This window comes from Mesorhizobium sp. WSM4906 (assembly GCF_029674625.1).
In the GTDB taxonomy this organism is placed as follows: Bacteria; Pseudomonadota; Alphaproteobacteria; order Rhizobiales; family Rhizobiaceae; genus Mesorhizobium.
The window spans coordinates 4250983-4308653 of the sequence record NZ_CP121355.1; the positions used below are offsets into that span (position 1 = coordinate 4250983).

General features: G+C 63.6%; 49 protein-coding genes and 1 pseudogene (1 of these 50 running past the window's edge). 27 read left to right on the top strand and 23 right to left on the bottom strand.

The window, feature by feature from the left end; translation table 11 throughout:
- Window positions 1-163 precede the first annotated feature (163 nt).
- On the top strand, window positions 164-943 hold the full coding sequence (rpsB, locus tag QAZ22_RS20330; RefSeq protein ID WP_278074242.1) for a 30S ribosomal protein S2: 780 nt from the start codon (window positions 164-166) through the stop codon (window positions 941-943).
- A 119-nt stretch (window positions 944-1062) separates the two neighbouring features.
- Window positions 1063-1983 carry a translation elongation factor Ts gene (gene tsf, locus QAZ22_RS20335; protein WP_278202538.1) on the top strand — a complete coding sequence of 307 codons (921 nt, stop codon included), beginning with the start codon at window positions 1063-1065 and terminating at the stop codon, window positions 1981-1983.
- A gap of 28 nt (window positions 1984-2011) precedes the next feature.
- On the opposite strand, the gene QAZ22_RS20340 is transcribed toward tsf, so the two are convergent.
- A complete protein-coding gene (locus QAZ22_RS20340; RefSeq protein WP_278202539.1) occupies window positions 2012-2938 on the bottom strand; it encodes a LysR family transcriptional regulator in 927 nt (308 codons plus the stop codon).
- 115 nt (window positions 2939-3053) lie between these two features.
- Here QAZ22_RS20340 and QAZ22_RS20345 point away from each other — a divergent pair, with 115 nt between their 5' ends.
- The 13 genes from QAZ22_RS20345 to lpxB all read left to right on the top strand — a co-directional run bounded on the left by QAZ22_RS20345 (window position 3054) and on the right by lpxB (window position 16151).
- Window positions 3054-3581 (top strand): nuclear transport factor 2 family protein, encoded by a 528-nt coding sequence (locus QAZ22_RS20345; protein WP_278202540.1) that lies wholly within the window; start codon window positions 3054-3056, stop codon window positions 3579-3581.
- A gap of 29 nt (window positions 3582-3610) precedes the next feature.
- Window positions 3611-4720, top strand: a complete 1110-nt coding sequence (locus tag QAZ22_RS20350) for an aldo/keto reductase (protein WP_278202541.1) — start codon at window positions 3611-3613, stop codon at window positions 4718-4720.
- A gap of 150 nt (window positions 4721-4870) precedes the next feature.
- Window positions 4871-5593, top strand: coding sequence for a UMP kinase (gene pyrH, locus QAZ22_RS20355; RefSeq protein ID WP_126100415.1), 723 nt, complete (start codon window positions 4871-4873; stop codon window positions 5591-5593).
- A gap of 89 nt (window positions 5594-5682) precedes the next feature.
- Window positions 5683-6237, top strand: a complete 555-nt coding sequence (gene frr, locus QAZ22_RS20360) for a ribosome recycling factor (protein ID WP_278202542.1) — start codon at window positions 5683-5685, stop codon at window positions 6235-6237.
- 32 nt (window positions 6238-6269) lie between these two features.
- Entirely contained in the window at window positions 6270-6989 is a 720-nt protein-coding gene (locus QAZ22_RS20365) for an isoprenyl transferase (RefSeq protein ID WP_278202543.1), read from the top strand.
- Between the two features lie 11 nt (window positions 6990-7000).
- On the top strand, window positions 7001-7819 hold the full coding sequence (locus QAZ22_RS20370; protein WP_278202544.1) for a phosphatidate cytidylyltransferase: 819 nt from the start codon (window positions 7001-7003) through the stop codon (window positions 7817-7819).
- 104 nt (window positions 7820-7923) lie between these two features.
- On the top strand, window positions 7924-9066 hold the full coding sequence (rseP, locus tag QAZ22_RS20375) for an RIP metalloprotease RseP (RefSeq protein WP_278202545.1): 1143 nt from the start codon (window positions 7924-7926) through the stop codon (window positions 9064-9066).
- A 218-nt stretch (window positions 9067-9284) separates the two neighbouring features.
- On the top strand, window positions 9285-11657 hold the full coding sequence (gene bamA / locus QAZ22_RS20380) for an outer membrane protein assembly factor BamA (protein ID WP_278202546.1): 2373 nt from the start codon (window positions 9285-9287) through the stop codon (window positions 11655-11657).
- Between the two features lie 78 nt (window positions 11658-11735).
- Window positions 11736-12791: a UDP-3-O-(3-hydroxymyristoyl)glucosamine N-acyltransferase gene (lpxD, locus tag QAZ22_RS20385; protein WP_278202547.1), complete on the top strand. Its 1056-nt coding sequence runs from the start codon at window positions 11736-11738 to the stop codon at window positions 12789-12791.
- A complete protein-coding gene (gene fabZ / locus QAZ22_RS20390) occupies window positions 12784-13242 on the top strand; it encodes a 3-hydroxyacyl-ACP dehydratase FabZ (protein WP_278202548.1) in 459 nt (152 codons plus the stop codon). The genes lpxD and fabZ overlap by 8 nt, the downstream gene beginning before the upstream one ends.
- Window positions 13243-13257: 15 nt before the next feature.
- Complete coding sequence (gene lpxA, locus QAZ22_RS20395) at window positions 13258-14091, top strand: acyl-ACP--UDP-N-acetylglucosamine O-acyltransferase (protein ID WP_278207896.1); 834 nt, start codon at window positions 13258-13260, stop codon at window positions 14089-14091.
- Window positions 14066-14980 carry an LpxI family protein gene (locus QAZ22_RS20400; protein ID WP_278202549.1) on the top strand — a complete coding sequence of 305 codons (915 nt, stop codon included), beginning with the start codon at window positions 14066-14068 and terminating at the stop codon, window positions 14978-14980. The genes lpxA and QAZ22_RS20400 overlap by 26 nt, the downstream gene beginning before the upstream one ends.
- Window positions 14970-16151: a lipid-A-disaccharide synthase gene (gene lpxB / locus QAZ22_RS20405; protein WP_278202550.1), complete on the top strand. Its 1182-nt coding sequence runs from the start codon at window positions 14970-14972 to the stop codon at window positions 16149-16151. The genes QAZ22_RS20400 and lpxB overlap by 11 nt, the downstream gene beginning before the upstream one ends.
- 80 nt (window positions 16152-16231) lie before the next feature.
- On the opposite strand, the gene gltA is transcribed toward lpxB, so the two are convergent.
- Window positions 16232-17560: a citrate synthase gene (gene gltA / locus QAZ22_RS20410; protein ID WP_278202551.1), complete on the bottom strand. Its 1329-nt coding sequence runs from the start codon at window positions 17558-17560 to the stop codon at window positions 16232-16234.
- Window positions 17561-17740: 180 nt separating this feature from the next.
- Window positions 17741-19165, bottom strand: a complete 1425-nt coding sequence (gltX, locus tag QAZ22_RS20415; RefSeq protein ID WP_278202552.1) for a glutamate--tRNA ligase — start codon at window positions 19163-19165, stop codon at window positions 17741-17743.
- A gap of 101 nt (window positions 19166-19266) precedes the next feature.
- On the opposite strand from gltX, the gene QAZ22_RS20420 reads away from it, so the two are divergent.
- Window positions 19267-21732, top strand: a complete 2466-nt coding sequence (locus QAZ22_RS20420; protein WP_278202553.1) for a ComEC/Rec2 family competence protein — start codon at window positions 19267-19269, stop codon at window positions 21730-21732.
- On the opposite strand, the gene lexA is transcribed toward QAZ22_RS20420, so the two are convergent.
- The 6 genes from lexA to QAZ22_RS20450 form a co-directional block, all read right to left on the bottom strand.
- Entirely contained in the window at window positions 21716-22450 is a 735-nt protein-coding gene (gene lexA, locus QAZ22_RS20425; RefSeq protein ID WP_278202554.1) for a transcriptional repressor LexA, read from the bottom strand. The two genes, QAZ22_RS20420 and lexA, sit on opposite strands and share 17 nt — an antisense overlap.
- Window positions 22451-22566: 116 nt before the next feature.
- On the bottom strand, window positions 22567-23772 hold the full coding sequence (gene glp / locus QAZ22_RS20430) for a gephyrin-like molybdotransferase Glp (RefSeq protein ID WP_278202555.1): 1206 nt from the start codon (window positions 23770-23772) through the stop codon (window positions 22567-22569).
- Between the two features lie 2 nt (window positions 23773-23774).
- Window positions 23775-24269 (bottom strand): cyclic pyranopterin monophosphate synthase MoaC, encoded by a 495-nt coding sequence (moaC, locus tag QAZ22_RS20435; protein WP_278202556.1) that lies wholly within the window; start codon window positions 24267-24269, stop codon window positions 23775-23777.
- Window positions 24270-24271: 2 nt separating this feature from the next.
- Window positions 24272-25084: an indole-3-glycerol phosphate synthase TrpC gene (gene trpC, locus QAZ22_RS20440; RefSeq protein ID WP_278202557.1), complete on the bottom strand. Its 813-nt coding sequence runs from the start codon at window positions 25082-25084 to the stop codon at window positions 24272-24274.
- Between the two features lie 4 nt (window positions 25085-25088).
- Window positions 25089-26099, bottom strand: a complete 1011-nt coding sequence (gene trpD / locus QAZ22_RS20445; RefSeq protein WP_278202558.1) for an anthranilate phosphoribosyltransferase — start codon at window positions 26097-26099, stop codon at window positions 25089-25091.
- Window positions 26096-27988, bottom strand: coding sequence for a peptidyl-prolyl cis-trans isomerase (locus QAZ22_RS20450; RefSeq protein WP_278202559.1), 1893 nt, complete (start codon window positions 27986-27988; stop codon window positions 26096-26098). Before QAZ22_RS20450 ends, trpD begins: the two co-directional genes overlap by 4 nt.
- 144 nt (window positions 27989-28132) lie before the next feature.
- Here QAZ22_RS20450 and tpiA point away from each other — a divergent pair, with 144 nt between their 5' ends.
- The 5 genes from tpiA to QAZ22_RS20475 all read left to right on the top strand — a co-directional run bounded on the left by tpiA (window position 28133) and on the right by QAZ22_RS20475 (window position 33319).
- A complete protein-coding gene (gene tpiA, locus QAZ22_RS20455; protein ID WP_278202560.1) occupies window positions 28133-28900 on the top strand; it encodes a triose-phosphate isomerase in 768 nt (255 codons plus the stop codon).
- Between the two features lie 168 nt (window positions 28901-29068).
- Window positions 29069-29566: a preprotein translocase subunit SecG gene (secG, locus tag QAZ22_RS20460; protein WP_278202561.1), complete on the top strand. Its 498-nt coding sequence runs from the start codon at window positions 29069-29071 to the stop codon at window positions 29564-29566.
- A 213-nt stretch (window positions 29567-29779) separates the two neighbouring features.
- Window positions 29780-30898, top strand: coding sequence for a L,D-transpeptidase (locus tag QAZ22_RS20465; RefSeq protein ID WP_278202562.1), 1119 nt, complete (start codon window positions 29780-29782; stop codon window positions 30896-30898).
- 173 nt (window positions 30899-31071) lie between these two features.
- Window positions 31072-32709: a CTP synthase gene (locus QAZ22_RS20470; protein WP_278074267.1), complete on the top strand. Its 1638-nt coding sequence runs from the start codon at window positions 31072-31074 to the stop codon at window positions 32707-32709.
- Between the two features lie 22 nt (window positions 32710-32731).
- On the top strand, window positions 32732-33319 hold the full coding sequence (locus QAZ22_RS20475; protein WP_278202563.1) for a DUF1697 domain-containing protein: 588 nt from the start codon (window positions 32732-32734) through the stop codon (window positions 33317-33319).
- 111 nt (window positions 33320-33430) lie between these two features.
- Here the strand turns inward: QAZ22_RS20475 and QAZ22_RS20480 are convergent, their stop codons facing one another.
- A complete protein-coding gene (locus tag QAZ22_RS20480) occupies window positions 33431-34888 on the bottom strand; it encodes an NCS1 family nucleobase:cation symporter-1 (protein WP_278202564.1) in 1458 nt (485 codons plus the stop codon).
- Between the two features lie 306 nt (window positions 34889-35194).
- Here QAZ22_RS20480 and QAZ22_RS20485 point away from each other — a divergent pair, with 306 nt between their 5' ends.
- Entirely contained in the window at window positions 35195-35497 is a 303-nt protein-coding gene (locus QAZ22_RS20485) for a DUF982 domain-containing protein (RefSeq protein WP_278202565.1), read from the top strand.
- A 107-nt stretch (window positions 35498-35604) separates the two neighbouring features.
- Here the strand turns inward: QAZ22_RS20485 and QAZ22_RS20490 are convergent, their stop codons facing one another.
- The 3 genes from QAZ22_RS20490 to QAZ22_RS20500 all read right to left on the bottom strand — a co-directional run bounded on the left by QAZ22_RS20490 (window position 35605) and on the right by QAZ22_RS20500 (window position 42384).
- Complete coding sequence (locus QAZ22_RS20490) at window positions 35605-37125, bottom strand: HlyD family type I secretion periplasmic adaptor subunit (protein WP_278202566.1); 1521 nt, start codon at window positions 37123-37125, stop codon at window positions 35605-35607.
- Between the two features lie 3 nt (window positions 37126-37128).
- A complete protein-coding gene (locus QAZ22_RS20495) occupies window positions 37129-38877 on the bottom strand; it encodes a type I secretion system permease/ATPase (protein WP_278202567.1) in 1749 nt (582 codons plus the stop codon).
- A gap of 66 nt (window positions 38878-38943) precedes the next feature.
- Window positions 38944-42384 (bottom strand): DUF5801 repeats-in-toxin domain-containing protein, encoded by a 3441-nt coding sequence (locus QAZ22_RS20500; RefSeq protein ID WP_278202568.1) that lies wholly within the window; start codon window positions 42382-42384, stop codon window positions 38944-38946.
- On the opposite strand from QAZ22_RS20500, the gene QAZ22_RS20505 reads away from it, so the two are divergent.
- Window positions 42368-42511 (top strand): hypothetical protein, encoded by a 144-nt coding sequence (locus QAZ22_RS20505; protein ID WP_278202569.1) that lies wholly within the window; start codon window positions 42368-42370, stop codon window positions 42509-42511. The genes QAZ22_RS20500 and QAZ22_RS20505 overlap by 17 nt on opposite strands.
- Before the next feature lie 402 nt (window positions 42512-42913).
- On the top strand, window positions 42914-43894 hold the full coding sequence (gene dusA / locus QAZ22_RS20510; RefSeq protein ID WP_278202570.1) for a tRNA dihydrouridine(20/20a) synthase DusA: 981 nt from the start codon (window positions 42914-42916) through the stop codon (window positions 43892-43894).
- Between the two features lie 437 nt (window positions 43895-44331).
- Here dusA and QAZ22_RS20515 read toward each other — a convergent pair whose 3' ends face one another.
- A complete protein-coding gene (locus QAZ22_RS20515) occupies window positions 44332-45036 on the bottom strand; it encodes a TIGR02281 family clan AA aspartic protease (RefSeq protein WP_278074272.1) in 705 nt (234 codons plus the stop codon).
- A gap of 13 nt (window positions 45037-45049) precedes the next feature.
- A complete protein-coding gene (locus QAZ22_RS20520; protein WP_278074273.1) occupies window positions 45050-45280 on the bottom strand; it encodes a DUF1289 domain-containing protein in 231 nt (76 codons plus the stop codon).
- 159 nt (window positions 45281-45439) lie between these two features.
- Here QAZ22_RS20520 and QAZ22_RS20525 point away from each other — a divergent pair, with 159 nt between their 5' ends.
- Window positions 45440-46435 carry a nicotinate-nucleotide--dimethylbenzimidazole phosphoribosyltransferase gene (locus tag QAZ22_RS20525; protein ID WP_278202571.1) on the top strand — a complete coding sequence of 332 codons (996 nt, stop codon included), beginning with the start codon at window positions 45440-45442 and terminating at the stop codon, window positions 46433-46435.
- A gap of 283 nt (window positions 46436-46718) precedes the next feature.
- Window positions 46719-47327, top strand: coding sequence for a hypothetical protein (locus QAZ22_RS20530; protein WP_278202572.1), 609 nt, complete (start codon window positions 46719-46721; stop codon window positions 47325-47327).
- Window positions 47328-47432: 105 nt separating this feature from the next.
- On the opposite strand, the pseudogene QAZ22_RS20535 reads toward QAZ22_RS20530, so the two are convergent.
- From QAZ22_RS20535 to QAZ22_RS20565, 7 genes and pseudogenes are all read right to left on the bottom strand, one after another.
- Window positions 47433-48940, bottom strand: a pseudogene (locus QAZ22_RS20535) (DEAD/DEAH box helicase).
- A gap of 223 nt (window positions 48941-49163) precedes the next feature.
- A complete protein-coding gene (locus QAZ22_RS20540) occupies window positions 49164-49937 on the bottom strand; it encodes an NAD kinase (protein ID WP_278202573.1) in 774 nt (257 codons plus the stop codon).
- Window positions 49938-50378: 441 nt separating this feature from the next.
- Complete coding sequence (locus QAZ22_RS20545) at window positions 50379-51140, bottom strand: MBL fold metallo-hydrolase (RefSeq protein WP_278202574.1); 762 nt, start codon at window positions 51138-51140, stop codon at window positions 50379-50381.
- Between the two features lie 3 nt (window positions 51141-51143).
- The gene (locus QAZ22_RS20550) at window positions 51144-52208 is read right to left on the bottom strand and encodes an ABC transporter ATP-binding protein (protein WP_278202575.1); all 1065 of its coding nucleotides are present in this window, start codon (window positions 52206-52208) and stop codon (window positions 51144-51146) included.
- Window positions 52205-52987, bottom strand: a complete 783-nt coding sequence (locus QAZ22_RS20555; RefSeq protein ID WP_278202576.1) for an ABC transporter permease — start codon at window positions 52985-52987, stop codon at window positions 52205-52207. Before QAZ22_RS20555 ends, QAZ22_RS20550 begins: the two co-directional genes overlap by 4 nt.
- Window positions 52988-52989: 2 nt before the next feature.
- Window positions 52990-53835, bottom strand: a complete 846-nt coding sequence (locus tag QAZ22_RS20560; protein ID WP_278202577.1) for an ABC transporter permease — start codon at window positions 53833-53835, stop codon at window positions 52990-52992.
- 7 nt (window positions 53836-53842) lie between these two features.
- A complete protein-coding gene (locus QAZ22_RS20565) occupies window positions 53843-54925 on the bottom strand; it encodes a spermidine/putrescine ABC transporter substrate-binding protein (RefSeq protein ID WP_278202578.1) in 1083 nt (360 codons plus the stop codon).
- A gap of 92 nt (window positions 54926-55017) precedes the next feature.
- Here QAZ22_RS20565 and QAZ22_RS20570 point away from each other — a divergent pair, with 92 nt between their 5' ends.
- Window positions 55018-55632 (top strand): TetR/AcrR family transcriptional regulator, encoded by a 615-nt coding sequence (locus QAZ22_RS20570; protein WP_278202579.1) that lies wholly within the window; start codon window positions 55018-55020, stop codon window positions 55630-55632.
- Window positions 55633-55766: 134 nt separating this feature from the next.
- Here QAZ22_RS20570 and QAZ22_RS20575 read toward each other — a convergent pair whose 3' ends face one another.
- Window positions 55767-57671 carry the 3' portion of a BTAD domain-containing putative transcriptional regulator gene (locus QAZ22_RS20575; RefSeq protein ID WP_278202580.1) on the bottom strand. 6 nt of this gene lie beyond the right edge of the window, so 1905 of the gene's 1911 nt are visible here — the last part of the coding sequence; its start codon lies beyond the right edge, outside the window; its stop codon occupies window positions 55767-55769.

Here is a 57671-nt window from a genome sequence, read left to right on the forward strand (position 1 = left end):
CGCCCGGCTTGCGTTTGTTGGACTTCCCCTCTATATGCGCGCTCATTCCACACACGGACTTTGGTGTCTGCCCGGGAGAAATCCGGCTGAAACCTCCGGTGGCATCAGGACATAAGTCCGAAATGCCTGTGTCCGTGGAGGCCAACCGGAAAGGAACTAAAGAATGGCTCTGCCTGATTTCAGCATGCGCCAGCTTTTGGAAGCTGGTGCTCACTTCGGCCACCAGACCCACCGCTGGAACCCGAAGATGGCGCCCTATATCTATGGCGCCCGCAACAACATCCATATCATCGACCTGTCGCAGACCGTGCCGCTGCTGCACCAGGCCCTGAAGCAGGTTTCCGACACCGTCGCCAAGGGCGGCCGCGTGCTGTTCGTCGGCACCAAGCGCCAGGCCTCGGACATCGTCGCCGACGCCGCGCAGCGTTCGGCCCAGTACTATGTCAACTCGCGTTGGCTGGGCGGCATGCTGACCAACTGGAAGACGATCTCGAACTCCATCCAGCGCCTGCGCAAGCTCGACGAGACGCTCGCCGGCGAGGCCCAGGGCCTCACCAAGAAGGAGCGGCTCAACCTCGACCGCGAGCGCGAGAAGCTCAACAAGGCGCTCGGCGGCATCAAGGACATGGGCTCGACGCCCGACCTGATGTTCGTCATCGACACCAACAAGGAAGCGATCGCCATCCTCGAAGCCAAGCGCCTCGGCATTCCGGTCGTCGCCATCATCGATTCGAACTGCGACCCGGACAAGATCGACTTCCCGATCCCCGGCAATGACGACGCGGCCCGCGCCATCCAGCTCTATTGCGATCTGATCGCCAAGGCTGCGATCGACGGCATCGCGCGCCAGCAGGGCGCGCTCGGCATGGATATCGGCGCGTCGGCGGAGGCTCCGGTCGAGCCGGCGCTCGACACCCCGGCCACCGAGGCTCCGGAAGCTTGAAAAGCGAAGGCCGGTTGCGGCCTTCATCTTTCCAATAAGTTGGCGCGCTAAAGCGCTTTTGCCGGGCGCATCATCGAGTACCGATGGTGCGTCGGCGCATTTGAAACAAAGAGGCGACAATGAGCATTACGGCTGCACAGGTCAAAGAACTCCGCGACTTGACCGGCGCGGGCATGATGGACTGCAAGGCGGCGTTGAACGAAACCAACGGCGACATGGAAGCGGCCGTCGACTGGCTGCGCAAGAAGGGCATCTCCAAGGCCGACAAGAAGGCCGGCCGCACTGCGGCGGAGGGCCTGATCGGCGTCGATTCCGGCGTTCGCGAAGCCGCAATCGTCGAAGTCAATTCCGAGACCGACTTCGTCGCGCGCAATGCCGCCTTCCAGGAAATCGTCGCCAACGTCGCCAAGGTCGGGCTCGCTTACGGCACGACCGAGGCGGTGGCCGCAGCCAAGTATCCGGGCTCCGACAAGTCGGTCACCGACACCATCAAGGATGCGGTCGGCACCATCGGCGAGAACATGGGCTTCCGCCGTTCGGCCAAGCTCACCGTTCCGCATGGCGCAGTGGCGACCTATGTCCACAATGCCGTCGCCGACGGCCTCGGCAAGCTCGGCGTGCTGGTCGCGATCGAGACCACCGGCAACGAACATGCCGCCAATGCATTCGGTCGCCAGGTCGCCATGCATGTCGCAGCAACCAACCCGGTCGCGCTGACTGCCGAGGAAGTCGACCCGGCGCTTGTCGAGCGCGAGAAGGCGATCTTCTCCGACCAGGCCCGCCAGTCCGGCAAGCCGGAAGCGATCATCGAGAAGATGGTCGAGGGCCGCCTGCGCAAGTTCTACGAAGAGGTCGTGCTTCTGAAGCAGGCCTTCGTGCTCAATCCCGACATCACCGTCGAGAAGGCACTGAAGGATGCCGAGAAGGAGATCGGCGCTCCGGCCAAGATCAGCGCTTACCTGCGCTTCGCGCTCGGCGAAGGCATCGAGAAGGAAACGACCGATTTCGCTGCGGAAGTCGCGGCCGCGGTCAAGAAATAGCCCGAAGCAAGCAGTAAGGCTAAAGAGCTCAGGCAACTCGGCCGGGTGTCCGCATGGATGCCCGGCCGATTTCATGAGCGGTGTCGATAAAGGCCCTGAGCTTCGGCGCCATCGAGGCCCGGCGCGGAAAGTAGAGGAAGAGGCCCGGCTCCTCGATCGCCGTCTTCGGCAGCACCTGGACCAGGCGACCGGCGGCGAGATCGGCGCGCACCAGCGGCTCGAAGACATAGGCGAGCCCGACACCGGCAAGCGCAAGATCGACAGCCGCAAGCGAATCGGTGACGACAGCCGTGCCGCGCGTCTCGACCGCGACATCCTTGCCGTTATCGTTCAAATCCCAACGATAGAGGCCGCCGGAGCGTACGAGCCGGTAGCCGATGCAATTGTGCTTCGCGAGGTCGGCCACGTCGCGCGGCCGGCCGTGCTTTCCGATATAGCCGGGCGAAGCGACGATCACGGCCTTGAAGGACGACGTGAGCCGCACGGTGATCATGTCCTGCGCGATCATCTCTCCCAGCCTGATGCCGGCGTCGAAACCCTCGCCGACGATGTCTACAAGGCCCTGCTCGGCGAAGATCTCGACCGTCACATCAGGATAGCGCTCGGCCATGGCCGCGACCACGGGCGTCACCGCCAAGGGGATCGCGACGTTGGAGGCATTGATCCGGAGCAGACCGGAGGGCCGGCCCTTGACGCCGCGGATGCGGTCCATCCGCTCAGCGATATCCTGAAGGGCAGGGGCCGCCGCCTCCACCAGCGCCTTGCCGGCTTCGGTCAGCGAAACGCTGCGCGTCGTGCGCGCGAACAGCGGCTGGCCGATGCGCTCTTCCACCAGCCGCACGGCATGGCTGACGGCCGACGGGCTCATGCCAAGCTCGGCCGCGGCCAGCGCGAAGCCGCCCCGCCTCGCCACGGCGACAATCACAGGCAGATGCGTGAGCAGATCCCGATCCATTCATGAATGATATCGCATGGTCCTTGCGAACAATGCAATCTTATCGATGCCGGCGCGATGGCCCACATTGCCGTCAACACATTGGCGGCGGGCCGATAGCTCAAGGAGAAGAGACATGAATGCGTTGAGACATGTGACCTTCGCGGCAGGACTGGCGCTGGCGCCGGTCGATGCCGGCGGAACCGAGCCGACCGCTTGGCAAGCGCTCGCCGACGAGCGTGCCGTCATCCGAATCGCGGACGCCATCGACCGCGCCGTCGATGCGCAGGATTGGAAGCTTGCGCGCAGTTATTTCGCCGACCGTGTCGCTGCCGACTTCAGCAGCCTTTCCGGGCAGCCTGCCGCCAACATCGCCTCCGACGACCTGATCGGCGCCTGGGCGGCGAATCTCAAGGGAAGCAAGACGAGCCTGCATCTGCGCACCAACCACCAGGTCGTTATCGAAGGCGACAAGGCTACCGTCCTTTCCAACGGCTATGCCTGGAACAGGATGGAAGGCAATGGCGATCCGCTCTGGGAAGTCTGGGGTACGTATGAGCATCGCCTGACCCGCTCGGCCGCCGGCTGGAAGGTCGACGGGTTCACCTTCCGCATGACGCATGAGCGCGGCAATCCATGGATCAAGGCGACCCCCGGCCAATAAGCCGACATCAAACACGATTGGAGCCTATCATGAGCATGACCTATTACACACTCGGCAACAGCGGCCTGCGCGTCAGCCGGCTGGCGCTGGGCACCATGACCTTCGGCACCGAATGGGGCTGGGGCGCTGACAGGGAAACCGCCCGCGCCATGTTCGACGCTTACGTCGAGGCCGGCGGCAATTTCTTCGACACCGCCGATCTGTATACCGGCGGCACCGCCGAAACCTGGCTCGGTGAATTCGTCGCCGAGCGCGGCTTGCGCGACAAGGCGGTGATCGCGACCAAATTCTCGATGAACGTAGACCCCGGCAATCCAAATGCGGGCGGCAACGGGCGCAAGAACATCATGCGCGCGGTGGACGCGTCGCTGAAGCGGCTCGGAACCGACTATATCGACCTTTATCTCATGCATATCTGGGACAGGCTGACGCCGGCCGAGGAAGTGCTGCGCACGCTGGACGATCTCGTTCGCGCGGGCAAGGTGCGCCACATCGGCCTCTCGGACGTGCCGGCCTGGTATGCCGGCCGGGCGCAGGCGATCGCCGAATTGCGCGGTTATGAACCGATCTCGGCGCTGCAGCTCGAATATTCGCTGACCGAGCGCAGCATCGAGCATGAGTTCGTGCCTTTCGCCACACGCCATGGCGCCGGCATCATGGTCTGGAGCCCGCTGGCCAGTGGGATGCTGAGCGGCAAATATCGCCCGACACAGGCCGGCAATTCCGGCCGGCTGGACGGTTTCCGCAACACCACGCATCCGGGTTTCCAAAAATTCACCGAACGCAATTGGGCGATCGTGGCGGAACTCGAAAAGGTGGCTGCCGAACTCGGCCGCAGCATGGCTCAGGTGGCACTCAACTGGGCGGCAACGCAGCCTGGTATCGCCACGGTCATCCTCGGCGCGACGAAGCTTGCCCAATTGCAGGACAATCTCGCGGCGCTCGGCTTTTCGATTACGCCTGAGCTTCGCAAGCGGCTGGATTCGGCGAGCGGCATGCCGGCGCCGTTCCCGCATTCTTATTTCGGGCCCGAAATCCAGGGGCGGGTGACCGGCGGCGCCACTACCGGCGACAAACCGTCCGGCTATTCTTCACCGGTCCTGATCGAAGGCGAGGCGGTCAGCGTCAGCAGCAACTGATCGAAAAAGCCTGGGATTTTGCGCAAGGGCGCGGCGTGACATCGCCGCGCCCTTCGTGTATCGGGTCGAACCATCATGCCAGCGCCGCCAGGCGAAGCGGGGCAATTTTCGCCTCCAGATTTGCCCGCGCCGAGATTTTCGAGGAACCAGATGACGGTGAAGCCCCTCTATCGACGTGTCTTGCTGAAAGCTTCGGGCGAAGCGCTGATGGGAGAACAGCATTTCGGCATCGACGTCTCGGTCGTCGACCGCATCGCCGCCGACATTGCCGAGGCGCGGGCACTTGGCATCGAAGTCGGTGTCGTGATCGGCGGCGGCAACATCTTCCGCGGCGTGGCCGTCGCCTCCAAGGGCGGCGACCGCGTCACCGGCGACCACATGGGCATGTTGGCCACAGTCATCAACTCGCTGGCGCTGCGCACCTCGCTGAACAAGATCGGCGTCGACGCCGTGGTGCTCTCGGCCATTGCCATGCCCGAGCTCTGCGAGAGTTTTTCACAGCGCCAGGCGACCGCCTACATGAACCAGGGCAAGGTGGTGATCTTCGCCGGCGGCACCGGCAACCCGTTCTTCACCACCGATTCGGCCGCCGCGCTTCGCGCCGCCGAGATCGGAGCCGACGCGCTGTTCAAGGGCACCCAGGTCGACGGTGTCTATTCGGCCGACCCCAAGAAGGATCCGGACGCGGTACGCTTCGACCGCATAAGTCATGCCGAGGTCATCAAACGCGGGCTTACCATCATGGATACGGCCGCGATTGCACTTGCGCGCGAAAACAACATTCCGATAATCGTCTATTCGATCCACGAAAAGGGTGGTTTCGGCGAAATTCTGAGGGGCGGCGGCCGTTGCACGATCGTCGCGGACAATTGACCGGGGCCGGAGTCGGCTAAATGATCGCCGGTTTCGGACGTGACTAGAAGACAAGCAGTGAACCCGGCGAACGGGTCGAGGAGATGATCATGAGTGGCGAATATGACGATCTTAAGCGGCGCATGGACGGGGCGATCGCGGCCTTCAAGCATGATCTTGCTTCGCTGCGCACCGGCCGCGCCTCCAGCAACCTGCTCGACGCCGTCCAGGTCCAGGCCTACGGCACGACGATGCCGATCAACCAGGTGGCCAATGTGACGGTGCCGGAGCCGCGCATGATTTCGGTCTCGGTCTGGGACAAGTCGATGGTCAGCGCCGTCGACCGCGCCATCCGCGAGGCCAATCTCGGCTTCAACCCGATCGTCGACGGCACCAATCTCCGGATTCCGCTGCCCGAACTCAACGAGCAGCGCCGCAAGGAACTGGTCAAGATCTCGCACGGCTATGCCGAGAACGCCCGCGTCGCGGTGCGCCATGTCCGCCGCGACGGCATGGATTTCCTAAAGAAGGCGGAAAAGGACGGCACGATCAGCGAGGACGATCATCGCAAGCGGTCCGACCAGGTACAGAAGCTGACCGACGAGATGATCAGCACCATCGATCACCTGCTTTCCGATAAGGAAGCTGAAATCATGCAGGTTTAGGGTCGGTTTCTCACCGGCTCGAAAGCGAGACCATGGCAACGCCCGCGCATGTCGCGATCATCATGGACGGAAATGGACGCTGGGCCAAGGCGCGCGGCATGCCGAGGCTTGCCGGCCACCGCGCCGGCGTCGAGGCCTTGCGCAAGACGGTGCGCGCCGCGCCCGAGCTCGGCATCTCCTACCTGACGGTCTACGCCTTCTCCTCCGAAAACTGGTCGCGGCCGAAATCCGAGGTCAGCGACCTGATGGGCCTTTTGAAGCTCTTCATCCGCCGCGATCTCGCCGAACTGCACCAGAATGGCGTGCGGGTGAGGGTGATCGGCGACCGGGAAGGGCTGCAACCAGACATCAGGGGATTGCTGCAGGAAGCCGAATCGCTGACCGCCGGCAACGAGGCGCTGACACTGGTCATCGCCTTCAACTATGGCGGCCGCGACGAGATCGTGCGCACCGCGCGCAAGCTCGCCGATGCAGTGGCTCGCGGCGAAATGACGAGCGACGCCATCACGATGGAGAGCTTTGCCGGTTCGCTCGACACCGAGGGCATTCCCGATCCCGACCTGGTGATCCGCACCAGTGGCGAGCTCCGGCTGTCGAACTTCCTTTTGTGGCAGGCCGCCTATAGCGAACTCGTCTTCCTGCCTTGCTACTGGCCGGACTTCAGCCGGGAGCATCTGGCGGACGCCCTGCGGGACTTTGCCGGCCGCGAGCGCCGTTTCGGCGGGCTCGCCGCCCGCGACGTTGCTTTGTAGCGCCGGCATCAATGAGCAATCTCCAACAGCGCGTCATCTCGGCCATCGTGATGGCGGCGCTCACACTTGCGCTCACGTGGCTCGGGGCGCTGCCGTTCCGGCTGTTCTGCGCGGCTATCGCGGCGCTGATATTCTACGAATGGACGCGCATGTCGCGCGCCGAGAGCGGCGCGAGGCTCGGCTTCCTGGCGGAAGCGCTGATTCTCGTCTTTGTCGGAGTGCTGATTGCAGGGCCACCGGCCCTGTGGCTGCTCACTCTGGTCGCAGCCCTCACAGCTATCGCCGCTGCTGCCGCGCGGCTGCGGGGAGCAGCGCAATGGGAGGCATCGGGGCTGGCCTATGCGTCGTTGTCGGGCTTTTCACTCGCCTATCTGCGCGATGACAACCATTCGGGGCTGATCGCCATCCTCTTCCTGTTCGCGGTGGTCTGGGCGACCGACATTGCGGCCTATTTCGTCGGTCGGGCGGTCGGCGGGCCAAAACTCGCGCCGTCGATCTCGCCCGGCAAGACGCAGAGCGGCGCGCTTGGCGGCGCCGTGGGCGGCGTGGTTGCCGGATTGCTGATGGCAATCGCGACCGGGGCCGGCAATCTCATCATGCTTGGCCTTGTCGCCTTGGCGCTCTCGATCGTCTCGCAGGTCGGCGATCTGTTCGAATCCTGGGTCAAGCGCCGACACGGCTGCAAGGATTCGAGCAATCTCATTCCCGGCCATGGCGGCGTCATGGACAGGGTCGATGGGCTTGTCGCGGCGGCTTTCGCCCTGTACCTGATCGGCTGGGTTTCGGCGGGCACCGCCGATCATCCGGCGCAGGGGCTGTTTCCGTTCTAATGCACCGCCGCAGGGCGGAAAAACGGGCACGCCACGGATTCGCCCGGATTGATGTCACAGTCGCGGCGGAGTGTCGCGTTCGCGGGCGAATTTGAGGGCATGACTTGAACGAGATTCTTCACGCCGTCTTCAGCACCCAAGGGTTTGTCCTCGGCACCCTTGTGCCGTTCCTGTTCGTGCTCACCGTCGTGGTGTTCGTGCATGAGATGGGCCACTATCTCATCGGTCGCTGGTGCGGCATCGGCGTGAAGGCTTTTGCCATCGGTTTCGGCCCGGAGCTTTTCGGCTTCAACGACCGCCACGGCACGCGCTGGAAGCTTTGCGCCATACCGCTTGGCGGCTACGTCAAATTCGTCGGCGACATGAACGCGACATCAAGCCAGCCGAGCGCCGAGGAGATCGAATCGTTGACCGAGGCCGAGCGCGAGGTCGCCTTTCACACCCAGCCGATCTGGAAGCGCGCGGCGACCGTCGTTGCCGGGCCGCTGTTCAACTTCCTGCTGACGATCGCCGTCTTTGCGGTGCTGTTTTCGCTCTACGGCCGTCCGGTGATGGAGCCGACAGTGGCCGAAGTCACCGCTGGCAGCCCAGCCGCGCGGGCAGGGATCCAGCCCGGCGACCGATTCGTCAGGGTCGACGGCAGCAAGGTGGAAACCTTTGCCGACGTTCAGCGCCTGGTTTCGGGCCGCGCCGGCGACGCCATCACTTTCACCATGCTGCGCGATGGCAAGGAAATCACCGCCACGGCGACGCCGGAGCCGATGGAGCAGCAGGACGCGCTGGGCAACAAGGTCAAGGTCGCGATCATCGGCGTCGCCAACAATGCCGAGTTCGGGCAGCCGCGACTGGTCTCCTACACGCCCGCGGGCGCGCTGGCGGCGGCTGTCGAGGAAACCGGCCATGTGATCGAGCGCACCGGCCAGTTCATGAAGCGGTTTGTTATCGGGCGCGAGGACAAGTGCCAGCTGGGCGGACCGATCAAGATCGCAAAAATGTCGGGTCAGGCGGCCAAACTCGGCTTCGAGTGGCTGGTGCAGCTTGTTGCATTCCTGTCAGTCGGGATAGGGATTCTCAATCTTCTGCCGATTCCCCCTCTCGACGGCGGCCACCTGTTGTTCTACGGCGTGGAGGCCGTCATAAGACGGCCCGTGTCGGAGCGGATGATGGAGATGGCCTACCGGACCGGTCTCCTTCTGGTACTCGGATTTATGGGCTTCGTTTTTTGGAATGATCTGTTTGGGTGCTGAAATCATGAAGAAATTTGGCTTCGGCCCCGGCCATATTGAGACGCCGTTTACCATGCGTGGGGATATGCGTGACACGAAAGCCACGCAACAGGGTTAAGTAAATACAAATTAACCGGGAGCCTTGCGTGTAGGGGAAATCCGGTTAATACGGTAAGGGAAAATACCGCACGTCCGGTTTTCTCGCCGTGGGGACTACGAGAAAAAGGTACAAAAGCCCGATGAAGGCAGCATCCAAGTTTCTGAGCGCCGCGTCCGCGGCGGCTTTGTCCGCCGCCCTGGTTTTGCCAGGCGCGCTCGCAGTGCAGTTCGTTGCCACATCGGTAGCAGAAGCCGCGGTCGTCAGCAGGGTCGAGGTCAGCGGCAACCAGCGTGTCGATGCCGAAACCATCCGCAATTACATTTCGATCAAGCCCGGCAAGGCCTTTTCGAGCGCCGACATCGATAGCGCCGTGAAGGCTCTGTTCGGCACCGGGCTGTTCTCGGACGTCCAGATCAATCAGGTCGGCTCGACCCTGGTCGTCAAGGTTTCCGAATACAAGGTCGTCAACCAGGTCCTGTTCCAGGGCAACAAGAAGCTCAAGGACAATGCCCTTCAGGTGGCCATCCAGTTGAAGCCGCGCGCGACCTTCTCGCAGCAGGCGCTCGATGCAGACGTCGAGGCGGTCAAGGCCGCTTATCGGCGCATCGGCCGCGACGACGCCGCCGTGACCACCCAGATCATGGACCTCGGCGACAATCGCGTGAACGTGGTCTTCAACATCAACGAAGGCGCACGCACGCAGATCGCGGCCATCAACTTTGTCGGCAACAGCGCCTTTTCCAGCCGCCGCCTGTCGGACGTCATCAACACCAAGCGTTCGACCTGGCTGTCCTTCGTGCTGCGCGACGACGTCTATGACGAGGACAAGCTGCGCGCCGACCAGGAATTGCTGCGCCGCTTCTACTACAATCACGGCTATGCCGACTTCCAGGTCGTCTCGGCCGTCGGCGAGTTGGATGAGGCCACCAACAAATACACGGTCACGATCACCGTGCAGGAAGGCGAGCGCTACACCTTTGGCGACATCAGCGTCGAGAGCACGATCCCCGAGGTCGACTCCAAGTCGCTCGAATCGGTGGTCGAGACCCATAAGGGCGACGTCTACAACGCCAAGGACGTCGAGGACTCGATCGTCGCGCTGACCGAAAAGGTCGCCGGTTCGGGCTATGCCTTTGCCCAGGTGACGCCGCGCGGCGACCGCAATTTCGAGAACCATACGATCTCGGTCGTCTATACCATCGACCAGGGCACCAAGGCCTATATCGAGCGCATCGAAATCCGCGGCAACGACCGCACGCGCGACTATGTCATCCGCCGCGAATTCGACGTCAGCGAAGGCGACGCCTTCAACCAGGTTCTCATTCAGCGCGCGAAGAAGCGGCTGGAAGCGCTGGATTATTTTGAGAAAGTCGATATCTCGACTGTTCCTGGGTCGGCGCCCGACCAGGTTGTCCTGGTCGTCGACGTGGTCGAGAAGTCGACCGGCGAGTTCTCGATCGGCGCCGGCTATTCGACGGGTGGCGATACGCCTGGCCCATCCATCGAAGGTTCGATCACCGAGCGCAACTTCCTCGGCCGCGGCCAATACATCAAGCTGTCGGCCGGCGGCGGCAGGCATTCGCGCGACTACGCCCTCTCCTTCACGGAGCCGTATTTCCTCGGCCGGCGCATCGCGGCGGGCTTCGATATCTACAAGTCGACGCGTGAGTACGATCACTACGATACGGACACGACCGGGGCAACCATTCGCTTCGGCCTGCCGATCACCGACAGCATCTCGACGCAGCTGGCGTATAACATTGCGCAAGAGAAGTATTCGCTGTCCGACGGCTGCGATCCGAACGGGGACGGGGTACCTGACGCGCCCTGCGTCGTGTCGCCGGCGATCCTTGATGGTATCCAAGAGAGCCCATGGGTCAAATCTTCGGTCAGCCTTGGGCTGGTCTACAACACCATCGACGACATGAAGAACCCGCATGAGGGTCTCTACATCACCGGCACGACCGAGGTCGCCGGTCTGGGCGGCGACGCCAAGTGGGTGAAGCTGACCGGGCGCGCGAGTGTCTATCAGACCTTGTCCGAGCAGCTCGACCTGGTCGGCCTGGTGTCGGGTGGCGCCGGTTATGTTGCGGGCTACGGCAATGGCGACCTGCGCATCTTCGACCACTTCCAGAGCAACGACCGCATGATCCGCGGTTTCGCCTATGGCGGCATCGGCCCGATCGCCAGCGACACCAGCGGCGATCATCTCGGCGGTACGACCTATTTCAATGCCTCGGCGGAAGCCCAGTTCCCGCTGCCGGTCATTCCGGAGAGCTTCGGCCTGCGCGGCGCGGTGTTCGCCGACGCGGCAACGCTTTACGGCAGCAAGCTCGATCCGAGCCTGGTAAAGGCAGGCTCGGCTGACATGCATCTGCGCGCTTCGGTCGGTGTCGGCCTGATGTGGGCTTCGCCGTTCGGCCCGATCCGCATCGACTATGCGATCCCGGTCGAGAAGCAGCCTGGCGACGACGTGCAGGAATTCAACTTCGGTATTGCAACTCGTTTCTAATCCGCGGGTTACGATGTTTCCGGGCCGTCTGGCGGCCCGGAATAGACTGATCCGACCTAGCTGGATAATGTTTGTGGAATGACCGATCCGGTGTTCTTCGCGCCTTCACGCCGGTATACGGCTGGCGAGGTCGCGAATCTGACCGGCGCCAATCTCATTGATGCCTCGCAGGCCGATGTCGCTATCGAAGCGTTGGCGCCCGCCAATGAGGGCGGTGATGGTGCGCTCGTCTTCGTCGACGGCAAACGCAACTTCGCTTTGATGCAGTCGCTCAAGGCGGCAGCGGTGCTGTGCCCCGCGGACTTTGCCACCAGAGCCCCGCAGGGGATCGCGGTGCTGGTGCATCCGCGCCCGCAGCAGGCCTTCGCGATGGTCGGGCGGCTGCTCTTTCCGCAAGCCTCGACTCCAGGGCCGATGACCGGCGAAACCGGCGTTTCGCCGGTGGCGCATATCGATCCGTCCGCGCATGTCGAGACCGGAGCGATCGTGGAGGCAGGCGCGGTGATCGGTCCCGGTGCTTCCATAGGCGCCGGCACGGTCATTGCGCCGCATGCCGTCATCGGCCGCTCCTGCAAGATAGGCCGCGATGGTTACGTCGGCCCGGGCGCCAGCATCCAATATGCGCTGATCGGCAACCGCGTCATCATTCATGGCGGCGCAAGGATCGGCCAGGACGGCTTCGGCTTCGTGGCCGGCGCCAAGGGACCTGAGCGCGTGCCGCAGATCGGCCGCGTCATCATCCAGGACGACGTCGAGATCGGCTCCAACTCGACCGTCGATCGCGGCGCGATGTCCGACACGGTCATCGGACAGGGCACCAAGATCGACAATCTGGTGCAGATCGCCCACAACGTTCGCATCGGCCGCAATTGCATTATAGCCGGGCTTTCGGGTATTTCCGGTTCCGTCGTCGTCGGTGACAACGTCACCATGGGTGGCGGTGTCGGCCTCGCCGATCATCTGACCATTGGCCCGGGAGCCAAGCTTGCTGCGAGAAGTGGATTCATGAGCAACGTGCCGGCGGGCGAGGTCTGGGGAGGCTATCCGGCGCAGCCGATGGCGGAAGCGATGCGCGAGATCGCGATGCTGCGCAGACTGGCCAGGACGCGCAAGCAGGGCGACGGAAATGGCTGACATGGTGGCGACGACACTCGAAGCGGTTGACATAATGGGGCTCATGAAGCTCCTGCCGCACCGCTATCCGTTCCTGATGATCGACCGCATCGTCGATATCGACGGCAACGACTCGGCCGTCGGCATCAAGAACGTGACCATCAACGAGCCGCATTTCCAGGGCCATTTCCCGGAACATCCGGTGATGCCTGGTGTGCTGATCATCGAGGCCATGGCTCAGACGGCCGGCGCGATCTGCATCCGCAGCCTCAACACGGAAAAGCCGTCGCTGGTTTATTTCCTGACAATCGACAACGCGAAATTCCGCAAGCCGGTCGGTCCAGGCGACCAGTTGAAGATCCACGTCAAGAAAATCAAGATGCGCGGCAACCTGCTCAAATTCGCTTGCGAAGCCATGGTGGACGGAGCGAAGGCGGCGGAGGCCGAGATTTCGGCCATGGTTGCCGGCTGACGGTTCAAAATGCTTATGAAAATTCAGACATCAATCCATCCTTCCGCGGTCGTCGAAGACGGCGCCCAGCTCGGCGAAGGCGTCCGCATCGGGCCGTTCTGCCATGTGAGCGCCGACGCGGTGATCGGCGACCGGGTCGAGCTGGTCAGCCACGTCTCGGTGATGGGCGCGACCACCATCGGTGCCGCGACCAAGATCTACCCGATGGCGATACTGGGTGGCCCGCCGCAGAACACCAAGCATAAGGGCGGCCGCACCACGCTGGTCATCGGCGAGAGCTGCACGATCCGCGAGGGCGTCACCATGCATCTCGGCACGGATTCCAGCCGTGGTGAGACGATCGTGGGCGACAACGGCAATTTCCTTGCCTACGCCCACATCGCCCACGATTGCGTCGTCGGCAAGAACGCCACTTTTGCCAACGGGGCAACGCTCGGCGGACACTGCGAGATCGGCGACAACGTCTATATCGGTGGCCTCACTGCGGTTCATCAGTTTGTCCGCGTCGGTGACAACGCCTTCATCGGCGGCTGCTCGGCCGTCGTCGGCGACGTCATCCCTTATGCGATCGCCGTCGGCAATCGCGCCAAGCTGCGCGGCCTCAACATCATCGGGCTGAAGCGTTCCGGTCTGCCGCGCGCGGAAATCTACCTGCTGCGCAAGGCTTACAGGACGATTTTCGACCGCTCCCGGACCGTTGGCGAGAATGTGGAAATCGCCAAGGTGGAATTCGCCGCGTCGCCAACGGCCATGAAAATTATTGATTTCGTCACCAGCCGCGGCAAGCGGCATTATGCCGTCCCGCCGCTCAAGGGTGGCGACGATGACGACGGCGATGACGAGGGCTGAGCCCACCGACACAAGGCTTGCACTCGCGCCGGGCTCCAGGGTCGGCATCATTGCCGGCGGCGGCAGCCTGCCTGTGGAAGTCGCCGACGGTCTCGCAGCTCACGGCTATTCGCCCTTCATTCTGTTGATGGAAGGCGAGGCCGACCGCAAGCAGCAGCTTGGCCGATACGAGCACGTTACCATGGCTCTCGAGCAGATCGGTTCCCTGGTGTCGACGCTGAAACGCCATCGCGTCACCCATCTGGTCCTCGCCGGCGAGATCAAGCGCAGGCCAAGGCTAGGCAACATGCGCCCCAGCCTCGGATTGCTGGCGATCGTACCGTCGGTGATCGTCGCGCTGGCGCGCGGCGATGACGGACTTCTGAAGGTTCTGACACGGGGCCTCGAAAAGCGCGGCATCAAGGTGGTCGGCGCGCATGAGGTCGTCCCCGAACTGACCGCCGCAGAAGGCACGCTGACGGCCGCCGGACCAAAGCAATCGGATTGGCGCGATATCGAGGCGGGCCGTGCGGCGGCCAAGGCGATCGGTGCGCTCGACGTCGGCCAGGCGGCGATTGCGGTCGGAGGAAGGGTGATCGCGCTGGAAGGCATCGAAGGCACCAAGGGCCTGCTCGAGCGGACGCGGGAATTGCGCGGGCATGGCAGGCTCGCCGGAAAGACGCGCGGCGTTCTCGTCAAATGCGCCAAGCCAGGTCAGGAGTTGCGCGCCGACTTGCCTTCGATAGGCCCGCAGACGGTCGAGGCCGCACATGCCGCCGGCCTGGCCGGCATTGCCGTCGAGGCGGGCCGCTCGCTCATTCTCGAAGGTCCCGAGACATTATCGCGAGCCAATGCGCTTGGCCTGTTCATCGTCGGTCTTGCCGCAAAGGAGCGGGCCGATGGCCGGTGAGAAACCGCTCAAGGTCGCCATCGTCGCCGGCGAGGAGTCGGGCGACCTGCTTGGCGCGGACATCGTGCGCGCGCTTGAGAAGACGACCGGCCGCAAGATCCAGCTTGTCGGCATTGGCGGGCGGCACCTGCAGGGACTGGGGCTGACACCGCTCTTCGACGGCAGCGAGATCGCGCTGATGGGCTTCAGCGCCGTCTTGCGCGACCTGCCGCGGCTGATGCGCCGGATCAGCCAGACGGCCGCCATCATCGCGGCGGAACGGCCGGACTGCCTGATCACCATCGACAGCCCCGACTTTTCGCTGCGGGTCGCCAAAAAGGTGCGTGCCGCCGCGCCCGACATCCCGATCGTCCACTATGTCTGCCCGAGCGTGTGGGCATGGCGGCCGGGCAGGGCGGTGGCGATGAAGCCCTATGTCGACCACATCCTCTGCATCTTGCCTTTCGAGGTGAAGGCGCTTGCCCGCCTCGGCGGGCCGCCCGGCACTTATGTCGGCCACCGGCTGACGCAGGACCCCGGGGTGCTTGGCGCCGCCAAGGCGCAGAGCTTGCCGCGCGACCTGCCGGAGGATCGCGTCAAGACACTGCTCGTGCTGCCTGGCTCGCGCCGCGGCGAGGTGCGCCGGCTGATCGAACCGTTCGGCAAGGCCATGTCGGTCCTGCGCCAGCGCGGCCATCGGTTGCGCCTGCTGCTGCCGACGGTGCCGCATGTCGCCGATCTGGTGAAAACGTCGGTCGCAAGCTGGGACGAGAAGCCTGAGATCATCACCGATCCGGAGCGGAAATGGCAGGCCTTCGGCAAGGCCGATGCGGCTCTGATCGCGTCCGGAACCGTTTCGCTGGAACTGGCGCTTTGCGGCGTTCCGATGGTCTCCAGCTACAAGCTCGATCCGATCGCGCGTCTCATTTCCCGATATCTGGTGACCACCTGGTCGGCGCTGCTGCCCAACCTGATTTCGGACCGGACGCTGATCCCGGAATTCTACAATCAATATGTCCGGCCGGAGAACCTGGCGCGTCAGTTGGAAGCGCTGTTTGCCGATACCGGCATGCGCGCCTGGCAGAAGGCGGGCTTCGCCGAGATCGTAAGGCGCATGGCAACCGAGAGGCCTTCCGGTGAGATCGCTGCCGAGGTGGTGCTGGGGTGCATCAAGAAAGCGAATAGGGAGTAGCGAATAGCGAGTAGGGGTTGGGATGCCGCCCGGCGCCCCGGTCTTCTTTCCCTATTCGCTATTCCCCATTCGCTACTCGCTCACCTCTTCGCGATCGGCACGTAGTCGCGTTCCGTGGCGCCGGTGTAGAGCTGGCGCGGGCGGCCGATCTTCTGATGCGGATCTTCGATCATCTCCTTCCACTGCGCGATCCAGCCGACGGTGCGGGCGACGGCGAACAGCACGGTGAACATGGTGGTGGGGAAGCCCAGCGCCTTCAGCGTGATGCCCGAATAGAAGTCGACGTTGGGATAGAGCTTCTTTTCGATGAAGTACTCGTCGGTCAGCGCGATCTTTTCCAGCTCCATCGCGATGTCGAGCAGCGGATCGTCCTTGATGCCGAGCTCGCCCAATACCTCATGCGCGGTCTTCTGCATGATCTTCGCGCGCGGATCGTAGTTCTTGTAGACGCGGTGGCCGAAGCCCATCAGGCGGAACGGATCGTTCTTGTCCTTGGCGCGGGCGATGAATTCCGGGATGTGGTCGACATGGCCGATCTCGCCCAGCATGTTGAGGGCCGCTTCGTTGGCGCCGCCATGCGCCGGCCCCCAGAGGCAGGCGATGCCGGCGGCGATGCAGGCGAACGGGTTGGCGCCCGAAGAACCGGCAAGGCGCACCGTCGAGGTCGAGGCGTTCTGCTCGTGGTCGGCGTGCAGGATGAAGATGCGCTCCATCGCGCGGGCCAGCACCGGATTGATCTTGTACTCCTCGCAGGGCACCGCAAAACACATATGCAGGAAGTTTGCGGCGAAGTTCAGCTCGTTCTTCGGATAAATGAAGGGCTGGCCGATGTGGTATTTATAGGCCATCGCCGCGATGGTCGGCATCTTGGCGATCAGCCGCATCGAGGCGACCATGCGCTGGTAGGGATCGGAGATGTCGGTCGAGTCGTGATAGAAGGCCGACAGGGCGCCGACCACGCCGCACATGACTGCCATCGGATGCGCGTCGCGCCGGAAGCCGGTGAAGAAGCGCGACATCTGCTCATGCACCATGGTGTGGCGCGTCACGCGGTAGTCGAAGTCGTCCTTCTGCGCCTTGGTCGGCAGCTCGCCGTAGAGCAGGAGGTAGCAGACCTCGAGGAAGTCGCCGTGCTCGGCAAGCTGGTCGATCGGATAGCCGCGATGCAAGAGGATGCCGGCATCGCCGTCGATGAAGGTGATTGCCGACTCGCAGCTCGCCGTCGAGGTGAAGCCGGGATCGTAGGTGAAGGCGCCGGTGGTGCTGTAGAGAGCGCCGATGTCGATGACGTCAGGCCCGGTCGAGCCGCTTCGCACCTTGAATTCGTGGGTCTTGCCGGCGAGTTCGAGCCTGGCGGTCGACTCATGCGCCTTGCCGCCCGGTTCCAGTTTTGTCGCAGCTTCGCTCATTGCAAACTCCTTTTGTTTCCTCATGCCGGCAAGGCAATTCCTGCAAACGACACGTCGAAATCACCGGAATGCGCGAACTTGCCACCGCATTTTAAGGGGTGCGTGCCAGATTGGGCCAAGGCCTAATGTTGCACTGCGAAACACACCTTTCAATGCCAATCTTCTTGGGCCAGTTCGCTCCTAATCGATTTGATCTCCAATCCGCGCTAGACTTTCGTCGCGTCCCAGCACGGCAAGCACGTCGAACACGCCGGGCGATGTGCTTCGACCGGTGAGCGCGGCTCTCAGCGGTTGGGCCACGGCGCCGAGCTTGTGACCGCCGGTCTGCGCAAAGTTGCGAATAGCGGCTTCCGCGGCTGCGGCGTTCCATTCGCCGGCGACCGCCGCGAGCGCGGCATGGGCGCCGCGCAGAATGGCGCGCGCGTCGCCGCCAAGCAACCCGGCCGCCTTCTCGTCGAGCTGCAGCGGCCGATCCGCGAAGAGGAAGGCGGCTCCATCGACGAGTTCGACCAACGTCTTTGCACGCTCCTTGAGGCCGGGCATGGCGGCAAGCAGCTGCGCCTTGCGCCTGTCGTCGAGCTTTGCCGCGAGCGCCAGTCCGCCCTCGAGATAGGGCAGGGTGGCGACGAAGATGTCGAAGAGAGCCTTGTCGTCCATCTTGCGCATATGGACGCCGTTCAGCGCCTCGAGCTTGGCGAAATCGAAGCGGGCGGCGCCCTTGTTGACGTCGCCGATGTCGAACCAAGCTATCATGTCCTCGATCGACATGACCTCGTCGTCGCCATGGCTCCAGCCGAGCCTGGCCAGATAGTTGAGCAGGGCCTCAGGCAGGTAGCCCATGGCGCGATAGGCCTCGACGCCGAGCGCGCCATGGCGCTTCGACAGCTTGGCGCCGTCGGCGCCATGAATCAGCGGGATGTGCGACATCGACGGCACCGCCCAGCCCATGGCGTTGTAGATGACGGTCTGGCGCGCGGCGTTGGTCAGATGGTCGTCGCCGCGGATGATGTGCGTGACGCCCATGTCGTGGTCGTCGACGACGACGGCATGCATGTAGGTCGGGTTGCCGTCCGAGCGCAGGATGATGAAGTCGTCGAGGTCCTTATTCGGGAAGCGCACCTCGCCCTGCACGCGGTCGCGCACGACGGTCTCGCCCTCGGTCGGCGCCTTGATGCGGATGGCGCCCTTGACGCCGGGAGGCGCCTCGGACGGGTCGCGGTCGCGCCACTGCCCGTTGTAGCGCGGCGGCAGGCCCATGGCTCGCGCTGCCTCGCGCATCGCCTCCAACTCGGCAGGCGTCTCGTAGCTGTAATAGGCCTTGCCCAGGCGCACGAGCTCTTCGGCCACCTCGCGGTGGCGCGGCGCGCGCTCGAACTGCGATACGGCCTCGCCGTCCCATGAGAGACCGAGCCAAGTCAGCCCGTCAAGGATGGCGGCCGTCGCCGCCTCGGTAGAGCGCTCGCGATCGGTGTCCTCGATGCGCAGCAGCATCGTGCCGCCCGTGTGCTTGGCGTAGAGCCAATTGAACAGCGCCGTGCGCGCGCCGCCGATATGCAGGTAGCCGGTGGGCGAGGGGGCAAAACGGGTGACGACCTTGTCGGACATGGAACTCTCAGAGTGGCACTGAAGCAGGCGTGATTGCGCGGACTTTCGCGCGGTCGGCGTTCATGTAGCATAGGAGGTCTGGGGCGCAAGGGGCAGACCCGATGGCTGGACGTGGCCGGGGTGCGGAGCAGGGCGAGGGGACGACGGCGGGCGTCAGCGAGCGCCTGCTGTTTGCCGGCACCGCGCCTGCCGAAGCGACGCCGATTTCGGTTCCGGCGCCGCGCCCGGCTGCGGAGATCTTGCCACCGGGCGGTGATGCCTCGCTGCAGCCGCTTCAGCCGGCGACTATCGATCGGATCCGCAGCCAGTTCCGCCGTACCTCTTTTTCCGCGCTTCGCCGAAGCGTCGCCGAAGCCGCCACCACCGAACTCGACCGCGGCATTGGTTTCCTGCTGGTGCCGGTGTTCCTTGCCGCTGGCGTGATCCTCTATTTCTCCTTGAACAGCGAGCCGGATCTCTACCGGCCGCTGGCGGCGGTGGCGCTGATGGCCGTCTGCGCGGCGGTTTCCCGCTCTTGGCCGAAGACGCATCTTATCTTCATGGCGGCGCTGTTTTGCGCGCTGGGCTTTGTCGCCGCGAAGGTCGAGACATGGCGGGCCGCAACGCCGATGCTCGGCTCCGAGATACAGACGCGGCTGACGGGTCGCGTTGTCGTCGCCGAGGAGATGGCCAATGGCCGGGTGCGGCTGACCATCGACCTCGTCTCGACCGCGCAGCCAAAACTGCGCTACGCGCCGGATCGCGTCAGGCTCTCGGCGCGCGGGATTCCGCCCAACGTCAAGGCTGGATCGCTGGTGACGGGCTATGCACGGCTCCTGCCGCCGACGGGACCGGTTCGCCCCGAAAGTTATGATTTTTCCTTCGACAGCTATTTCTCCGGCATCGGCGCCAGTGGATTTTTCCTCGGCGATCCGAAAGTCATTCCGACAAGCGACCCTCCCGCCCAGGCGAGCATCGCCTGGGCGATCGAGAATGCGCGCGAGACGATTGCCGATCACATCAGAAGCACCGTCGGCGGACCCGAAGGCGAGATTGCCGCGGCGCTGATCGTCGGCGTTCGCGCGGGCATTCCCGAGGATATCAACGAGGCGATGCGGCGGACCGGCATCTACCACATCATCTCGATTTCCGGGCTGCACATGGCGCTGGTCGCCGGCACGGTCATGCTTTTGCTGCGCGGCGTCTTCGCGCTGCTTCCGGATTTCTCGTCACGCCGGCCGGTGAAGAAATATGCCGCAGCGGTCGCGCTGGTGTCGATCGCTGCTTACCTCGTCATCTCCGGCGTGGTGGTCGCCGCCGAACGAAGCTTCATCATGCTCGCCGTCATGCTGGTCGCCGTGCTCTTCGACCGTGCGGCGTTGACGATGCGCAACCTGGCGATTTCGGCCATTGCCGTCATCATGGTGTCACCGCACGAAGTGGTTGGTCCGAGCTTCCAGATGTCGTTCGCCGCGACCGCGGCCCTTGTCGGCGCCTATGCCGGATGGGCCGACTACCGCGCCGGCAAGTCGAGAGCGCCGCCGGCGAAGCGGTCGTTCCTGCGGTTCCTGTCGCACAAGTTGGCTGTCGGGCTTGTCGGCGCCGCCATAACGTCGATCATTGCCGGAACCGCCACGGCGTTGTTTGCCATCTGGCACTTCCAGCGCGTCTCGCCGCTCAGCCTGATGGCCAATCTGGCCGTCATGCCGATCGTGTCGCTGGTTGTCATGCCGTTTGCCGTCTTTAGCGCACTGGCGATGCCATTCGGCTTCGATGGTCCTTTCCTCTACATCATGGGCAAGGGCCTGACGGCGATGATCGCGATTTCGGCCTGGATTTCGGAACGGTCGCCGGTCGATGCCGTGGGGCTGATCTCGATCCAGTCGGTGCTGCTCGCGACAATCGCGCTGGTGATAGCAACCATGGCCACCACCTGGCTCAGGTTGGCGGCAGTGCCCTTCGCGCTGGCCGCACTACTGGCGGTCCCGCAAGTGCGCACGCCGGACCTGCTGATCTCCGAGGACGCGCATCTGGTGGCGATGCCGATCGGCGGCGGAGAGCTCGCCGTCAATCGCGCCCGCTCCAACGACTTCACCACCGACAATTGGAAACGTGCGCTGAGGGCCGAAACGATCGTGCCGCCGGAAACATTCGCGAAAGGCGCATTCGACATCGCCGACCCGGTCGACTTGCCGGCGGGATCCCCCTTTTACTGCACTGGCGATCTCTGCATTGGCCGGCATCCGTCCGGTGCAATCGTCGCCTTGGCGGAAAACCGCGATAGCGCCAGGCCGGCCTGCGGCTTCGCCGACCTCATCGTCATCAACGACGCCACGGCCTACAATCCTTGCCGCGATCCACGCATCCTCGTCGTCACCAAGCGGCAGCTTGCGCGCGACGGCAGCGCCGCCGTCTACTTCGACCCGCAGTCGGCAACGGCGCGAGCCGCCATTCAATACGCCGTCGAAAAGCCCTATCGCCCCTGGCACGAACAGCGGCGCTACTCGCGCGAGGCGAGGGGGCTAGCGCCATACGAGCGGCCTGAGAAGCCACAGACCAAGCCGCCGCCACTCAGTAGCGACGAATGAGCCCGACCAGCTTGCCCTGCACCTTGACCCTGTCCGGTCCGAAGATGCGGGTCTCATAGGCCGGGTTGGCGGCCTCGAGCGCGATCGAGGCGCCCTTGCGGCGGAAGCGTTTCAGCGTCGCTTCCTCGTCGTCCACCAGCGCCACCACGATCTCGCCCGGGCTCGCTGTGTTGGCATTGCGGATGATCACCGTGTCGCCGTCGAAGATGCCGGCTTCGATCATCGAATCGCCCTTGACCTCGAGCGCGTAGTGCTCGCCGCCTGCGATCATGTCCGGCGGAACTGTGATCGAATGCGTCTGGTGCTGGATAGCGTCGATCGGCACACCGGCGGCAATGCGACCCATCACCGGGATGGACACGGCCGAAACGGCGTCGTCGTCATTGCTGGGCGTCGGTGTGCGGGAGGGCGCCGCTGGCTTGATCTGCCGGCCGAGATTGCCTTGACCGCCTTGGATGACGCTCGGCGAGAATTTTCTCGCCGCATTCAGGCCGGGCGCGATCGAATCGGGCAGGCGCAGCACCTCAAGAGCGCGCGCGCGGTTCGGCAGCCGGCGAATAAAACCGCGCTCCTCCAGTGCCGTGATCAAACGGTGGATGCCCGACTTCGAAGCGAGGTCGAGCGCTTCCTTCATCTCATCGAAAGACGGCGGAATGCCGCTTTCCTTGAGCCGTTCATGGATGAACATCAGCAGTTCATGTTGTTTGCGCGTCAGCATGGCGGCCCCCATGGGTTTTGGAACCAGAATCAGAAAAACAAACCCAGAACAAACACTATCTGTTCCAGTTGTGTTCCGCAACCGTTTAAAGTTTAGTGAATCTGTTGACGTTTTGTTCAGCGTAACATCAGAACGCTGCATTCGTCGCCGGCTTCCGCAGCCGGGGCGAAGGGCTCGCGCACGATCAGGCCGTCGGCGTCGGCGAGCATCCTCAGCATGGAGGAATCCTGGATGCTGAACGGTGTCGCGATCAACTGTCCGGCATCCTCACGTACGACTGCCCGCACATAGTCCTGCCTGAGATCGTTGGCGTGCATCGCGGAAGCCAACCGCGCGGTCCGGATATCCTGGCGGTAGCTGCGGCCGCCAAGACGCGCCAGGAGCGGCTTCAGGAACAATTGCGAGCAGACAAGACTCGCCACCGGATTGCCGGGCAGGCCGATGCAGCGGATGTTGCCAAGCCGGCCAAACATCAGCGGCTTGCCGGGGCGCATGGCGATCTTCCAGAAATCGAGCTGCATGCCTTCGCCGGTCAGCACGTCGTGGATCAAATCATGATCACCGACCGAGGCGCCGCCGAGGGTGACGATAACATCGGCGCCGACCGCGACCGCTTTCTTGACCAGCGCCGAAATCGCATCCTGCCGGTCGGCGGCGATACCGAGGTCGAGAGCGCGGGCACCGACCGACTGCGCCGTCGCCGCTACGCCATAGGCGTTGGACGAGATGATCTGGTCGGCGCCGAGCGTGCTTCCGGGCGGCAGCAATTCATCGCCCGTGGCGATGATGGCCACAATCGGCCGACGCACCACGTTGAGGCTCGGATGATTGGCGGCCGCCGCCAGCGATAGCGCTGCCGGATCGAGCAGGCGGCCTTTTTCGAGAACTACATCACCCTGGCCGAAGTCGAGCCCACGGCGACGGACGTTGCGAGCTTCCGCCGTCGGCTCGGTCACTTCGATGCGGCCGCCGCCGAGGTCGTGAACATTTTCCTGGATGACGACGGTGTCGGCCCCTTCGGGGAGCGGTGCGCCGGTGAAGATGCGCACCGCCTTACCCTTGCCGACGGAGCCGGCAAAACCGCGCCCGGCGGGCGCCACGCCGATCACGGAAAGCCGCGCCGGCACAGAGGTCACGTCGACAGCGCGGGCGGCATAGCCGTCCATGGCCGAAGCGTTGAAGGGCGGCTGGGTGCGCAGCGCCACCAGCGGTTCGGCGAGCACCCGGCCGGCCGCATCGGCCAGCGGCACGTTTTCGCCCGGCAGCGCGGTTGCGCCATCCAACAAGCGCCCGAGCGCCTCGGCGACCGGAACCAGCGCCATCGTCAGGAACTCGCCCCGGATTTGACGGACTTGTAGTCGCCCGACTTGCCGCCGGTCTTCTCGACCAGCCTGATGCCGGAGATAACCATGGCGCGGTCCGCCGCCTTGGCCATGTCGTAGATGGTGAGGCAGGCGATCGACGCCGCGGTCAGCGCCTCCATCTCCACGCCGGTCTTGCCGGTGACGCGGGCAAGCGCGGTGACCTTCAGGCCGGGGAGGGCGCGGTAGGGCTCGATATCGACGGCGACCTTGGTCAGGAGCAGCGGATGGCAGAGCGGGACAAGCTCATGCGTCTTCTTGGCCGCCATGATGCCGGCGATGCGCGCCGTGCCCAGCACGTCGCCCTTCTTGGCGTCGCCGGCCAGGATCATCTCCAGCGTTTCCGCTCGCATCGAGACGAAGCCCTCGGCGATCGCCGTGCGTGTCGTCTCGGCCTTGTCGCCGACATCGACCATGTTGGCTTCGCCTTTGGCGCCGAGATGGGTGAGGGCAGGCATCCTCAAAGGGCCTCGGCCGGCGCCTTGCCCGTCAGCAGAAGCTCGGTCGCGGCAGCCACATCGGCCTGCCGCATCAGGCTCTCGCCGACGAGGAAGGTACCGATCCCGCTCTTCTCCAGCCGGCGGCAATCCTGATGAGTGAAGATGCCGCTTTCGCTGACGAGCAGCCGATCGGCCGGCACCATCGCTGCAAGCCGCTCGGAAACGTCGAGGCTGGTCTCGAAGGTCCTCAGATCACGGTTGTTGATGCCGATCAGCCGCGACGAGAGGCGAAGCGCGCGCTCCATCTCCTTTACGTCATGCACCTCGACCAGCGCGTCCATGCCGAGCTCGAAAGCCGTCGCTTCGAGCTCGCTGGCTAAAGCGTCGTCGACGCTTGCCATGATGATGAGGATGGCATCCGCGCCCCAGGCGCGGGCTTCATAAACCTGGTACGGATCGAAGAGGAAATCCTTGCGCAAAGCAGGCAGGCCGACGGCGGCGCGCGCGGCGGTCAGGAAGCTAGGCGCACCCTGGAAGGACGGGGCGTCGGTCAGCACCGAAAGGCAGGCCGCTCCACCTCGCTGATAGGCCCTGGCGAGCGCCGGCGGGTCGAAGTCGGCGCGGATCAGCCCCTTGGAGGGGCTCGCCTTCTTGATTTCGGCGATCAGCGCAAAGCCGCCGGCCTTGCGTTTGGCCTCGAGCGCGGCGAGGAAGCCGCGCGGCGGCTCCATGTCCTTCGCTTTGGCCTTGATCTCGGCAAGCGGCACGTTGAGCTTCGCCGCGGCGATCTCTTCGCGCTTGTAGGTTTCGATCTTGCGCAGGATATCGGACAAGGCTCTAACCGTTCGAAATCTCGACGAGCTTGTCGAGCACCGCGAGGGCCCGGCCGCTGTCGATGGCTTGCGCGGCGGCTTCAATGCCGTCGGCGAGCGTCGTCGCCTTGCCGGCCACCACCAAGCCGGCACCGGCATTCATCAGCACGGTGTCGCGATAGGCGCCGGCGGCGCCGCCCAGCATATCGCGTAATGCCTTGGCATTGTAGGCCGCGTCGCCGCCACGCAGCTCTTCCTTGGTATGGCGCTTCAGTCCGACTGCCTCCGGGGTAAGCGTGAAGGTGCGGATCTCGCCACCGGCAAGCTCGGCAACCTGCGTTTCGCCGGTGGTGGTGATCTCGTCGTAACCGTCGCCATGCACGACCCAGGCATGCTCGGCGCCAAGCGCCTTCAGCGTCTCGGCCACCGGTATGATCCATTCCGGCAGGAAGACGCCGACCATCTGTCGGCTGACGCCGGCCGGATTGGACAGCGGTCCGAGCAGGTTGAAGATGGTACGCGTGCCGAGCTCGCCCCGGATCGGGCCGACGTGCTTCATCGCCGGATGATGCGCAGGCGCGAACATGAAGCCGACGCCGGCCTCGTGGATGCAACGGCCGATCGTCTCCGGCGAAATGTCGATCTTGACGCCGAGCGCCGTCAGTACGTCGGCGGAACCGGTCAGCGAGGACAGGCCGCGATTGCCGTGCTTGGCGACCGGAACCCCTGCCGCCGCGATGACGAAGGCAGAAGCGGTCGAGATGTTGACGCTGTGCGAGTTGTCGCCGCCGGTGCCGACTATGTCGATGGCGCCGAGCGGGGCTTCGACGCGCAGCATCTTGGCGCGCATCGTGGCGACCGCCCCGGAAATCTCGCTCACCGCCTCGCCGCGCACGCGTAACGCCATCAGGAAACCGCCGATCTGGCCCGGCGTCGCGTCACCCGACATGATGATGTCGAAGGCCTCGCGCGCTTCCTCAAAGGAGAGTGCGGTGCCGCTGGCGACCTTGGCTATGTGTGTCTTGAGAGCGCTCATCGTGTCTGTGCTTGCGAAACGGCGGCCGGATCGATGCGAACGTCATACTGCGACTGCAACTGCGCCACCAGCTGGTCGAGCAGGTCGTCGGACATGCCGGCGCTGAAGGATTTCTGCGCATCGTCGGGAACCGAGCTGCCATCGGCGCCAGCCGGTTCGAAGACTTCGGCGACCTTGAACAGGATCTGGCCGTCGCCGGTGGGCGAGGGGATCAGACCCGTGCCGCCTTCGCCGACGCCGAACATGGCCGCAGCACCTTCCTTGCCGAAATCGGCATCGTCGGCTTCGCGCTTCAGGCCGCGCTTGGTCTGCTTCTCGAGCTTCAGCTCGCCCGCGATGACGTCGAGCGTCGCACCTGCCTTGAGGCGCTTTTCCAACTCCTGCGCCTTCGCGTCGAGCCGCTTGTCGGTCTCGGCCGCCGTCCAGTCGGCCGCGACCTTCTGGCGGACTTCGTCGAGCGTGCGGTCGCGCGCCGCGGTGACCGACTGGACCTCGTAGAAGACGAAGCCGTTGTCGGCGGTGGTCAGGCCTTCATTCTCCGTATTCGGTTCGGCTTCGAAGACCGCCTTGATGAGATTCGCCGATTCCGGCAGGTCCTTGACGATCGTGCCGTCCGGCCGCTGGCCGGTGCGGTCGATGGCGTCGATGGTGACCACCTTGAGCTTCAGCTTGTCGGCGGCCTGGGCCAGAGAGGCACCCGAGGCGCGGGTGTCCTCGTAGCTGTCGTGCACGTCGAGCAGGACGCGGCTAGCCTCGCCGAGCGCCAGGTCCTTGCGGATCTGATCGGAGACTTCCGAAAGCGGCTTCACCACCTGCGGCTTGATCTCGGTGACACGCAGCAGCACCGGGCCGAAGGCGCCTTGGACCACCGGGCTAACCTCGTTGGCGTTGAGCGAGAAGGCCGCGTCGGCGACCGCCTTGTCGGCGATCTTGTCCTTGGCCAGCGTGCCGAGCAGGGTGTCGGCCTGGGTCTTTCCCTCGGCGGTGACGATCTTGTCGAAGGTGGCGCCGGCCTTCAGTGAATCATATGCCGCCTTGGCCGCGTCCGGCGTCTTGAACACCAGCTGTTCGATGGTGCGCATTTCGGGCGTCGTGTAGCGCGCCTTGTTCTTGTTGTAGTCGTCGGCGACTTGGCTGTCGGTCACCGCCGTCGGGTCCATGATGTCTTGCGGCTCGAGCCGGACATAGGAGAACTTGCGGTATTCCGGCGCGGCATAGTTCTTCTTGTTGGCCTCGAAATAGGTCTTGAGCGCGCTGTCGGATGGCGCCTCGATCGGCTGCACGAGCGTCTTAGGCAGCACGAGATAGTCGATCGTGCGGTCCTCGCCGCGATACAGCGCAACCGCCTTCAGGAAGGTCTGCGGCGCCTTGAGGCCGTCGGAGATCGCCTCGACGATCTGCTGGCGCACCGCCACCTGCGAGCGGTTCTTGAGATAGTCCTCCGGCCGCATGCCCACTTGGCGCAGCAGATATTCGAAGGTCCTGCGGTCGAACTGCCCGCTCGGGCCTCTGAAGGCCGGATCGTCGCGTGTCAGCTCGGCCAGCCGATCCTTGGAAAGACCGAGCCCCAGCTTGCGGGCCTGTTCGTCGAGGACGGCGCCCGAAACGAGCTGCGCGAGCACCTGGTTATCGATGCCCAGCAGCTTCGCCTGCTCGTGCGTGATGCGCTGGCCATATTGCTGAGAGAGCAGGTTGATCTGGCGATCATAGGCGAGGCGGTACTCATTGATCGACACCGTCGTGCCGCCGGCGGTGATCACCGAATGGTGCCCAGCCAAAGTTCCCGACAGGCGCCCGGAAATACCCCAGACGGCAAAGCTCACCACCAGCAAGGACAGCAACGCCTTCGCGACCCAGGTGCTCGCCGCGCTTCTCAATAAACCAAGCATGCTTACTTCCGATTTTTGCGCATTTTCGCATGCGCCGAGTCTGAAACAAGCGCAATAGCGTCCTTCCGGCCCACTGTCGATTGCTTTGTGGCTTGATTTTGGTAGTGAGGGCGCAGCCTTATGTCGCCTGGAGAACCCGACCCCATGACCCCTGGAATCCGTCCGCTCGTCGCCGGCAACTGGAAAATGAACGGCACCAGCGCCTCGCTCAACGAGTTGAGGATGATCGGCAATGGCTTCATGAGCGGGCTCGATGCGGAGACGGAAGCGCTGGTCTGCGTGCCGGCGACCTTGCTTCACCAAGCCGCCGAGATCCTTTCCCGCACGCCGGTTCGCGCCGGCGGCGAGGATTGCCATCCCAAGGAGAGCGGCGCCTACACCGGCCAGATTTCGGCCGAGATGCTGAAGGATGCCGGCGCAAGCCATGTCATCGTCGGCCATTCCGAGTGCCGCGAGCAATGCGGCGACGACGATGCGATCGTCAACGCCAAGGCATCGGCCGCCTGGCGGGCAGGGCTGGTGGCCATCATCTGCATCGGCGAGACGCGCGCCGAACGCGAGGCCGGAGGGACGCTCGATGTCTTGTCGCGCCAGCTCGATGGTTCCGTGCCGGCAAGCGCCACCGCCGCAAACACCGTCATTGCCTATGAGCCGGTCTGGGCCATCGGCACCGGCCTGACGCCGACCGCCGCCGATGTTGCCGAGGCGCATGCGCATATCCGCGGCAAGCTCACCGCGCTGCTCGGCGATGCCGCGGCCAGAATGCGCATTCTTTATGGCGGCTCGGTCAAGCCGTCCAATGCGGTGGAACTGCTCGGCGTCGAGAATGTCGACGGCGCGCTGGTCGGAGGCGCGAGCCTGAAGGCGGCCGACTTCCTCGCCATCGCGGAAGCCTATATGAACGTGGCGTAGCCGCAGAGGCCGGCTTACGCGGCAGAGGCAGGCTGAAATCTTGCAGCAGCCGCATTGCTCCCCATATTCCCGGCCACGGGCTTGGAAATGCCACCAAAGCATTGTAAGGAGCCGCCTCCAAATCATCGGTCGTATGCGCGGCCGCGCAAGGCCTCGCCAGGATAAATTATGGAAACCGTACTGATCGTCATCCACCTCATGGTCGTGCTCGCGCTTGTCGGCGTGGTGCTGCTGCAGCGCTCCGAAGGCGGTGGTCTCGGCATTGGCGGCGGCTCCGGTTTCATGACGGCGCGGGGCGCCGCCAATGCGCTTACGCGCGCAACGGCAATCCTGGCCGCGGCGTTCTTCGTGACTTCGCTCGCACTATCCATCATCGCTCGATACGGCGAGAAGCCGATCGACATTCTCGATCGCACGCCTGCCTCGACCACCAACAATGCCGGCAAGGGTGTGCTCAACCAGCTGCCGGGCTCGAACGGTCCGGTGGGCAGTTCGCAGCCCGCAGCGCCGGCCGGCGGCACGACGACCACGACCCCGCTTTCGAATGGCGCCACCACCACGGCTCCGGCCACCGCTCCCGCCACCCAGGCGCCGGCGAATCCGACCGCGCCGCCGGCCACGAACGGCGTCACCTTGCCGGTCACCCCACAGGTTCCGAACCAGTAGCCGGGCAAGCATTGCTGCCGCGATCTGTTGTTCTTTGAACACAGTCGCGGCAAATGCTGCTTGATCACGAAGATTCAACCAAGCGTAGCGCTTCGCTCAGCTTGAGAGGTCCGCGGCTAATCGATTATAGATTGCGCGCGGCACTTTTCGGCGTCCTTGGGGGGCGCCGGGCGACGCCGTGGGCAACAAGCATTGAACGATCGGATATTCGCCATGCAGCTTCGCAGCTTCATTATTTTGGGATTCTGTGCCGTCCTCGGCATGGGTTCCGCGGCCTTCGCCTCACCGGCAAACCTGGCCGCTTCGCCGTCGGTCGAGAAGACCGGCGCCATCCCCGTCGTCGCTAAGAGCGACGCATCGCAGCTGAAGCTCCTCAAGAAGAAGAAAAATCCAACCTCCGAGGACCTCGCCCAGATCAGCAAGCTCGAAGCCAAGATCGCGGCTGACAAGGAAGCGGCCAAGGCCAAGGCGCTCGAGACCCGCAAGATGGCGATGCGCGAGGCGGCCAAGGCCAAGGCGGACGCGGCTCGTCAGGAATGGCTATCCAAGAAGGGCACGTCGGCGGAAGTGGCCGACGCCAAGCCGATGAAGAAGATCACCAAGATCATCGCGCCGCTCGAAGCCTTGGCTCCGATCGCGCCGATCCAGACCGACGAACCGATCCCGGCTGAGGCGATGAACATCACGGCCACCGGCAACAATGGTGAGCTGCGCAGCGAGCAGCCCGGCCAGAGGCAGACGAGCAGCAGCGGGTTGTTCGCCGGGCTCTTCGGTGGCCAGTCGGTGTCCTCGATCAGCTATCTGCCGGAGACCCGCGCGCTCGATTCGGCGCTCGCCAAGAAGGACGCCAAGCGGCCGTTCAAGGTGAAGCCGGAATTCGTGCCTCAGGACGTTACCTTCACCGGCTATGAGCCGGGCACGATCGTCATCGACACCAACGCCCGCCGCCTCTATCTCGTCGAGTCCTTTTCCACCGCACGCCGCTACGCCATCGCGGTCGGCCGCGAAGGCCTGCAGTTCAAGGGCACGGTGGCCGTCGGCGACAAGCAGGAATGGCCGCGCTGGATCCCGACGCTGGACATGCAGAAGCGCGAGCCGAAGCACTACGGCCAGTACAAGGACGGCATGCCCGGCGGCGGCGAAAACCCGCTCGGCGCACGCGCCATCTACCTCTATGACGGCAAGAAGGACACGCATCTGCGCATCCACGGCACCATTGCGCCGCAGTCGATCGGAACCAGCGCCTCCAATGGCTGCTTCCGCATGATCAACGAGCACGTCATGGACCTCTACAGCCGCGTCAAGATCGGCACCAAGGTCGTTATTATCTAACGACCAATCGTCATCATCCGACGCGTTAATGCAAACTGCCGAAAGGGCCGGCACCGCCGGCCCTTTCGTTTTGACCGCAAGAAAAGGCCTCGTCGAGGCTACCGGCGCCATTTTGAGAAAAAGCCCTCGCGGCGGTTTTTTCTCTGGCGGAATCAATCAGGCCGCGTTAAGCGATGACTCCCATGGCGCGATATGTATTCATCACAGGCGGCGTGGTTTCCTCACTCGGAAAAGGCATCGCTGCAGCAGCTCTTGGGGCTCTCCTGCAGGCGCGAGGCTATCGCGCGCGGATCAAAAAGCTCGATCCTTATCTCAATGTCGATCCCGGGACGATGTCGCCTTACCAGCACGGCGAAGTGTTCGTCACCGACGACGGCGCCGAGACCGATCTCGATCTCGGTCACTACGAGCGCTTCACCGGTCGTTCCGCGAACCAGCAGGACAACATCACAACCGGCCGCATCTACAAGAACATCATCGAGCGCGAGCGGCGCGGCGACTATCTCGGCGCCACCGTGCAGGTGATCCCGCACGTCACCGACGAGATCAAGCATTTCGTCCTCGACGGCAATGACGACTACGATTTTGTCCTGTGCGAGATCGGCGGCACGGTCGGCGATATCGAGGCGATGCCGTTCCTGGAAGCGATCCGCCAGCTCGGCAACGACCTGCCGCGCAACAACGCGGTCTATGTGCATCTGACGCTGATGCCCTACATCCCGACCGCCGGCGAGCTGAAGACCAAGCCGACGCAGCATTCGGTCAAGGAACTGCGCGGCATCGGCATAGCTCCCGACATCCTGCTTGTGCGCGCCGACCGGCCGATCCCCAAGGAAGAGCGGCGCAAGCTTTCACTGTTCTGCAACGTGCGCGAAAGCGCCGTCATCCAGGCGCTCGACGTGCCGCACATTTATGACGTGCCGATGGCCTACCACAAGGAAGGCCTTGATTCCGAAGTGCTCGCCGCTTTCGGCATCGACCCGGCGCCGAAGCCGCGCATGGAGCCTTGGCAGGCGTTGTCCAACCGCATCCACAACCCGGAAGGCGAGGTGACGATTGCCATCGTCGGCAAGTACACCGGGCTGAAGGACGCCTACAAATCGCTGATCGAGGCGCTTTCGCATGGCGGCCTTGCCAACCGCGTCAAGGTCAAGCTCGATTGGATCGAAAGCGAGATCTTCGAGAAGGAAGACCCGACGCCGTGGCTGGAAAAGGTGCACGGCATCCTCGTTCCCGGCGGTTTCGGCGAGCGCGGCTCCGAGGGCAAGATCCTGGCGGCGAAATTCGCGCGCGAGCGCAAGGTGCCTTATTTCGGCATCTGCTTCGGCATGCAGATGGCCTGCATCGAGGCGGCGCGCTCGCTGGCAGGCGTCGAGCATGCCTCTTCGACCGAGTTCGGTCCGACCGACGAACCAGTCGTCGGTCTGATGACCGAATGGCTGAAGGGCAACATGCTGGAAAAGCGCAGGGCCACCGGCGACCTTGGCGGCACGATGCGGCTTGGCGCCTACCAGGCCGATCTCGCCAAGGGGTCGAAGATCGCCGAAATCTATGGCGACACGCAGATCTCCGAGCGCCACCGGCACCGCTATGAGGTCAATATCGACTACAAGCAGCGGCTAGAGGATTGCGGCCTGGTCTTTGCCGGCATGTCGCCTGACGGCGTGCTGCCCGAGACAGTCGAATATCCCGACCATCCCTGGTTCATCGGCGTGCAGTACCATCCGGAACTGAAGAGCCGGCCGCTCGAACCGCACCCGCTGTTCGCGAGCTTCATCGAAGCGGCGATGGAGCAGAGCCGCCTGGTGTGAACGGTCGGCCGGCGGATTGGCCATGCAGACTTATGTCGCGCTGCTCTACAGCATCATCCTCGGCGGGGGACGGCGCGTCGTCATGTCGGACCTCAAGGCGATGGCCGAAAGCCTCGGGCTGAAAAATGTCCGCACGCTGGTGGCGACCGGCAATCTGGTCTTCGAGGCACGCACGACCAAGATTTCTGTTCTCGAACAACGGCTGGAGAGCGCTTTCGAGGAAACCTTCGGCCGCCATGTCGACATCATCGTGCGCGGTGCCGAAGCTTGGCTGAAACTCGCAGCAGGCAATCCATTCCCGGACGAATCCGCCGATGCAGGCGACCAGGTCGCGGTGCGGGTGATGCGCAAGTCTGCCCCGGCGGATGCGGTTGAAGCGCTCCAGGCCTATGCAGCCAAGGACGAGAAGGTGCTTTTGGTCGACGGCGATATCTGGGTGGTCTTTTCCCGCGAAAGACCAAGCTCGCGGCTGCTCGCCGCCTCCAATCACAAGCGCATGGGCGTCGGCACCTCGCGCAACTGGAATACGGTGCGCAGGCTGGCCGAGATGGTAGGCAGTGCCTTCCCTTCTCCCCCTGTGGGAGAAGGTGGCCGCGAAGCGGCCGGATGAGGGGTGTTCCAGGGAACGCTATCATCTCACTCCGCTGGAACACCCCTCATCCCTCTCGGCGCTATCGCGCCGATCCACCTTCTCCCACAAGGGGAGAAGGGAAAAGTGCGGTCAGGCCTTCGCCGTCTTCGCCCCGGCACCGAGCGCCATGGTGCGCAGCACGTAGTAGACGGCGCCCGCGATCGCCACGCCGAAGAACCAGCCATAGACGCCCCACCAGGACGGCAGCCAGTTGGTGAAGTTGGGCAGGATCGAGGAGAAGATCGCGCCGATGCCGGCGGCGATGAAGGCGTTGACGTGCCAGCCGCCCTGGAAGCGGAACTCGCCGTCTTCGCGGTAGAGCGCGTTGACGTCGACGTCGCTCTTCCGGATCAGATAGTAGTCGACCATCATCACGCCGAAGATCGGCCCCATCGTCGCGCCGATGATGTTGACGAAGGAAGCAGCGCTGCCTTCCCAAGGCGCGAAGGGGTAGAGCACCAGCGCTATCAGCGCCGCGATATAGCCGCCCTTCTTGAAGTCGATCTGGCGCGGGAAGACGTTGGAGAAGTCGAAGGCCGGCGAGACGAAGTTCGCCACCACGTTGATGCCCAGCGTCGCCACCGCGAAGGTCAGCGCCGCGAGAGCCGCCAGGAACCAGCTGTCGAACTTGGCCGAGATCTGGTCGGGATGGAGGAGCACCTCGTGATAGACGTCGTAGGCGGCGATCGTGGTTACGCCGGCGACCAGCGAGAACAGGATCAGGTTGACCGGCAGGCCCCAGATGTTGCCCTTGCGCAGCGCCGCGTTGTCCGGCGCGTAGCGGGCGAAGTCGCAGAAGTTGAGGTAGAGCGCCGAGAAATAGGTCACCCAGATCGCCGCCACCGCGAACAGCGCCGTCCACGATCCCGGCTCGCCGGGCACGCCGGCATCCTTGGTCTTGTCGAGCAGCACGTCCATCGGGATGTCGCTGGTGAAGGCGAAGGTGCCTGACTTCACACAGAGATAGACCGCAAGGATCAGCATCATCACCCACACGGCGGGGCCGGCCCAATCCTGGAAGCGGCGCACCGTTTCCATGCCCTTCTGGATGATCAGGAGCTGCAGCGCCCAGATGACGACGAAGCAGATTACCTCGAGGGTGGAATGGCCGAGGAGATGCGAGCTCTTGTTGAATTCGTCGAACCACTGCAGCCGCGTCAGCAGCGCGACGATCGCGCCCGATGCCGCCGCTGTCTGCGCGCCGTACCAGAAGCAGGCGACGACGGCGCGCACCAGCGCCGGGATGTTGGCGCCCCAGATGCCGAAGGAAGCCCGAGCGAGCACGGGGTAGGGCACGCCTGTCTTCACGCCGGCATAGCCGACCAGGTTCATCAGCGCGTAGATGATCAGCGAACCGATGCCGATGGCGATGATGAAGTTGACGAAGCCGCCGCAGAACAGGAACAGACTTGCGGCGAGATAATAGCCCCAGAGGCTGTGGACGTCGGACGTCCACACGTTGAAGATCGAAAACGGCCCCCAGTTTCTGACCGTTGCCGGGGCCAGATCTTCATTGTAGAGGCCGGGCGATGCGCCTTGTATGGTCATTGCAAGTGTTCCCCTTTTGAGAAAAACGCGCCCTCACGCGTTAACCGTCGAGGTTAAGCCTGACGCAGGGGAACCGGCAAGCAACCCATTTGCCGGCTTTCGCCTTAAAGACATTCAATGAGAATCACCATTATCGCCGACCAAGGCTTATGATGACTGAGTCGGCCCGAGGCTTGTGGCTGTGACCGGACGCCAACCGCCCGGTTCCGAACTTTTTCGGACGGCAACCAAATTTGTTTGGAACCAAACCGCCGGACGTGCGTTTATTCGGGTTCGGCTGCCTTGCGGTCGACCGGGAGGATAACGATGGATCGCTTGCATTTCTTTACCCCAGTGCGAATCGCGCGTGGGCAGGGATACCCCTTGGAGGAAGTCGATAGCGTCTCCGAAGCGATGGTGTTCCTGCGGAAGTGGCCAACGGGCAGACGCGGCCCGGTTTATCAATGCGCCCTGAATTGCTGCTCGGCGGCGATGGCGGGCACCATGTCGGCCGAGGAAGCGAGAAAGGCCTTTGTCGGCTTTGCCCGCATCACTCGGCTTCTCGACGATGACATGGCGTTGCCCTTGGGTGGCACGTCCATGGACAATGTCTACGCCCTGAGGCGATAGCTGGCTCGATTCTCCGGCAGCTCCTGTCTGCTGGACGCGCTGTGTTGCGCGGCGTTGGCCTAAGGCCAACGCCGCGTGATGTTTTGCATTCTTTGCCACCCGTTGTTTCAATTTTCCCTGAAAGTGCGCGTGAGAGAGGCCTCGACCGGAGCCAGCATATAGTCGAGCAAGGTGTGCTCTCCGGTCAGGATCATGACTTCCGCGGGCATGCCGGGGGACAAGCGGATATCACGCAGCTGTCCGAGATCGGCCGTGTCGACCTTCACCTTGGCGAGGAAATAGGGCTCGCCGGTTTTCTCGTCGGTCAACCGGTCGGCAGACACCGAGGTGAGCAGGCCATGGATCTGCGGCAGATGTCTGCTCGGATAGGCCGTCAGCACCACGCGGGCGGGCATGTCCGGATGCACCACGTCGATATCCGCCGGCTTGATGCGCGAATCGATGACCAAATTGGGCTCGTTGGGGACGATATCGAGAAGCGGCTGGCCGCTCGCGATCACGCCCGATTCGGTCGTCACCCGTAGGTTCATCACCGTCCCGGCTATCGGCGCGACGATGTCGGTCCTTGCCAGCACATCCTCGCGCGAGGGCAATTGGCTGCGCAGTTCGGCGAGGTCCCCGCGCACTTTGGCGAGATCCTCATTGGCCGTCTCGCTGTCCTGCTGGCGCAGGTTGAGGAGCTGGAACTCGGTCTCGCCGATCTGCTGGTCGTTGTGCGCCACCTGTGCTCGGTTCGTCGCCTGATTGGCGCGGATGTCGGCCTGTGCGCGCTGCAGAGCCAATATCCGTGGCAGGCGTTCAAGGCCCTTCTTATACATCTGCTGCGCGGAGGCGATCTCCTGGTCGATGAGGCCGAGTTGCTCGGTCTGGGCGGCGATCACCTCCCTCGATCCCGTGCTCTGCTCGTTGATCTGCGCAATGCGCTTTTCCAGGATATGCGTGCGTCCTTCGCGGGTCGCGAGGCGGCTGTCGAGCAGTGCCTGCTCCTCGACGACCACCTTTCGCGCCAGATCGCTATCGGTCGATATCAGCTCCTTGGGAAAGACGATCTGGTCTTGGCCGGAAAGCTCGGCGACCAGGCGGGCCTCGGTCGCCAGAAGGCGGATGTAGCGTGTCTGCAATTCGTCGTAGTGTCCCTGAGCCTGCGTTGTCTTCAGGCTGATAAGCACTTGGCCGGCGCCGACCTTGTCGCCTTCCTTGACATAGATCTTGCCGATGATGCCGCCCTCCAGATGCTGGACCGTCTTGCGGTAGCCTTCCGGACTGACGACACCATTGGCGACGACGGCGCTTGCCAGAAGGGCGACGCTGGACCACACCGCGACGCCGCCGACGAAGACGATCGCCGAGACGTAGCCCAACATACGCGCGGGCCGCGTCCGCTGCTTCAGGTTGCGTCTGCTGGCACGGTAAGCATGCGACCGTCGCGGGACCGGCTTTGCACTTGCAATCAGAAGCACGACCAGCGCGCCGACAGCTGCGGCCATGGCGATGCGTGACGACCGATCCAGCCCGCCGAACCAAATCGACACCGTGGCGATCAGGTTGCCGGCGGAGGCGATGAGTTCCCGCAGGCTGTCCGCCAGCCCGAGCAGGATCGTCGAGAAGCCCTTAAATCGATCGTCCATGGCTCACTCCACCGCCTTCAGGTTTCCCGGCTCGTTGGCGGCAATCTTTTCCCGTATGGCGGGCGCTGTGGGGATTCGCCTCGCCTGTCCGTTGAGAGCGCTGAGCACCTCGTCGCGCGTGCCGAACATCGAGACGCTGCCCTCCTGGATGAAGACGATATGATCGGCCGTCCGCAGCAGATTGATCTGATGCGTGACCAGAACGACGGTGTGGCCCCGTTCCTTCAGCTGCTGGAGCACCTTGAGCAGCGCGATCTCGCCGTCGCTGTCGAGGCCGGTGTTCGGTTCGTCGAGAACGACCAGCGGCGGATCGCCGAACAGGGCCCGGGCCAGTGCGATGCGCTGGCGCTGGCCACGCGAAATCCGGGCTCCGTGCGGTCCGACCTCGGTCCGGTAGCCGTTCGGCAGCCGCAGGATCATCTCGTGAATGCCGGCGAGCCGCGCAGCGGCGATGACCGCTTCGCTGTTGATGTCGCGAAGGCGCGCGATGTTCTCGGCGATCGTTCCGGGAAACAGTTCGACCTGCTGCGGCAGATAGCCGACATATTGGCCCAACTGGTCAGAAGGCCAGTTCCAGACCTCCGCGCCATCCAACCTTACATGGCCGAACGAGGGTCTTAGCGCGCCGACGATGAGACGGCACAGCGTGGTCTTGCCGGAGCCGGACGCCCCGATCACACCGCAGGTTTGCCCGGGCTCGACGCCGAAACCTATCTTGTTCAGCAGCGGTTGCGACGTGCCCGGCGTGCAGTAGTGCAGGTTCTCCAGCTTCAGCCGCCCCTGCGGCCGCGGCAGGATAACGCCAGCATTTTGCACCGATGCGGTGTCGGTGAAGAGCTTCGCAAGATTACGGCGCGCAACTCGCGCGCTGACCAGACTGCGCCATGCGCCGATCGAGCGCTCGATCGGCGCCAGCGCCCGACTGAGCAGGATGGAGGCCGCAATCATCGAGCCCGCCGTCAATTCGCGGCGCAGCACGAGATAGGCGCCGAGTCCCAGCACGGCTACCTGCAGGGCAAGACGCAACGAGCGCGATAGGCTGCCTATGATGGTGGTGCGCCGAAAAAGTCGGCACTGCAGTTCCATCAGAGACTGCTGATTTTCCTCCCAGCGCCGCAGCGCCGGCTCGGACATGCCGAGCGAGCACAATGTTTCGGCACCCTCGACATATTGGCCGACGGCAGCCTGGCTGCGGCGCAGCCCTGCCGCTGCCTCCTGGCCTTTGCGTCGGGTAAGGAAATCATTGGCGAGCGCGGCGCAGAACAACAGTATCGCGCCGGCGAGGCCGACCACGCCCAACGCCGGATGCAGTAGCCAGATGAACGTCAGAAAGACCGGCGTCCATGGCGCGTCCAGGAAGGTCAGCATGCCGTCGCCGGCAACGAAGCCGCGCAAATCCGCCAGATCCTTGAGGCCGACCTCGATGCCGCTGCCGGAGAGGCGCGCTTCCATGGCGCGTTCGACCACCGGAACGCTGAGCTGGTCGTCCAGCCATTGGCTTATATGCCCCAGCATCATCCGGCGGGCGTGTTCAAGCAGCCCGTAAACGGCGATGGCGCCGATGACGGCAAGGGTGAGCCACAATAGCGTGTCGATCGACCCGCTCGACAGCACCCTGTCATAAATCTGCAGCATGTAGACGGTGCTGGAGAGCAGGAGGACATTGGCGAGCAGGCTGAAGAGGAGGAGGGCGGGCGCCTGATGGCGGGCCAGATGCATCACCTCCTGGAATTGTGGTCTCGGCTGCATCATGGATACCCCCCATTTCGATCCTTTTGGTGGATGCCGGGCGCCAGAAGAGGCGCCCGGCCAGGTCCATCAGGCAATGACACCTTCCACGTGGTTGTCGTTGAAGATGCCGGTCCCGTCGATACCGATGGAGAAGCTGTCGCTTGCCGTGTCGCCGTCGAAATCGGCGATCTGGACGGTGAAGTCGAGCTTCTCGTCGGGCGCCGGTTGCGCCTGGCTGAGGCTGAAGCCGCCGATGTCGAAAGTATTGTTGTCGTTGCCGGAAATGCCGTCCGCGTTGCTGATGTTTTCGATGAGGACGCGGTCGTGGGTGCTGCTCGTCGTCCACGTCACCTTGTCGCCGGTGCTCAGGCCGGTGATGATCAAGTTGCCGTCGGCGTCGATCGTGGCGGCCGGGGTATATTGGGTATTGCCCGTCTTGACGACGAAGTCGGTAAGCGAGAACGACGTGATGTCGACGTGCTGGTCGTTGGTGAGCCCGTCGACAAAATTCGCCCCCGGTTCGGCGGCGGTGCTGAACGCCGTGATCTTGACGGTGACTGGTCCGACGCCTGGATTGGTCTGGTTGACGGTGAAGGACGCCGTGTTCGCATTGAACACGTTCGTGAAGGCGATGTTGGCTTCGACGTCGGCCTCGTTCTGATCCAGATTGGGTACGAGGAAGTTTGTATTCGCGCCCGTGACATAGGTGATGAACGCGCCCTCGGTGGGATTGATCTGGTTGCCGTTGACGCCGAACGAGGTGGTGCTGCCGGCCTGGCTGATGTTGAGCACATCCTTGGTCGTGATGTTCCCGCCCTGGGATTGATTGAGCGGATCGTGCCCGATCACCACGATCTGGGCGGAGGCAGGATCACCGAACGTCATGAACAGGTTGCTGCCGGAGGGCGCACCGGCGAAGCTGAAATTGACCTCAGCGGGCGGAGGATTCTGGAGGACATCGAAGGTGTAGTTGCCGCCCGACAGGGTCAGCTTGAAGAAATCGATGTCTCCGGCATTGTGCGTGCCGCTGCCATCGACATCCTTGTAATAGGTGGCGACGGTGTCGTTGCTGGTCAGGTCCCTGAGCAGGGTCAGCTGCGAGGATGTGCCGTCCAGTATCGTCAGCGTGGCCGGCGAGGCGGTGATGCTGTAGGTTGCCGGACTGTCGGCGCCGACCGAGCCGTTGAGCGACTTGGTCACGGTGCTGCCGGCTGCGAAATCCACCAGACCGTCCGCGATGGCCGGGTTGATGGTGGGCGTGTCGTCGTCGACCGTGACGATCAGGGCGTTGGCCGCCGCCGCCACCGTGTCACCGTCGGCGTCGGTGGCGCGCAGGATCGAGCTCAGATTGATCGCCAGGTCGTTCTCCTCGTTGTCCCCCGGCAGGCCGTTGAGCGTCGGATGGTCGAGCTGATCGGCGAGCGTGAAGGTCCAGGCGCCGGTCGTGGCGTCGAGCGCGAAGGTAAACACCGTGTTCGCACCGGCGGAGGCCGTCAGCGTGTTACCGACGACGGCGTAGGTCACCACCACCCCGCCCGAGGTCAGCGCGGGCAGTCCGCTGGTGTTGCTATTAAGGCTGAAAGTCAGCGGCGCATCGGCGCCGGAGTTGAACAACGGCGTCACGCTGCCCGTGGCTTGGGTGGCCTGGCCGGCCACGTCGCCGATGCCGCCGGCGATGCCGCCGGGCACCCCATCCTCGTCGACCGTGCCGGTCTGTTGCGCCTGGCTTGCTGTCGGTGTGTCGTCGTCGACCGTGACGACCAGCGCGTTGGCTGCCGCCGCCACCGTGTCGCCGTCGGCGTCGGCGGCGCGCAGGATCGAGCTCAGATTGATCGCCAGGTCGTTCTCGGTATCGTCGCCCGCCTGCCCGTTGAGCGTCGGATGGTCGAGCTGATCGGCGAGCGTGAAGGTCCAGGCGCCGGTCGTGGCGTTGAGCGCGAAGGTAAACACCGTGTTCGCGCCGGCCGAGGCCGTATGCGTGTTGCCGACGACGGCGTAGGTCACCGCCACCCCGCCTGAGGTCAGCGCGGGCAGTCCACTGGTGTCGGTATTCAGGCTGAAGGTCAGCGGCACGTCTGTGCCGGAGTTGAACAACGGCGTCACGCTGCCCGTGGCTTGGGTGGCCTGGCCTGCCACGTCGCCGATGCCGCCGGCGATGCCGCCGGGCACCCCATCCTCGTCGACCGTGCCGGTCTGCTGCGCCTGGCTCGCCGTTGGCCCGTCGTCTTCGATGACGATCTGTTGGCCGACGAACGTCGAGGAGCCGCTGGACGTCACGATGCCGAAGCCGCCGATGTCGAAAGTATTGTTGTCGTTGGTGGCATCGCTATCCGCGTCGCTAATGTTTTCGATGAGCACGCGGTTGTGGGTGCTGCTCGTCGTCCACGACACGGTGTCGCCGCTGCTCAGGCCGGTGACGATCAGGTTGCCGTCGGCGTCGATCGTGGCGGCCGGGGTATATTGCGTGTTGCCCGTTTTGACGACGACGTTGGTGAGTGAGAATGACGTGATGTTGACGTGTTGGTCGTTGGTGAGTCCGTTGACGAAATCCACTCCCGGTTCCGCGGCGGTGGTGAAGGCCGATATCTTGACGGTGACCGGTCCGATGCCGGGATTGGTCTGGTTGACGGTGAAGGACGCCCCTGTCGCATTGACGACATTCGTGAAGGCGATGTTGGCTTCGACGTCGGCTTCGTTCTGATCCAGATTCGGCACGAGGAAGTTCGTATTCGTGCCCGAGACGTAGGTGATGTACGCCCCCTCGGTGGGGTTGATCTGGTTGCCGTTGACGCCGAACGAAGTGGTGCTGCCGGCTTGGCTGATGTTGAGCACATCCTTGGTCGTGATGTTTCCGCCCGCGGATTGATCGAGCGGGTCTTTCCCGATCACCACGATCTGAGTGGAGCTCGGATTACCGAACGTCATGAACAGGTTGCTGCCAGAAGGCGCTCCGGCAAAGCCGAAGTTGAGTGTCTCAGTCGCCGCGAGCTTGAGGTTATTGCCAAGATTGACCGCGTCATCCGGGTCGCCGGTGTTGCCATGGAAGATCGGCACGTAGGTGACGATGTTGAAGGTGACCTGGTCGCTGGTCGCGCCGGCGTTCAACACGTCCTGCTTGAAGATGACGAAGGCGACCGTGTCGACACCGCCGATGCCATCGCTGTCATATTTGCCGATTACGGTGTCGTTCCCGTCGGCATAAAGCAGGATGGCCTTCCCGTCGACGGTAGTGAGACCGCTGTTGTCGCCGTCGAGCGCGCCACCGTTGGTGTCGGTGAACGTGGTCCCGGCGAGCTGCGAACCCCCGGTGGCGTTGACGGTGACCGAATTCGTCTTGGTCGCGACGCCGACATTGGTCGGGAATGTTGGACTCAGCAGAAGAACCTGCTCAAGATAGTTTCGGAAGGAAAGCGGCAGAGAAGAGTACGCCACATCGGTGTCGGTAAAGCCGTCGCCGCTATCGCCGGTTTGCAGGTCGGCGGTCTGGTCGTTGACGGCTTGGCCGTTGAGAATGAAGCTGATCGTCATTGCGATTCTCCCTGGTTTCAATGCGGGCAGGCGCGAAATCAGCCCCAACGCTGGCAGCCGGCCGCATGGCGCGCATTCACCAGCAAAGCCGGCGCTGCGCGTCGTTAAAAGGAAACTGGAGCTTTGATTGACTCAGGGGGTAGAGGGGGTTGGAGGCACCGCCGCTGACCTTCCGCTCCTTGCCCCATCAGGCAATTCTAGGCGGATGCGTCCTGTGCGCATCGGCAACCCACCAACGGCGGGTACCATGGATCGACGATGAGGGCATACTCAACCCCGCCCCTCTTCAACAGGCATCGACAGCCTGTACGCCTCCCGCTCACAACACGAGCACAAAAAGTTTACTCTCATTTGTGGAAAGTTAAATCGGACTATTGATTTTTTCGGAAATTTGTGACGTGGGGAAATGGTCCCTTTCGACGGGGGACTTTTGTCCCTGCCGTCTGAAATATTTGAAAATAAAAGAGAATATACTAAATCGTGCCGCGTGGACTTAACCGCGGGACCGGCGGAGAGATAGAACAGGCTTATGCGAACGACGCTTGCCGTGGCGCCTATGATGGACTGGACGGATCGGCATTGCCGATTTTTCCACCGTCAGTTGACGCGTCGCGCGCTGCTCTACACCGAGATGGTTGTGGCGGACGCGATCATCCATGGCGCGCGGGAGCGTTTGCTTGGATTCGACGATGTCGAGCATCCGGTTGCCCTGCAGCTTGGCGGTTCCGATCCGCAAAGGCTCGCCGAAGCCGCCGTGATCGGCGAGGCATTCGGCTATGACGAAATCAACCTCAATGTCGGCTGCCCGTCCGACCGCGTCCAGTCGGGCACGTTCGGCGCCTGCCTGATGAAGACGCCGGCTTTGGTCGCGAAATGCGTCGCGGCGATGAAGGCGGCTGTAAAGATCCCCGTCACCGTCAAATGCCGCCTCGGTGTCGACGACCAGGATCCCGAAACCGCACTCGACGCGCTGGCCGACGGTGTGTTGGCGGCCGGCGCCGATGCGCTATGGGTGCATGCCCGCAAGGCGTGGCTGGAGGGGCTTAGCCCCAAGGAGAATCGCGACATCCCGCCGCTCGACTATGCGCGCGTCTATCGGCTGAAAGCGAGAAAGCCGAACGAATTCATCGGCATCAATGGCGGCATTCAATCGCTCGACGAGGCTTCGGAACATCTCGGCCATGTCGATGGCGCCATGCTCGGCCGCGCGGCCTATCATACGCCGGGCGTTCTCACCGGGATCGACACCGCATTTTACGGCGAGCCGCCGACCGCCTTCGACTATGCGGCGCTGGTCGACGCCATGGCGGCCTATGCTGCGCGTCACATCGAGAAGGGCGGGCGGCTCGGTCATGTCACGCGCCACATGGTCGGGCTGTTCCACGGCCTTCCGGGCGCGCGCCGCTACAGGCAGATTTTGTCCACCGATGCCAACAAACCCGGCGCCGGGCCGGAGGTGTTGAGGGCGGCATTCGCCGCGATCGATTTCGCGCAGGCCGAGGCGGCCTAGAACGAAATGAATAGATAGTATATGACCACTCAAAGGGACCGTTCGTAGGAGCGTCATTCGGGCCTTGCGTAACGATTACCGATCACATGCCGCTATGTTGATGGAAAGATTCCTTCTGGTCGTTTTCGCGCTTCTTGCGGGGGCGTCGTTGCTTGCATTTACGACAAGTTCTCACCTCCTTTACTCAAGGCTCAGGAGGCTCGACAAAAGACCGTACTTCCCTATGCTTTCGGTTCCAGGCTACCTGGTTAGCTACTGTGAGAGAGCCTCAGGAACCTTGGACGAAGGATGCAAGCGGCTGATCGAGATCGTTAAAATCAGTCAATATGCTCTCTTCGCTACTTGGTTGATTTTTGCGGTTCTTCTGATTCTCGTACATTAGCCTCTTGCGCCCGCACGCGAGTGGCGGACACCGCGAGGGGCAGTGCCGCCCGTCTCTAGTCCCGCAGGATCATGCGGTCGCCGCGCACATCGAAACCTGACAGCGAACTGATGAAATTCATGCCGAGCAGGCTTTGCTCGAGCATGCCGGGCGCCGCGACCATGACCGGCATATCCTTGCGCACGATGCCGCCGATCGCCACCTCGTCCGTCCTGACGGTGGCGGCGCGCGCCATGCCGTTGGCGGTCGAAACGTCCACGGTGTAGCTGAGCGCCGCCGGGTTGAAGCCGGCCGCCTGGGCGTCCGCGGCCGTGAGCACCGTGCTGGTCGCGCCGGTATCGACAACCGTCCGCACCGGCGCGCCATTGACCAGGATTCGCGCTTCGAAATGGCCGTTGTCGGCCTTGTCGAGCGTCACGGTGGCGCGGCCATTGTCCAAGCCGAGCGCCAGCGGACTTCCCGGAACGAGGCCGGCCGTCACGCGGCTGGCAACGTCCTGCAGCTCGTAGCGGTACTGGTAGCCGGCGATCAGCGCCAGCACGATTGCCGCCCAGACGCCGAGATTGCGCGCCATGTCACCGAGCGGCCGGCCCGAGCGGACGAGACTGGCGCCGATCACCGCCACCAGGACACCCACCCAGATCAGCCGGCTGAAATCGCGGTTCGCGATGCCGAAGGTGCTGCCGGCGGAATCGTTCATCATCAGCAGGATCAGGCCCGCGCCGATCACCAGCATGACGATCCAGAACAGGCGATTCATGGCCGGCCCTTTCTCACGGCATGCCGCGCTCGCGCGCCATGCGGGCGCGCCGCGTCTCGCGGCGTGGCCGACGCTCGACCGTCTCGAGTCTGCCCGGGAGGTCGGCCATAACCGCCCGCCGATCCTCAGGCGTCATAGCGATCCAGCCGGCGATTTCATCGCGCGTGCGGCCGCAACCGAAACAGAAGCCGGTTTTCATGTCGATCGAGCAGACGAGTATGCAGGGAGACTCGATGGCGGTCATGCTGTTCTCTTGGCTTCACTCCACATGGTGCAACCGCATAGCCAATGCAAGCCCTCCGCAATGCGCCGCCAGGCAACGCATTCGCGGCATTGCCAGTGGTTGTGCCGGCCCGCGAACGCGGCTATGCCGCTGCCTTCTCCAGCAAGAACGGCATCCGACATGACCGCAAAGCCTTTCGATGACTTCCGCACTCTCCTGGCGACGCTGACGCCGGCGGACGCCGCCGCCGAAACCCGCATCCGCACGCTGTTTGCCAAGGCCGACAAGCCGAAGGCCTCGCTTGGCCGGATCGAGGACATCGCGGCCTGGCTCGCCGCCTGGAGCGGGCGTGCGCCGCCGCTCGTCAACCGGCCGCTTGTGGCGATCTTTGCCGGCAACCACGGCGCCGTCCGGCATGCCATCTCGCCGCGGCCGATTTCGGCGACCGCCAATGCCGTTGAACTCTGCGCCGCCGGAGGCGCGGCGATCAACCAGGTCTGCATCTCCAACGATCTCGGCCTGAAGGTCTTCGACCTGGCGCTGGACATTCCGACAGGAGACATCACCGAGGAAGCGGCGCTCGACGAGCGCGGCTGTGCCGCCACCATGGCCTTCGGCATGGAAGCGGTCGCCGGCGGCGCCGACCTTTTATGCCTGGGCGATCTCGGTGTCGGCAATTCGACCATTGCGGCGTCGCTATGCGCGGCCCTGTTCGGCGGCAAGGGCGCCGGCTGGGTCGGGCCTGGATCGGGCGCGGATGCAGCAATGATGGCGCGCAAGGCCGAAGTGATCGATCGGGCGCTGGCTTTTCACGGCACCGGCTTCGGCGATCCGCTCGAAGCATTGCGACGGGTCGGCGGCCGCGAGTTCGCGGCGGTGTGCGGCGCCATTCTCGCCGCCCGCATGCAGAAGATCCCGGTGCTGCTCGACGGCTTCGTCGCGACGGCTGCCGCCGCAGTCCTGCACGGGGTCAATTCCTCGGCGATCGACCATTGCCTGCTCGCCAGCCTGTCGCCGGAGCCCGGTCACGCCAAGGTCGCCGAAAGACTCGGTCTGCGGCCCTTGCTCGATCTCGGCATCAGTCACGAAGAAGGAGTAGGGGCTGGGCTTGCCGCCGGTCTCGTCAAGGCGGCGGCGCTCACCAGTTCCGGCATGGCGGCGGCGGTTCGCATCTAAAGCACGCATCCAGAAGCGAGTGTGGCCAATTGTCGACGGGTGGATTTAGCCCGCTGTCTCGCTTCGATTTCAGATGTAATCAGGTTTCGTCCATCTGAAATCATCGCGTAACGCGGCTTCCCAATATCGAACTGCGACGGTCGAAGTCGCCACCGACGCGCCTTGGCGCAGTGCTCGCTATCCATGCGGGATCGCTCCGGGCTACCTGAACGAAGGAGGCATCCATGGTCCATAAATACCGTTCCGCAGCCCTTGGCATGGCTCAAGAGTCTGGGAGGAATGCATGACAAGAACGGCTCGCTTAGGGCGCTGCGGCGTCCTCGTTTTGACTGGTCTTTTTGGCGCCTGGCTCGGCGCCGCCACGGCTCGGGCCGAAGACGCCAACAGGGCCGACCTCGAAGCCTTGAAAAAATCGTTGGCCAAATACGAAGACTATCAGGCCGCCATCCGCGACCTCTATCTGTCGACCGAAGGCTGCGTCTACTACAGCGGTGAAAAGATACCGGGCACGATGGACTATCCGAAAGGCGCCATGGGCGTCCATTTCGTCAACGTCCCGAGCGTCGGCAAGAAGCTCGACCCGATGAAGCCCAATGTCCTGATCTACGAGCCGACCAAGAAGGGCTTGAAGCTGGTCGCGGTGGAATGGCTGGTGCCGATGACGCCGGACGTCAAGGAAGCGCCCACGCTGTTTGGCCAGAAATTCATGGGGCCGATGGAGGGGCACTATCCGCTGATCCCGAAGGAGTTCGTGCACTACGATCTTCACGCCTGGCTGTTCAGCGACAATCCGAACGGCATGTTCAGTCCGACGAACCCGAAGGTGAAATGCAACAAGGCCGAGTTCCCGATGCTGGAGAAACCGACCAAGATGATGCCCGGGCCGATGTAAGCCGCGGCGGGTAATTGCACAAAGGTGCGTACCTTCAAGCGAAGCGCAACAAGGAAACGGCCCCGTTCGGGGCCGTTTCCTGTTTTCATCGAAGCAAGCACGAGGTCAGACCTTGGCGACGATCCGCATGAAGGCCGGCACGTCGTCGCCGAAGCCGACGGTCGCATCGTCCTCCTCCTGGCGATGGCGGCCGGGGCGGTCGCGCTGCGGACGGGCATCGCCGCGCTGTTCGTTGCGGTTGGCCGAACCCTTGCGGTCGTTCTCGGAGCGGATCGCATCCTTGCGGGCGCGCCGCTCGGCGATGTCGGCGACCTCTGCGACGGGCTGCTCCTCGCGTGCGGCGTCGGGCGTCTCGTCATGCCTGGCGTGACGGTCCTTCTTGCGCTCGCCGCGATCCTTGCGATCCTCGTCCCTGCGGCCGGCGCGGCGCGGGCGCCGCGGCCGCGGCGGGGCGCGTCCTCGCTCTCGCTCTCAGTCACGGTCGACAGGTCGCCGTCGTGCCATTCGATCTTGGTGCCGATCAGCTTCTCGATGGCGTCGACATATTTGGTGTCGGACCGCGTCGCGATGGTGAAGGATTTGCCGGAGCGGCCGGCACGTCCGGTGCGGCCGATGCGGTGGACATAGTCCTCGGCATGGATCGGCACGTCGTAGTTGAAGACGTGGCTGACGTCCGGAATGTCGAGGCCGCGCGCGGCGACGTCCGAGGCGACGAGGTAGCGCAGCTTGCCGTCGCGGAAATTGGCGAGCATCTGCATGCGCGCGCGCTGGTCCATGTCGCCATGCAGCGCGCCGGCATCGAAATCATGCTTCAGCAGCGAGCGGAAAAGCTCCGACACTTCGACCTTGCGGTTGCAGAAGATGATGGCGTTCTTCAGCCCGTCGCTCTCGGCCTTCATCAGGTTGCGCAGCGTCTCGCGCTTCTCCCATGGCTTGGTGCCCGACTTCACCAGGCGCTGCGTGATGCTGGTCGCGGTGGACGCGGCCCTGGAGACCTCGACGCGCACCGGCGCGTGCAGGAATTTTTCGGTGAGCTTGGTGATTTCCGGCGGCATGGTCGCCGAGAAGAACAGCGTCTGGCGCGTGAACGGGATCATCTCGCAGATGCGCTCGATATCGGGGATGAAGCCCATGTCGAGCATGCGGTCGGCTTCGTCGATGACGAGGATCTCGACGCCGTTGAGCAGGAGCTTGCCGCGCTCACGGTGGTCGAGCAGGCGGCCGGGCGTCGCGATCAGCACGTCGGCGCCGCGCTCCAGCTTCTTGTCTTGCTCCTCGAAGGAGACGCCGCCGATCAGCAGCGCGATGTTGAGCTTATGGTTCTTGCCGTATTTGATGAAGTTCTCCTCGACCTGCGCCGCCAGTTCGCGCGTCGGCTCGAGGATCAGCGTGCGCGGCATGCGAGCTCGCGCCCGGCCTTTTTCCAGCCGCGTGAGCATCGGCAGAACGAAGGACGCGGTCTTGCCGGTGCCGGTCTGGGCGATGCCCAGCACGTCCTTGCCGAGCAGCGCATGCGGGATGGCGCCAGCCTGGATCGGGGTCGGCTTGGTATAGCCGGCATCGGTGACTGCGGAGAGGACCTTCGGCGACAGGCCGAGGTCCGTGAATGTCAACGCTTCTTGAGCGGTCGTGGTGTCTGAGGACAAGTGTTTGTTGTCTTTGGCTGGTTCAGGAAAATCGCAACACGTGTTGCGGCAGGCGCCGCGCGCCTGCAAGATCGCGGTTGCAGTTAGGCGCAAGTCCGCGATTTGTCAACAGAAACGGCCAGAAATCCGGCGATCGTGAAGACGTAAGCTTAATCGCGATGCTTAATCGAAACAATATCTTTGCGCCGGCTCAATAGCGGAATTGCTCGGCAAGGATGCGTTCGTTCCACGAATGGTTGGGGTCGAACAGCAGTGTCGCGGTCGCGGTGGGCGATTCCCGCACCGTGACCGAGGCAATCGCCTTGACCTCGGTGTGGTCGGCGGCGGCGTTCACCGGGCGCTTTTCCGACTCCAGTATGTCGAAGCGCACGATCGCCTTGTTGGAGAGAAGCGCGCCGCGCCAGCGCCGGGGCCGGAAGGGGCTCACCGGCGTCAGCGCCAGGAGCGGCGCGTCGAGCGGCAGGATCGGTCCGTGCGCCGAGAGATTGTAGGCTGTCGAGCCGGCGGGCGTCGCGATCATCACGCCGTCGCAGTTGAGCTCCTCCAGCCGCACCTGCTCGTCGACGGTGATGCGGATTTTCGCCGTCTGGTAGGACTGGCGCCAAAGCGCCACCTCGTTGATCGCCAGCGCGGAGACCGTTTCGCCCTCGTGGGTCACCGCCTGCATCTCCAGTGGGCGGATCGTCTCGGATACTGCCCTCGAGATGCGCTCCTCGAGTCCGCCGGCGCGGTATTCGTTCATCAGGAAGCCGATGGTGCCACGGTTCATGCCGTACACCTTCTTGCCCGTGCTCATCGTGTCGCGCAGCGTCTGCAGCAGGAACCCGTCGCCGCCGAGCGCAATGACGATCTCGGCGTCCGCGACGGGTATTTGCCCGTAGCGTGCCGACAGGCTCTCCAGCGCCGCGCGGGCGTCGTCGGTGTCGGAAGAGACGAAGGCGAAACGGCTGGCGACTTTGCTCATGGCTCCCGCAGGGCGACCGCCTGCTGGGTCGCGCCGCGACGGCGTAGCATGCGCTGCCCGCATCTGCAAAGGGCGGCACGCCATGCGGTGCGGACAGGACCTGCGCTCGCGCTTCATGACAGGCGTGCAACGAATGTGATGGCCGTAATGGTTAAGACGGGGCTTAAACACTCGTAAAGCCGGAGCGCTCATGTTAGCCGACAGTGGATGGGTTGGCGGGGGCTGGCCAGTCGAGAGACCTGTCTATTGCCGGTAACGCGCTTGATCATAGTCTTCCTGATGATGGGAAGTTTCGCGCTCATGTTCGCCGAACTGGTGCGTCATTCGGAAGAGATGAGCATGAGGCCGCAGCAGCCTGCCGCCTCCCGCTGCGGTGACGCCGCCGGAATGCCCTGCCCGCAAAGGGCGCTTTAACCCACGATCACATCGATCTGAGATGGCTCAACGAGTCTGCTTCAGGTGGCAGCCGGCCTTGCGCTTTTGCGCCAGGTACTCGTCGATCAACTGGCGGTAGCGCACCTTGCCGAAGCTCGGAAAATGGCCGCCATGCACGACCGAGACGTCGATCTCGCGCATGGAAAGCAGGGTCCCGACATAGTCCTCGATGTCGGAGTGGTAGACGTCGTCGATCAGCGGCCCGTCATAGACGATATCGCCGGACAGCAGGATGCCGGTCTTCTTCTCGTAGAGCGCGATGCCGCCGGGCGAATGACCGGGCGTGTGGATGACCTCGAAGGCACGATCGCCGAGATCGACCACCTCGCCATGCTCGAGCAGGCGGCCGGCCGGGGCAGGCGGGATTTGGTAGCGTGCTGTGTCCCACCCTTCCGGCGCGCCGTCGAACATCTCCTCATTGGCGTAGCGGTCCGCGACCGTCCATTCGTTGCGCGGATCGGCGAGGATTTCGGCTTCGGCGGAATGGACGCAGCGATCCGGAAATTCGTGATGACAGCCGATGTGATCGAAATGCGTGTGGCTGGCGACGCAGACGAGCCTGCGCTCGGTCACCAGAGGCACGTGCCGCCGGAGGCTGAAATGGCCAAGGCCGGTATCGAACAGAAGGTCACGATCGCGCCCGCGCACATGCCAGATGTTGCAGCGGAAGAACGGTTTTATCCATGGCTCGTGGATGAGCGTGACGTCGTCGCCCATGCGGATGGTCTCGTACCAATCCGGAGCCTCGATGGCCGGAAGCGTGCCCATCGTTCAGTCCGCCAGCAGGATGATGTCTCGAGCGTTGCACGAAACCGCTGTTGTGTCGCCTGCGTTGACGGTGGCCGACGCAGGAACCTTAGCAATGAATTGCAACGCCCGATCCTGGAGCGAGGTGGCCAGCACGCGCTTGAAGCTGCCCTGGAAAACGACGTCGCTGACCCTGGCAGTGCCGAGCGCGACATCCCCTTTCCCATCACCGAGGATGAGATGCTCGGGACGGATGGCGAGCGCCAGTGCAGCACTTGCCGGAGAGGTGCCGGGCAGCGAGATCGGGCCGAGCCTTGTCGCGACCGTAACGCGGCCATCCCGGCAGTCGCCGGCCTTGCCGGCAAGGATGGTGCTCTCGCCCATGAAGGTGGCCGAGAAGCGCGTCTTCGGCCGCGCATAGACACGCTCGGGCGGCCCTTCGTCCTCGATGCGGCCGTCATTCATCACCACGCAGTGGTCGGCGAGCGCCATCGCTTCTTCCTGGTCGTGCGTGACATGTACGAAGGCGGTGCCGACACGCTTCTGGATCGCCTTCAGCTCGTCCTGCATCTGCCGGCGCAATTTGAGATCGAGCGCGCCGAGCGGTTCGTCAAGCAAAAGCACTGCCGGCTCAATGACGAGCGCGCGGGCCAGTGCCACGCGCTGGCGCTGGCCGCCGGAGAGCTGATGCGGCTTCTTGTCGAAAGCAGCCGCCAGTCCGACGAGCGCCAGCGCTTCGCGCGCCTTAGCGGCCCGCGTCACGCGGTCGACACCTTGCATGCGCAACCCGAAGCCGACATTGGTGCCGACGCTCATATGCGGAAACAGCGCGTAATCCTGGAAGACGGTGGTCGTCGGGCGCTTGGCCGGCGGCACGGAGGTGCAGTCCTGCCCGCGGATGAACACCTTGCCTTCGCTTGGCGTGACGAAGCCGCCGAGGATGGAAAGCAGCGTCGTCTTGCCGGAGCCCGATGGCCCGAGCAGGATCGTGTAGCTGCCGGGCTCGATCACGAGCGAGACGTTCTTCAGCACCGGGAGTTGGCCGAAGCGGTGCGATACGTCGCGGATGTCGACCAATGGCGCGCTCATGCCGGCTTTCTCCGCAGCAGCGTCAGCTCGAAGAACACCACCAGGACGATGGAGACGGCAAAGACCAGCGAGCCGACGGCGTTGGTCTTGGGATTGAGGCCGGAGCGCAAGAGGTTCCAGATCTCCACGGGAAGCGTCGTCTCGAAGCGCGTGAGCAGGAAGGAGATGACGAACTCGTCCCAGGAGAAGGTCATCGACAGGAAGAAGCCGGCGAAGATCGCCGGCGCCATCACCGGCACGGTGATCATCAGCAGCACCTTCCATTCGGCTGCACCCAGGTCGCGGGCGGCGCGTTCGATGTTGATCTGATGGTCGCCCATCTGGCTGTAGATGATGGCGAAGCAGAGCGGCAGGTTGATCACGACATGGCCGATGCCGGCGGCGAGCAGCGATTTCGGCACGCCGGCCCAGTTGAACAGCACCAGCAGGCCCATGCCGATGATGAGATAGCTGACGGTGAGCGGCAGCGTGATCAGGCCGCGCAGCAGGGCCGAGCCCGGCAGCACGAAGCGCGCGAAGCCCCAGGCGGAGAGAAAGCCGAGCGTGACGGATGCGAACGAGGACAGCGCCGCCACCAGCAGCGAATTGACCAGCGCCGAGGTGAGCCGCGTATCGGACAGCACCGCCTGGTACCAGCGCAGCGACGGGCCGGTGAAGGGCGGGATCGGGAAGGACGTCGACTGCAGCGAAAACAGCACCAGCACGACCACCGGCAGGAAGATGAAGCCGTAGACGGCGATGGCGTAGAGCCAGGCGGCGATGCGGACGGCGGCGCGCATGGTCAGGCCCGCTCGATCTTCAGCCAGCGCGCGCAGGCGAGGTAGGCGATGGTGACGACCGCCATCAGGATGATTGACAGCGCCGATGCCAGCGGAAAATCGCCGCGCCGGCCGATCTGCATCATGACCAGTTGCGGCATGACCAGCTCGTTGTTGCCGCCGAGGATCTGCGGCGTGATGTAGTCGCCGATGCAGAGCACGAAGGTGAGGAAGGCGCCGACCATGATGCCGGGCAGGGTGAGCGGCAGCACGACGTGCAGGAAGGTGCGCACCGGCCCGGCTCCGAGATCGGCGGCGGCCTTGCGGTAGCTCGGGCTCAGCTGCTTGAGATTGGCGAAGATCGTCAGCGTCAACAGCATGACGAAGAAATGCACGAAGCCGGTGACGGTGGCGAAACGCGTGTTGGCGAGCTGCAGCGGCTCGGCGGTGAGCCCCATGCCGGTGAGCGCCCGGTTGATGACGCCGTTCTGCGCCAGCACCAGCAGCCATGAATAGGAGCGCACGACATAGGACGTCCAGAACGGCAGCACGGCCAGCATCAGCGCCAGCCGCTGCCAGCGCTCCGGAACCATTTCGGCCAGTATCCAGGCGAATGGATAGGCGAGCAGGATCGAGATGCCGGTGACGATCGCCGTCACCTCCAGCGAGTTCACCATCGCCCGCCAGTAGGACGGATCGGTGAAGAACTGGCTGTAGTTGGCTAAAGTGAAGCCGCCGCCTTCATGCGCCGTGAGGCTCGAGAGCCCCATGGCGATGAAGGGCAGCACGAAGAACAGCAGCGTCCACACCAGCGCCGGCGTGACCAGCGCCCAGGGCAGGGCACGCGAATTGCTTCCGGAAACGCTCATCGGCCGATCACTGCGCCTGCAGCATTTCGGTCCACATGTCCTGCATCTTCTTGTCGAGGTCGGCGTTCGGCGCCGGATAGGCCTGGGCGCGGGCGAGGAAGCCTGGCTGTTCGTCGAAGCGCAGGATCTTCTTCTGCTCGTCGGTCAGCGCCGCCTTCTCGTTCGCCGGCATGCCCCAGTAGCAGGAGGAGGTGGCAAGGCGCGCCTGGCCCTCCGGGCTCAGAATGTACTGGATGAACTTCAGCGCCATGTCCTTGTTCTTGGAATCCTTGAACATGGCGAGCGACTGCGACCACAGCACCGCGCCTTCCTTCGGGATAGAGAAGTCGAGCGCCGGGTTTTCCTTGGCGAGGCCCGCCGTGACCCATTCACCGCCGCCGACAAGGACGTCCACCTCGCCGGTGGCTAGAGCCGTCTGGCTGGCGGTGACTTCGCCGACCAGCTTGGCGTTGGCCTTCATCTTGAGCAACTCCGCCTTGAGGGCGGGCAGGTCGGCCTCGGTAAGCTCGGCGGTCTTCTTGCCGATGGCCAGAGCCGCCATGCCGATCACCGGCAGATAGTAGTCGTAGATCGCGATCTTGCCCTTGTATTTGTCGCTGGTGAGCGAGGCCAGAGACTGCATGTCGGCCGGATCGACCTTGGTCTTGTTGAAGCCGATCGTGTTGTAGCCGAATTTTTCGGTGATGCCGTAGCGCTTGCCGTCGACGATGGTCGACTTGTCCATCTTCACTTCGGGGAAGAGGTCGGCAAAGGGCAGCTTGTCCTCCGGCAGCGGCTCGAACAGGCCTTTCTCGACGCCGCGCGGCACGTCGATGGAATCGATCACCATCACGTCCCAATCGCCTGGCTGCGATTGATCGACGATGGCGAGCCCCGCGCCGGTGCCCTCGAACTCCTTGACATTGACCTTGACGTTGTTGGCTGCCTCGAAGGGCTGCAGCAGCGCCGGATCGGAATGATCGCACCAGATCAACGCATTGAGATCGGCGGCCTCGGCGCCGCCCGCGGCGATGAGCAGCGCAGCCGCCGCGCAGGCGGCTCCGAGACGGGACTTCAGGGCGGAAAGCGGAGTCCGGGCGTTGACGGTCATCGAGTGTTCTCCCTGCCTTGCTGGCTTGTTGGAGAAAACTTGAACCAATTCTAAAATTGAGTCAATTATGATTTTGTGGCAAAGAGGCCGACATGAGTGGATTGCGCGAACGACAGAAGGCGGACCGGCACCGCCGCATCATTGATGCGGCGACGGAACTTTTCCGCGAGGCCGGCTATGAGGGCGCCAAGATCGAGGCGATCGCAGCACAGGCCGAGGTCTCGATCGGCACGATCTACAACTACTACCAGAACAAGGGCGACATCCTCGGCGCGATCGTGTCGATGGAGGTCAACGAGGTGCTGAATGCCGGGCGAGGGGTGGTCGCCAGTCCGCCCGCCAATGTCGGCGATGCTCTGGACACGCTGATCGGCATCTATATCGAGCACTCGCTCAACTATCTCAGCAAGGAGATGTGGCGGCAGGCGATGGCGATTTCGACGCAATTGCCGGACAGTCCTTTCGGTCAGGCTTATACGGCGCTAGACCGCGCGCTCACCGAACAGATCCGCGCCTTGATCGCCCGCCTGCAGGAGATCGGTCTCGTGCGCGCCGACATAGACGGGCCGGCGGTGGGCGAGCTGATCTTCAACAACATGAACATGATGTTCATCGAGTTCGTGAAGCGCGACGAGGCGAGAATACCGGAGCTGCGCGCGGCGATACGAAGGCAGAATAGGATAGTGGTGGCGGCGATTGGGGTGTGAGTGCGTCAGGAGCAGGCAATGCTATTCCTCACTGACGCGCCCTCCGCGCAGGGAGCATTCCTTTCGCGTACCAGAGCTTTCGTCGATTGACGCATGGCGGTTGCGGGCGGAGAACCGGGTCGAGCATTGCGACTTCACCCGTCGGGTATGCCGAGAGCAAGACGGTCCTTCCGAAGGCCCTCAAGGATTTTCGGGTCACGATACGGATCTATGAGAACGGCGCTGACGGTTACGCTGGGCTTGGCTGCCAGGCATTGCCTGACTGCATCGGCAGCGAGAGCGACATCGCCCTCCCGCAAATGGCAAACTGCCAGAAACGCGTATGACCAGAATGAGTAGGAGTTGAGATTGCGGTAGGACTTTATTGCCTCCGAATAGCGCCCGAGAACCAAAAGAATCTGCCCACGCACGTCCCAGAACCAATCGTAGGTCAGCGGATCACGGGCAACACATGCGTCAAGATCGGACAACCCTTCCGCGTGCTGACCGATATAGCTGCGGCACAAACCGCGGATTGCTCGAACCCAGATGTCATTGGGATTGAGGCTCACGCCCTGGTCCAGGTGGGCAAGAGCCTCGTCGAGTTGTCCCAGGAACATGAGCGGGTGAGCCACCGCCTTATGGCACCACGCCTGTTGCGGTCCGAGTTTGAGGGCGCTGCGACCATGAGCCAAAGCCGCCTCGAGTAATTCTCGATTGTGCGGATTCGCGTCGAGCAGCCATCTTGTCGAAAGTACAATCGCCATCATGGCACGGATTGACGCGACGTTCGGGTCGAGTTCGATCGCCCTGACGAGATAGGGCTCCGCTTCCAGGATCGTATCATAGCGAACGAAGCGAACAAGCGCCTGCAGGTAAAGTTCGTAGGGTTGAGTGATAGGAACACGCCGTATTTTCTCTACGCTTGAAATCCGGATCGTTCCCACCACGATCGTGGCAACACTTCTGGCAATCTCGTCCTGAAGATCGAAAATGTCGACGAGTTCCCGATCGAATCGATCCGCCCATATTTGATTGTCGGACCTTGCATCTATGAGTTGGGACGAAATTCGCACCCGGTTGCCGGCACGGCGGACGCTTCCTTGAACAAGGTAGTCGGCGGACAACTGCTTCGCGACGGTCGAGGTGTCGGCAGCCCTGCCCTTGAAGGTGAAGGATGAATTGCGGGCAATGACGTGAAGTTCACCAAATCTGCCCAGTTCGGTAATGATATCCTCCGTAATCCCGTCGCTGAAATAGTCCTGATCGGAATCGCCGCTCATGTTCTCGAAGGGAAGAATAGCAATCACCGGGCTTTGGCTCGGGGTACCGTCACCGGATTGCATGATCGACGTCTCGTCCAGGACGCGGCGCAATTGCTGAAGTTGGTCGCCCGGTTCCACGCTCAACTCGCGCTTCAGCAACAGCTTACATGCCTCATACTGCTTGATGGCAAGAGCTGTCTGGCCCATGGAGACATGGGCCTGAACCAAGGCAATGTGTGACTGTTCGCGTAGGGGGTCTAGGGCCACCAGCCGCTCGGCCGCCACGACGCGCTCGCTACCGCTCACCGATGCTGCAAGGGACTCGAACACACGAATTGCTCGGGCCAACAAGTCGGCGCGGACGTCGCGCAGCCAGTCTTCTAAGACGTTGTCGGTCGAACCTAGGCCGTCAAGGAACGGCCCGGCATAGAGATCGGCCGCTTGCCGGAGCCCGGCGGTATCGCGGCTTGCGGAGGCAGCGATGAACTCGGTTACGTCGACCGAAATGTGCCTTGGACTGAGTGCGACGCGATCTCCGATCAGAACCAGAGTATCAGCTTCCAGATCGCCAAAATCCTTACGGATAGAAGCCAAGGCCTGCCGCAAGCTATTTCTGGCCTGCTCCTCGCCTCGATCACCCCATAAGAGCCCGGCGAGCTTCTGGCGGGTCGCCTCATGGTTCGGCGCCAAGGCGAGAACGCCCAGAAGCGCTCGGTTCTTCCTGGCAGGCACCTCTAGCCTCGTTCCCTCCCGAGACGTCAGGCGAAACCCGCCCAGCAGATCGAGCCGCGCCAA

Coding starts and splice junctions, on each gene's coding strand:
- lexA (WP_278202554.1), bottom strand. CDS start 22,450: ATGCTGACGCGCAAACAACATGAACTGCTGATGTTCATCCATGAACGG.
- QAZ22_RS20485 (WP_278202565.1), top strand. CDS start 35,195: ATGGATCGCTTGCATTTCTTTACCCCAGTGCGAATCGCGCGTGGGCAG.
- frr (WP_278202542.1), top strand. CDS start 5,683: ATGAGTGGCGAATATGACGATCTTAAGCGGCGCATGGACGGGGCGATC.
- QAZ22_RS20540 (WP_278202573.1), bottom strand. CDS start 49,937: ATGAGCAAAGTCGCCAGCCGTTTCGCCTTCGTCTCTTCCGACACCGAC.
- glp (WP_278202555.1), bottom strand. CDS start 23,772: ATGGCGCTGGTTCCGGTCGCCGAGGCGCTCGGGCGCTTGTTGGATGGC.
- trpD (WP_278202558.1), bottom strand. CDS start 26,099: ATGAGCGCTCTCAAGACACACATAGCCAAGGTCGCCAGCGGCACCGCA.
- QAZ22_RS20565 (WP_278202578.1), bottom strand. CDS start 54,925: ATGACCGTCAACGCCCGGACTCCGCTTTCCGCCCTGAAGTCCCGTCTC.
- gltX (WP_278202552.1), bottom strand. CDS start 19,165: ATGTCCGACAAGGTCGTCACCCGTTTTGCCCCCTCGCCCACCGGCTAC.
- tpiA (WP_278202560.1), top strand. CDS start 28,133: ATGACCCCTGGAATCCGTCCGCTCGTCGCCGGCAACTGGAAAATGAAC.
- rpsB (WP_278074242.1), top strand. CDS start 164: ATGGCTCTGCCTGATTTCAGCATGCGCCAGCTTTTGGAAGCTGGTGCT.
- QAZ22_RS20495 (WP_278202567.1), bottom strand. CDS start 38,877: ATGATGCAGCCGAGACCACAATTCCAGGAGGTGATGCATCTGGCCCGC.
- QAZ22_RS20420 (WP_278202553.1), top strand. CDS start 19,267: ATGGCTGGACGTGGCCGGGGTGCGGAGCAGGGCGAGGGGACGACGGCG.
- QAZ22_RS20515 (WP_278074272.1), bottom strand. CDS start 45,036: ATGAATCGCCTGTTCTGGATCGTCATGCTGGTGATCGGCGCGGGCCTG.
- gltA (WP_278202551.1), bottom strand. CDS start 17,560: ATGAGCGAAGCTGCGACAAAACTGGAACCGGGCGGCAAGGCGCATGAG.
- QAZ22_RS20490 (WP_278202566.1), bottom strand. CDS start 37,125: ATGGACGATCGATTTAAGGGCTTCTCGACGATCCTGCTCGGGCTGGCG.
- QAZ22_RS20560 (WP_278202577.1), bottom strand. CDS start 53,835: ATGAGCGTTTCCGGAAGCAATTCGCGTGCCCTGCCCTGGGCGCTGGTC.
- QAZ22_RS20450 (WP_278202559.1), bottom strand. CDS start 27,988: ATGCTTGGTTTATTGAGAAGCGCGGCGAGCACCTGGGTCGCGAAGGCG.
- lpxB (WP_278202550.1), top strand. CDS start 14,970: ATGGCCGGTGAGAAACCGCTCAAGGTCGCCATCGTCGCCGGCGAGGAG.
- QAZ22_RS20520 (WP_278074273.1), bottom strand. CDS start 45,280: ATGACCGCCATCGAGTCTCCCTGCATACTCGTCTGCTCGATCGACATG.
- QAZ22_RS20530 (WP_278202572.1), top strand. CDS start 46,719: ATGACAAGAACGGCTCGCTTAGGGCGCTGCGGCGTCCTCGTTTTGACT.
- dusA (WP_278202570.1), top strand. CDS start 42,914: ATGCGAACGACGCTTGCCGTGGCGCCTATGATGGACTGGACGGATCGG.
- QAZ22_RS20550 (WP_278202575.1), bottom strand. CDS start 52,208: ATGAGCGCGCCATTGGTCGACATCCGCGACGTATCGCACCGCTTCGGC.
- QAZ22_RS20555 (WP_278202576.1), bottom strand. CDS start 52,987: ATGCGCGCCGCCGTCCGCATCGCCGCCTGGCTCTACGCCATCGCCGTC.
- QAZ22_RS20475 (WP_278202563.1), top strand. CDS start 32,732: ATGCAGACTTATGTCGCGCTGCTCTACAGCATCATCCTCGGCGGGGGA.
- pyrH (WP_126100415.1), top strand. CDS start 4,871: ATGACGGTGAAGCCCCTCTATCGACGTGTCTTGCTGAAAGCTTCGGGC.
- QAZ22_RS20465 (WP_278202562.1), top strand. CDS start 29,780: ATGCAGCTTCGCAGCTTCATTATTTTGGGATTCTGTGCCGTCCTCGGC.
- QAZ22_RS20400 (WP_278202549.1), top strand. CDS start 14,066: ATGACGACGGCGATGACGAGGGCTGAGCCCACCGACACAAGGCTTGCA.
- QAZ22_RS20570 (WP_278202579.1), top strand. CDS start 55,018: ATGAGTGGATTGCGCGAACGACAGAAGGCGGACCGGCACCGCCGCATC.
- lpxA (WP_278207896.1), top strand. CDS start 13,258: ATGAAAATTCAGACATCAATCCATCCTTCCGCGGTCGTCGAAGACGGC.
- moaC (WP_278202556.1), bottom strand. CDS start 24,269: ATGCCTGCCCTCACCCATCTCGGCGCCAAAGGCGAAGCCAACATGGTC.
- fabZ (WP_278202548.1), top strand. CDS start 12,784: ATGGCTGACATGGTGGCGACGACACTCGAAGCGGTTGACATAATGGGG.
- bamA (WP_278202546.1), top strand. CDS start 9,285: ATGAAGGCAGCATCCAAGTTTCTGAGCGCCGCGTCCGCGGCGGCTTTG.
- QAZ22_RS20340 (WP_278202539.1), bottom strand. CDS start 2,938: ATGGATCGGGATCTGCTCACGCATCTGCCTGTGATTGTCGCCGTGGCG.
- QAZ22_RS20470 (WP_278074267.1), top strand. CDS start 31,072: ATGACTCCCATGGCGCGATATGTATTCATCACAGGCGGCGTGGTTTCC.
- QAZ22_RS20480 (WP_278202564.1), bottom strand. CDS start 34,888: ATGACCATACAAGGCGCATCGCCCGGCCTCTACAATGAAGATCTGGCC.
- QAZ22_RS20370 (WP_278202544.1), top strand. CDS start 7,001: ATGAGCAATCTCCAACAGCGCGTCATCTCGGCCATCGTGATGGCGGCG.
- QAZ22_RS20365 (WP_278202543.1), top strand. CDS start 6,270: ATGGCAACGCCCGCGCATGTCGCGATCATCATGGACGGAAATGGACGC.
- QAZ22_RS20545 (WP_278202574.1), bottom strand. CDS start 51,140: ATGGGCACGCTTCCGGCCATCGAGGCTCCGGATTGGTACGAGACCATC.
- QAZ22_RS20345 (WP_278202540.1), top strand. CDS start 3,054: ATGAATGCGTTGAGACATGTGACCTTCGCGGCAGGACTGGCGCTGGCG.
- secG (WP_278202561.1), top strand. CDS start 29,069: ATGGAAACCGTACTGATCGTCATCCACCTCATGGTCGTGCTCGCGCTT.
- lpxD (WP_278202547.1), top strand. CDS start 11,736: ATGACCGATCCGGTGTTCTTCGCGCCTTCACGCCGGTATACGGCTGGC.
- tsf (WP_278202538.1), top strand. CDS start 1,063: ATGAGCATTACGGCTGCACAGGTCAAAGAACTCCGCGACTTGACCGGC.
- QAZ22_RS20350 (WP_278202541.1), top strand. CDS start 3,611: ATGAGCATGACCTATTACACACTCGGCAACAGCGGCCTGCGCGTCAGC.
- QAZ22_RS20505 (WP_278202569.1), top strand. CDS start 42,368: ATGAAGCTGATCGTCATTGCGATTCTCCCTGGTTTCAATGCGGGCAGG.
- QAZ22_RS20525 (WP_278202571.1), top strand. CDS start 45,440: ATGACCGCAAAGCCTTTCGATGACTTCCGCACTCTCCTGGCGACGCTG.
- QAZ22_RS20500 (WP_278202568.1), bottom strand. CDS start 42,384: ATGACGATCAGCTTCATTCTCAACGGCCAAGCCGTCAACGACCAGACC.